This is a genomic window from Arthrobacter sp. D1-17 (assembly GCF_054130535.1).
The window spans coordinates 3,550,819-3,608,489 of sequence record NZ_CP096382.1 but is presented as its reverse complement, the minus strand read 5'-3'; the positions used below and the strand labels follow the sequence as shown (position 1 = coordinate 3,608,489).

The following is a 57,671-nucleotide window of genomic DNA, read 5'->3' as shown; positions in this document are numbered from 1 at the left end:
CCGAGGTGAACAGCTCAGCGGCTGCGGCGGCCTCGATGCCAAGCTGGGCGGCGAGAGCTGTGAGGTAATCTCGGCTGCCAATGTCCTTGCCGTGCTCGAAATGATCGCTGAGGAGCCGCTCTTTGGCGGCGTCCTGCTTTCCGTGGGTGGCAGCCAAGTGGATGAGACGGTGTGCTGTGAAGCTGTTGGCAACGACGACGGCGTCGAACCGATAGTCGAGCCCCTCGGCTTTGGCCTGCGCGGCCACATGCTCAAACATCTGTTCAACCTGCTCGGGGGCAAGGCCCTTGCGGCTGCTCAGGTAATCGAGCTCAGTGCCGTTGTAGTGTTCAGGCACGGAAGGGTCCAGCTGGTAGCTGCGCCACTGCACGTCCACGGCATCGCGGTGCGGGAACTCGGCCAGCGCGGCCTCAAACCGGCGCTTGCCGATGTAGCACCAGGGGCACGCGACGTCGGACCAAATCTCAATCTTCATACTTGCCACAACTGCCGCCCCAGCGGCTGCATTCCTTTGCCGGATGTTGCGTCGGCCACAGGCAGTCTCGTCGCGGACAGTTGCCCGCGGCCACCGCGGACCCTATCGTTTGACCTAGGTTATACAGTCAGCCTCGGATGCCGTTCGTCCGAACGTCTTCGTGGCGTCTGCCACGAATCGAATGGACCACAGCAGGGCTTCCGCCGCATGGCGGGAGTTTCCCTGCGTGGATCCCCGGAGGCCAGGGATGCGTATAGGGCTTATAGCAGGACCATGGATCACCGTTCCGCCGGCCGCTTACGGCGGCACTGAGAGGGTAGTGGACAGCCTCGCCCGGGGCTTTGCCGCCGCCGGGCACGACGTCGTCCTGGCCGCCCCCTCGGACAGTGAATGTCCAGTGCCTTTGGCTCCGGACATGAGGAACTCGGAGCCGGCCGAACTGGGATTCACGCTCTCGGAACTGAGCCACGTGATACGCGCGTACCGGGGGATGGGCGGAGTGGACATCATCCACGATCACACCTTGGCGGGTCCGCTCTACAGGAACCGCCCGCCCTCCGTGCCGGTGGTAACCACCATTCACTGCCAACTGACCCCCTCGGCAGCAGATATTTACCGCGCGGCCGGAGAAACTGCCAGCATCGTCGCCATCTCCCGGGACCAGGTCAGCCGCGTACCGGACGTGCCGGTCGCACGCGTCATCCACCACGGAATGGACCTTGCGGCCGTCCCTCGGGGCACGGGCCGAGGCGGCTACGCCTGTTTCGTTGGACGGATGTGCCCTGACAAGGGGCCTGCCGAGGCCATCGCGATTGCCCGGAAAGCAGGGATCCCGCTGAAAATCGCAGCGAAAATCCGTGAAGCGGAGGAGCTGCGCTATTTCAAGGACGTGGTACAGCCTCTGTTGGGAAGCAACGAGGAATTTATCGGAGAGATCGGAAATGATGACAAATACGCGCTGATGGGCGAGGCGAGCGTCTTTTTGAACCCGATACAGTGGGCCGAGCCTTTCGGGCTCGTGATGATCGAGGCGTTGGCCACAGGGACGCCTGTACTTGGCACGCCGGTTGGCGCGGCGCCGGAAATCGTGGCGGAAGGCGTTACGGGATATCTGGGCCCGCTGGATGAACTGCCGGCGCTGCTGCCCCGGGCCGCAGCGCTCAACCGGGACGCCTGCCGCGCCTCTGTGGAAGAGAAGTTTAGTTCAGAACGCATGGTTGCTGACCATTTGAGCCTGTACAGACAGATTGTGGAAAAGCGGGCGCCCGGCGGGGTTTCCGATTCGGGCGCCGTGCATAAGAATCGAATAACGGCGCCGGGTATCTGAGGCCGGCGCCTCGTCTGCCGAAGGGAAGACACCAAGCCCATGAATGCCTGGAATGCCGACACGGAAGCAGGCCCCGCAGACGCCGGTGCTGTCACCGTAGTTGAGGGGTCATCGTTCTGCATCTCGTCCCAGTGCGGCGACATCATCCCGGGAGGTTCGCAGGGAGTCTTCTACCAGGACACGCGCGTCGTGTCAGAGTGGGTCCTGAAGATCAACGGGGCCCAACGGGAACCGCTCGGAACCCGCACTCCCACTGCCTTCCAGGCTATGTTCGTTGGCCGGGCGCGGTGGGCGGACGGGAGGTTCGACAGCCCGCTGGTCGTCCGGCACCAGCGGCATGTGGGGCCAGGCCTCCGCGACGACGTCACTATCCGTAACTACTCTGCCGAGCCGGCAGTCTGTGACATCGAGCTGAAGGTGGACGCCGACCTGGCGGACCTCTTCGACGTCAAGGGTGGCAGGGTGGCGCCGGGAACTGTTGTCCGGCGGACTGTCCGCGGGACGGAACTGCTCATCGAAGCCGAACGCGGCGGCGAGACACGGGGGACGGTGATTCGGGCAGCGGGCGGGCAGGCCGGGGACGAGGGGCTGACCTTCAGGGTGGTGATTCCACCCAGGGAAGAGTGGTCCACCACCGTCATCGTGGTTCCGCTGATCAACGGGAAGGGGCCGGATGAGCCGTTCACCGAAGCCGCGGCTCCGCATCACCGCACCGGCGTCAAGCGCCACCTGGCGTGGGAGGAGCATGTACCCCGGGTGACCGTCACGGACCGGAATGTCCAGAACGTCCTGAACCGCAGCCAAAGCGATCTTGGGTCCCTGCGTATTTTCGACGACGAACACGCGAACCGGGTCGCCGTCGCCGCCGGAGCGCCCTGGTTCATGGCCCTCTTCGGCCGGGACTCGCTGTTGTCCTCCTACATGTCCCTGTTGGTCGATCCCAACCTGGCCGCCGGAACGCTGCAGACACTTGCCGGAATGCAGGGAACCAAGGTGGACCCGGACTCGGAGGAAGAACCCGGCCGGATCCCGCATGAAGTGAGGCTCGGCGTCACGGCCGGCATGGCTTTGGGCGGCAAGGCCTACTACGGCACCGCTGACGCGACCCCTCTGTTTGTCGCCACGCTGGGTGAACTCAGCCGCTGGGGACTCGGCGACGACATCATCGAGTCGCTGCTGCCCCACGCAGACCGTGCCTTGGAATGGATCGAGCACTTCGGGGACCGCGACGGCGACGGGTTTGTGGAGTACATGCGGCCGAACCCCCACGGCCTGCTGAACCAGGGGTGGAAGGACTCGTGGGACGGCATCAACTTTGCTGATGGCCGAATGGCTGAGCCGCCCATAGCCCTCTGCGAGGTACAGGGCTACGTGTACGCAGCCTACGTGGGGCGGTCGCTGCTGGCCCGATGGTCCGGTGACAGCACACTGGAACGCCACTGGGCCGAGCGGGCTGCTGTCTTAAAGAAGCTGTTCAACGAGCGGTTCTGGCTGCCGGACAAGGGGTACTTTGCGATCGCCTTGGACAAGGACAAGCAGCCCGTGGACTCCTGTGCATCAAATATGGGGCACTGTCTCTGGGTCGGAATCGTCGATGAAGACAAGGCGCCTATGGTCGCCAAGCACCTCATGTCCCCGGAAATGTTCACCGGCTGGGGCATCAGGACGCTGGCGTCGGACATGGGCGCCTACAACCCCGTCAGCTACCACAACGGCTCGGTCTGGCCACACGATACCGCACTGGTGGCCACGGGACTGATGCGGTATGGCTTTGTGGACGAGGCCAGCCAAGTCGCAAGCGGACTCTTCGACGCGGCGGCATACTTCGGCGGACAGCTGCCGGAGCTGTTTTGCGGGTTTGACCGGGCCGATTTCCCGGAGCCCGTGCCGTATCCTACCGCGTGCTCGCCGCAGGCGTGGGCCGCAGCCGCTCCGATCCAGCTGGCGCGGATTGTCCTGCGCTTTGACCCGGACTTCACGCGCGGCGTGCTTCATTTGGCCCCCATCCTGCCGGACGGTGTTGGCGACTTCCGGGCGGACAACGTCCTCCTGGGGCGTTCGCGGATCACCATCCGTGCCAGCGGCGGCGAGGGGACCGTCGAAGGCCTGCCTCCCGGGCTGCAGCTCAGGCACGAGCCCCGTCCGCCCCTGGACAGCGACCTTCCCGGCCACAATTCCCGGATAGGCCTGTCCGGCAGCTGACCGGCCGGTTCGGCTGGCCGGCCGGTTCAGCTGGCTAGCCCAGCCCGCGCTCCAGCACGAAATCATGTTCCACGGTGTTGCCGAGCTGGAAGGATTTCGTCCCCACCTTGTGGAATCCGGACTTTTCGTAGAACCGGATCGCCTTGGCATTCGCGCTGTTCACGCCGAGCCAGATCCCGCCCGCGCCGGCCGCCGCAGCTTCCCCGATGCTGGCGCGCATGAGTTCGACTGCGGCTCCCAGTCCGTGATGGTCGGGGTGCACATAGCACTTGCTGAGCTCTACCGACGGCAGGGCCGTGAGCACGGCGGCAACGTCCGGGTCCTGTGGGGGACGGTTCACCAGCAGGCTGTAGCCCCGCAGGCCGCCGTCGGCATCAATGACCAGAACTGTCACCTCCGGATCCGCCAGATACAACCGGAAGTGGCGCTCGCTGAGGGTATTGGCGAGATGGGCAGCGATATCGCCGGGAGATGATCCGGGCGGGCAGGCCAGCGGAAACGTAACCTCGGCCAGGGCGGCCAGGGGCCCGGCGTCGTCCGCTGTTGCCTTGCGGATGGCGTGCGTCATGGCTCCCTCCCCTTATGCGGCGTCCTGCACCAATCTACTGTTTGAAGGCTGCGTCGAAAGAGGTCTGCGACGCGGGGAAGTCGAACTTCTTCAGGGCGGCGAGGGCTTCGGGGGCGCCGTGGAGGCGGTCCATGCCTGCGTCCTCCCATTCAATGGAAATGGGGCCGGTGTAGCCGATGGCGGTGAGCGCGCGGAAGGAGGATTCCCAGGGTACGTCGCCGCGCCCGGCGGAAACAAAGTCCCAGCCGCGCCGCGGATCACCCCAAGGCAGGTGAGAGCCCATCACGGTGTTGCGGCCGGTGGGGCGCAGCTTGGTGTCCTTGCAGTCCACGTGGTAGATCCGGTCCTTAAAGTCCCAGATGAAGGAGACGGGGTCGATGCCCTGCCACATCATGTGGGAGGGGTCCCAGTTCAGGCCGAACGCCTCGCGGTGGCCGATCGCTTCGAGGGTGCGGACGGTGGTCCAGTAGTCGTAGGCGATCTCACTGGGGTGGACTTCGTGGGCGAACCGGACGCCGCATTCGTCGAAAACGTCGAGGATGGGGTTCCACCGGTCGGCGAAGTCCTGGTAGCCGGCGTCGATCACCTTCTCCGGGACGGGCGGGAACATCGCGACGTACTGCCAGATGGACGAGCCGGTGAAACCGACGACGGTGTCCACGCCGAGGGCTTTGGCGAGCCGTGCGGTGTGCTTCATTTCCTCGGCTGCGCGCTGCCGGACGCCTTCAGCGTCCCCGTCGCCCCAGACCCGGGGGCCGACGATGCCTTCGTGGCGAAAATCGATGGGGTCATCGCACACGGCCTGGCCCTTGAGGTGGTTGGAAATGGCCCAGACCTTCAGGTTGTACTTCTCGAGGACTGCGAGCTTGGAGTCGACGTAGCCGGGTTCATCCCAGCGCCAGGCGTCCAGGTGGTCTCCGGAGACGGCGATTTCCAGTCCGTCGTAGCCCCAGCCTGAGGCGAGCTTCGCTACTTCCTCGAAGGGCAGGTCGGCCCACTGGCCGGTGAACAGGGTGTAGGGGCGGGACATGTCAGGCTCCTTTGGTAGGGGCGGCAGCTGCGGCGCCGGCGGGCCCGGTGAGCTGGATGGTGGAGGATTTGGCGTTGGCGGACTCCTCGACGGCGTCCAGGATGCGCTGGACCGCCAGGCCCTCTTCGAAGGACGGCGACGGGGCTGACCCCTCGCTGAGCGCCAGGAGGAAGTCGCGTATCTGGTGGGTAAAGGTGTGTTCCCAGCCAATGATGTGTCCCTGCGGCCACCACGCGTCGAGGTAGGGATGTTCGGGTTCGTTCACCAGGATGCGCCGGAACCCCTGTTCGCGCACCGGAACGGTGGCGTCGAGGAAACTAAGCTCGTTCAGGTTTTCGAGATTGAAGAGGAGCGTGCCCTTGTCGCCGTAGATTTCCAGCGTCAGGGCGTTCTTGCGCCCTGTGGCGACCCGTGAAACCTCGACCGAGGCGATGGCCCCGGAGGCGAGGGACAGCGTGACCCAGGCCGCGTCGTCGACCGTGACATCCTCCTGGCCCTCCGGGCCCGGCCGGCGGCCGACAAAGGTGTGCAGCCGCCCGGACACCTCCGTCACAGCCTCGCCCAGGAGGAACAGGATCTGGTCGATGGCGTGGGAGGCAATGTCCCCGAGGGCGCCGGAACCGGCAGTCTCCTTGCGCAGCCGCCAGGTCATCGGGGTGGTTTCGTCTGCCAGCCAGTCCTGCAGGTAGGCGGCGCGGACGTGGCGGACGGCGCCGAGCCTGCCTTCGGCGATGAGTTCCCTGGCCAGTGCCAAAGCCGGGACACGGCGGTAGTTGAAGCCGATCATCGACGCCACACCCCTGGTCCGGGCGGCTTGGGCAGCCTGGACCATGGCTTCCGCCTCAGCCAGGGAGTTAGCCAGCGGCTTCTCGACCAACACATGCTTCCCCGCTTCCAGGGCGGCAATGGCTATCTCGGCATGCATCCATCCCGGGGTGCAGATATCCACGATGTCGATATCGTCTCTGGAAATCACGGAGCGCCAGTCTGTGGCGGACTCGGCCCATCCGTACCTGGCAGCGGCTGCGGCGACCTCGTCTGCGTTCCTGCCCACGAGAACTTTCTGCTCCAGTGCAGGGACGTCGAAGAAGGACGACACGTTCCGCCAGGCATTTGAATGCGCCTTGCCCATGAACGCATAGCCGATCATGGCCACACCCAATGGGGCGGGCTGCTGCTGGCCGGTTACGGGGTGCGGCTGCCCGGTTTCTTGGGAAGTCATTGGCTGTTCCTAGAGAGTGGCGGCTGTGGGGTTCCAGTCCTCGGGGAGGACCGGGGAGTCCGGTGCGGAGCTTTCCACGTCAACGAAGATGCCGGATTCCACGGACTCGGAGATGGAGACCATCGTGTCCAGGACGTGGTAGGCGAGGCTGCCGGTGGCACGGTGCGGTACGCCGGCGCGGATGGAGCGGGCCATGTCCAGCACGCCCATGCCGCGGCCATTCGCCGGGCCGCTGGCAGGGACGGTGGTCCAGTCCTCGTCGCCGGCGCGCCACAGCCGAATATCGCCGTCGAAGAAGTTGGGGTCCGGGAGGGAGAGGGTGGCCTCGGTACCCGTGATTTCAACGAAGCCCATCCGCTGGCGGGGGGACTCGAAGGAGAACACGCTGTGCGAGGACTGGCCGCCCTCGAACTGAGCCATCGCGGAGACGTGGGTGGGGACTTCGACGGCGAATTCCTCGCCAAGCCTGGGGCCGGAGCCGATCACGCGGACGTCCTTGGACTTGGAGCCCATCGCGGCCACTTTCCTGACGGAACCGAATGTCTGCACCAACGCGGTGAGATAGTAGGGGCCCATGTCGAACAGCGGGCCGGCGCCGTATTGGAACAGGAATGCCGGGTTGGGGTGCCAGGACTCGGGCCCTGGCGTCTGAAACGTGGTCATGGCCGTGAGCGGGGTGCCTATGTCGCCGCGTTCGATCAGCCGGCGTGCGGTCTGCAGCCCTGCACCGAGGAAGGTGTCAGGGGCGCAGCCGAGGCGGATCCCGGCGGTGTCGGCCGTCTTGAGCAGGCCGAGCCCGGATTCACGGTCCAGCGAGAAGGGCTTTTCTGTCCAGACATGCTTGCCCGCGGTGACGGCGGCCGTAGCCACCTCCACGTGCGCCGCCGGGATGGTCAGGTTGACGATGATTTCGACGTCGGGATGGTGCAGTGCCTTTTCCGCCCCGCCCCACTCGGGAACGCCGTACTCCTTCGCCCGCGCCTCCGCGGCGTCCTCGAAGAGGTCCGCAATGACGTGGACCTTCAGGTCGGGGAAGATCGTGAGGTTGTCCAGGTACTGCTTGCTGATGGTGCCGGCGCCGATGACGGCGACGCCGACCGGGCCGCGTCCGCTGGCAGGCGTCTGCACGGCGCTCACGAGCGGATCTGCCCGGTTGCTGCCTTCTGCAGGAAAGCCAGGCTCTGGGCGATGCCGTCGAAAATGTCCCCGGAGTAGTCATCGAACTCGACCACTCCTACTTCCAAGGACTTAGCAGCCACGATAACGTCCAGCACCGGCACCTGGCCCTTGCCGGCGGGCAGCTGGGCCTTGGTGTCCGTTGTCAGCGGACCGTCCTTGATGTGGATGAGCCGCACTCTGTCGCCCAGCCGGGTGAGGATGTCCACGGGATCCTGGCCGCCAACGGCAACCCAGTACGTGTCCACCTCCAGGACCACCTCAGGGTCCAGCAGTCCGGCGAAGTACTCCAGGGCAGTCTGGCCGTCGATGACGGACTCCAGCTCCCACGCGTGGTTGTGGTAGCCGACCCGGAGGCCGTAAACGGCCGCCTTCCGGGCGGCCTCGTTCAACTTCTCCGCCGTGGCCTGGATGTCCCCGGCGGACTGCCAGTGTTCCGCTGGAATGTAGGGTTCGATGACTGTTTCCATCCCCAGGTCCCGTGCTGCCGCAAAAATCCGGTCCTGATCCTGGCTGAGCAGGGGAGCGTGGCCGGAAGGGGCGGTGAGGCGGTTGGCCTGCAGCGCCTCTGCCAGTTCTTTGGCCGTTGCCACGAAGTTGTAGGGCTCCACCTGGGCGAAGCCGATCTCGGCCACTCTTTGGATGGTTCCGGCAAGGTCCTTCTCAAGGGCGTCGCGGAGAGTGTAGAGCTGAAGTGAGTAGGTCATGGTTCTCCAAACCTCGTTGCTGACCGTCCGGGCAACCACCATTGGCGCCTGTGCGGAGTAGGCCTCTATTGAAGCTACGGCGACTTTTGCCGCGAGTCAATCAAAAGTTTTGACAGTTCTGGACAAAAGCCGGTGGTTGTGTGCTATTCCTTTAAACATGCAGACATCCCCCGCACCCGAGCGGCCCTTCGGGGACACCGGACTATTTGCCCGTGCCGGGGATCTGTTTCAGCTGCTCCGCGATGGCAGAGCACGCACCCGCTCTGAACTGATTGCCGTCACCGGCCTCGCACGCACCACTCTGGGGGCACGGATTGATGCGCTCACGGCACTGGGCTACATCGGTCCTGCCGGTGAGGCAGCCTCCTCCGGGGGCCGGCCGCCGTCGAGGTTTGTCTTCAATGCCCGCAGGAAAGTTGTCCTGGCAGCAGATGTTGGTGCCTCGCATGCCTCGGTTGCCGTGACCGACCTCGACGGAGTCATTCTGGCCCGTCACTCGGGCGCGCTGGACATCTCCACGGGGCCGGATGATGTCCTGGCGTGGGTGGTGCGGCACTGCAGGTCGCTTCTGGAGGGCATCGGCCGGCCGGAAGGGGACATTGCGGGAGTGGGCCTGGGCCTGCCCGGCCCGGTAGAGCACCACAGCGGACGACCAGTGAAACCTCCCATCATGCCCGGGTGGGACGGATTCGACGTGGCAGGCTACATCCGCGCCGAGCTCGGAAGCGAGGTCCTCGTGGATAACGACGTCAATATCATGGCCGTCGGCGAGCGGCACGCCTTCTGGCAGGACCACCAGAATTTGCTCTTCATTAAGGCCGCCACGGGCATTGGAGCGGGCATCATCAGCAGCGGCCAGCTGCAGCGGGGAGCGGACGGCGCGTCGGGCGACCTGGGGCATATCCGCGTTCCTGGCGGCGAGGACGTCCTCTGCCGCTGCGGGAACCACGGCTGCCTTGAAGCGCTGGCCTCCGGCCCGGCGTTGGCAGCGAAACTCCGATCCCGTGGCATCGATGCCGAATCCGGTACCGCCGTCGTCGACCTGGCAGCAGCGGGAGATGTGCAGGCCGCTCTTGCGCTGCGGCAGTCCGGAAGGGACATGGGCGAGGTGCTGGCGATGTGCGTCAACCTCCTCAACCCGTCCGTCATTGTGGTGGGCGGCAGTCTCTCGCGGGCCGGGGACCAGCTCCTGGCAGGCATCCGGGAGACCGTCTACCGCCGGTCTCAGGCGCTTGCAACTTCCAAGCTGCGCATTGAACAGTCCAGGGCACCCATCGATGCTGCCATCTGGGGAGCGAGCCGGATGGTCATTGAGCACATCCTTTCGCCCGAGGCCGTCGAGTCGGCCGTCCGGGATGCCAGCCTTCAACATGCCTAGCGTTTCAAGCCAACAGAAACAGAGGAATCCCTTCGTGAGTGATTATCAGCCATTAACCCGCGCTGGTTCCCGGCCCCTCAAGGTCGGCGTCGTCGGCATCGGCTGGGCCGGCCAGCAGCACATCAAGGCGTACAAGAACATTGACGGTGTGGAGCTTGTGGCCGTGGCTGCCATGGAGGCGGATCTTCTGGCGGGCATCAAAGATGAGTACAGCGTCCCCCACACGTTTGCCCGGTGGGAGGACCTGATCGAACTTGAAGGGCTGGACGCCGTCAGCGTCGCGGTCCCGACGTTCCTGCACGCGCCGATTGCCGTGGCGGCACTCGAGCGCGGGCTCCACGTCCTGAGCGAAAAGCCACTCGCCCGCAACGGCGAGGAGGGCAGGCAGATGGTCGAGGCTGCCCGAAAGGCCGGCCGGGTCCTGGACGTGGCGTTCAATCACCGCCGCCGCGGCGACATCCAGAAGCTGAAGAGCATCATGGACGACGGCGAGCTGGGCCGCCCGTACTACGCCAAGGCCTCCTGGCTCCGCCGCCAAGGCATCCCCATGCTGGGCAGCTGGTTCACCAACCCTGCGCTGGCAGGCGGCGGCCCACTGGCTGACATCGGAGTCCACGTCCTGGACTACGCGCTGCACCTGCTGGGCGAGCCCAAGGTCCTCTCGGTCTCGGCATCAACTCATTCAGAGCTCGGCCCGCGCGGCCTCGGCGGCAACGCCAGGTATACGGCCATGAAGTCGGCTCACAAGTTCGAGGTGGAGGACTTCGCCACGGCCTTCATCCGCCTTGAAGGCGGGGGCACCCTGATCCTTGAGGCCGGCTGGGCGGCCTACCGGGAGGAAAAGGACCTGATGGACTTCACCGTTTACGGCACCGACGGCGGCGCGGACCTGCGCGCCGTCGGCGCTTCCGACGCTCCGGTCGCAGACCTCCGGATCTTCAAGGAGAAGGACGGTGAGAACGCCGACTACACCGTGGTGGCAGAGCCCGGCAGGGCACATCAGGCCGTTGTGGAGGACTTCATTGAAGCTGTCCGCGGCGGGGCGTCCGTGTGGGGCGCCCACGACGGTTCACTCGCGTTGACCCGTGCCCTGGTGCTCGACGCTTGCTACAAATCTGCCCTCGAACAGCGCGAAGTGAGGCTCTGACATGGCTGAAAAACTGAACATCCGGGTCTGGAATGAAGGCGTCCACGAGGCTCGGAACCAGCCTGAGACCATGGCTGAGATGTATCCGAAGGGCATGCATGGTGCCATTGCCGACGGGTTGAAGGGTTTCTACCCGGACTCCAGCATCACCACCGCCACCCTGGCCGATCCGGAGCACGGCCTCTCCGAGGAGGCCCTTGCCGCCACCGACGTGCTCCTCTGGTGGGGTCACTGGGCGCATGACGAGGTCAGCGATCAAGTGGTGGACCGTGTTCAGCGGCACGTTCTGGGCGGAATGGGGCTGATCGTCCTTCACTCCGGGCATTTCGCCAAGATCTTCACCCGGCTCCTTGGCACCACCTGCTCACTGAAGTGGCGCAACGAGGGTGAGCGCGAGCTGGTCTGGACCGTCAAGCCGTCACATCCGATCGCGGCGGGCGTGGAGAGCCCCATTGTGATCCCCCAGCAGGAGATGTACGGCGAACTCTTCGACATTCCTGAGCCCGATGACCTGATCTTTATCAGCTCCTTTGAAGGCGGCGAAGTCTTCCGCTCAGGCGTGACCTTCTCCCGCGGAAAGGGCCGGATTTTCTACTTCAGCCCGGGCGACCAGGAGTACCCCGTCTACCACCACCCCCAGATCCAGCAGGTCATTGCGAACGGCGTGGGATGGGTTGCCCAGCCCGCGCGGTTCCGTGAAGCGCCGGGCGTGGCCAACGCCCAGCGTGACTGGTTCCTGTAGGGCCTGGCACCTATGGCCAGCGCCGCAGGTAAACGGAAGCGCCTGTCAACGGAAGCGCGTGTAAAGGTAACCACTTGTAAACGGAAGCGCCTGTAAACGGAACAAGGCTGAACGGGACGCCGCGGGGCGCCCCCGTTCAGCCTTTTCCATTGAATCCCGCCCGGCATGATAGCAATGAACTGATGAAACCCCCTGCCGTGTTCCCGCCTGCCAACCCCGCCGTTCCATGAGGGACCGTGTCGGCTCCAGAATTCCCGGCAGCTGGATTCTCCTCGCCTGCATCGGGCTCATAGCCCTCAACATGCGCGGCCCTTTCGTGGCCGTGGCCCCCGTGGTGGGCCCGATGCAGCTGGACCTCGGTTTCACACCCGTGGAGCTCGGCTTGCTCACGGGCATTCCGGTGCTGTGCTTTTCCCTCGCGGCACCGCTTGCGTCGCTGGCGACGCGACGGCTGGGGGCCGAGGTGGCCATAACGCTGACACTCCTCGGGGTCCTGGCGGGCGTGGTGGTGCGTTCTGCCGGTGGCCCTGCCCTGGTCATGCTGGGCACAGCCATCCTGGGCGTGGCCATCACCATCGGCAACATCGCTGTGCCTTTGATCATCAGGCGGGACTTCTCCTTCCGCCGCCAAGGCGCCGCACTGGGAATTTACACCGCTGCCCTGAACATCGGTTCCACCATCACCTCCGTGGCTGTAGCGCCGTTGGCTGAACTCGCGGGCTGGCAGCCTGCGCTGGCGGCAACCGCACTGTTCGCTGTTGCCGCCATCGCGCTGTGGGTTCCGGCGGCCGGCCGCGGGGCGTTCGTCGCCGCCCCGGATGACGGTACCGGTGGGCGGCGTGCCGCGGGCGGCCCGGTGTCCCCGTGGATCACGGTGGGTCTTACGGCCGGGTTCACCGGGCAGGCCATCTCCTATTACGGCGTGACGGCATGGCTGCCCACCCTGCTGGCGGATGAGCTCGGTATGGCGCCGGCCGCCGCCGGCGCCGGATCCTCCCTCTTCCAGATCCTGGCGATCGCGGGCGCCCTCGGAGTTCCGCTGGCGGCTCGGTTCACGAGCACGACGGCGGTGGCCCTCACCTTGGGTGCGATGTGGCTGACGGTTCCGCTGGGCCTGCTGCTGGCCCCCGAGCTGTGGTGGCTCTGGTCCTCACTTGGCGGCGTGGCCCAGGGCGGCGGCATCACCCTGATCTTCACCGCCATCATCAGGATTGCCCGGGACCAGGCCTCGGCCGGGCGGATGTCGGCAGTGGTCCAGGGTGTGGGCTACTGCTTCGCTGCAGCCGCCCCGACATTTGTGGGCTATGTCAACAGCGTCACCGGCGGCTGGACCATGCCTCTGCTGGTGATCCTCGCCGCAGTCCTGGCCTTCATTCTGGGAACAGCCCTTTCCGTGCGGACGGTGCCTAAACAACGCTGATCCGCCACCCGCCGTCGTACGTTCCAACAAAGCGCGAACGAACACGCAAGCCCCAGCGCAAAAGCGCGAACGAGCACTTGGGGCCCCAAAAATGCAAAAAATGGGGCCACAAGTGCTCGTTCGCGCTGTGGGCGGAGGTTCCGCTGCCGGGCTGCCTCCCCGGATTTCGGGGGTGCTGTTGCGGAGGCGTGGCAGCCCGGCGGGCGGAAATTTGAGCCGGCTTCCTAGGCGGCGACGAGCTCGTCTTCGATGGCTTCGGCCGTGGCGCCGATACCCGCACGGGCCTCGTGCAGGTACCGGGCGTAGGCAGGAACCGTCAGGAAGCTCGGGAATTTGTCGCTGAGCGTAACTTCCTCGAAGATGTCACGGGCATCGGCGAAACGGTCACCGTCGAAGCGCTCCAGCCGGGCGAACTCCTCATCCAGCATGTCCTCCACCCATTCCCTGGTGATGATTTCGCCGTGGTCGGTGATGGCGCGGGAGTAGATCCACTGCCACAGCTGGGAGCGGGAAATTTCCGCGGTGGCGGCGTCCTCCATCAGGTTATGGATGGCAACCGCGCCGTTGCCCCGGAGCCAGGATTCGATGTACCGGATGCCGACCTCGATGTTGTTCCGGATCCCCTGATCGGTAATGGTGCCCACGGTCGCGGCGACGTTGATCAGGGCGCGGTCGTCCGGGGTGACGTCCTCGCGCAGGCGGTCCAGCTGGTTGGGCCGGTCGCCGAGGACGCCGTCGAACACCTCGCGGCACACCGGAACCAAGTCCGGGTGGGCCACCCAGGAGCCGTCGAAACCGTCGCCGGCTTCACGGGTCTTGTCCGCACGGACCTTTTCGAAGGCGTTGGCGTTGGCTTCGGGATCCTTGCGGTTGGGAACGGCGGCGGCCATGCCCCCAATAGCCATGGCGCCGCGCTTGTGGCAGGCGCGCACGAGCTGTTCGGTGTAGGCCCGCATGAAGGGCTGGGTCATGGTGACCTGGCCGCGGTCCGGCAGGACGAACCGGGGTCCGCGGGTGCGGAAGTTCTTGATCAGGGAGAAGATGTAATCCCAGCGGCCGGCGTTCAGTCCCGAGGCGTGGTCGCGCAGTTCGTACAGGATTTCTTCCATCTCGAAGGCGGCGGTGATGGTTTCGATCAGCACCGTGGCGCGGATGGTGCCCTGCGGGATGCCGAGCAGGTCCTGGGCCAGGATGAAGATGTCGTTCCACAGCCGGGCTTCGAGGTGGTTCTCGATCTTGGGCAGGTAGAAGTAGGGGCCCTTGCCCTGGGCCAGCAGCCGGCGGGCGTTATGGAAGAAGTACAGGCCGAAATCCACGATGCCGCCGGCGATGGGTTCGCCGTTGACGAGCATGTGCTTCTCGGGCAGGTGCCAGCCGCGGGGCCGGACCACGATGGTAGGCAGCTCCTCGGCGGGACGGAGCCTGTATTCCTTGCCCTCTGGCGAGGTGAAATCGATCCGGCGCTCCAAAGCATCGGTGAGGTTCAGCTGGCCCTGGATGACGTTGCGCCAATTGGGGGTGGAGGAGTCTTCCATGTCCGCGAGCCAGACCTTCGCCCCGGAGTTCAGGGCGTTGACGGTCATCTTCTTATCCACAGGGCCGGTGATTTCCACACGGCGGTCCTCCAGACCGGGGGCCGGGGGAGCGACGCGCCAGTTCGGGTCGTTGCGCACGGACTCTGTCTCGCGGAGGAACCGGGGATCCTGGCCGCCGGCGATCTGGTCCCGCCGGGCCCGGCGTGCCCGAAGCAGCTCCTCGCGCCGCCCGGCCGTTGCCTTGTGCAGCTTGGCCACAAACGCCAGAGCGTCCGGCGTCAGCACCTCGCCCTGCCGGCAAATCGGCTGCGCGGTCAAAGTGATCCCGTTGATCGTGAAGTTATCGGTGAAGCTGTTCATTTCGTTTGCTCCTCAAAGCAAGAAGGGAAGTTCGACGGCGGGTGGCAGCGCTTCGTCGGTGGGTACCGGTGCCGAAGGGTTAGGCGACGTGGAATCGAGGCCGAAGGTGTCGGTATTGCGGCAGCCTGCGTAAAAGGGGCCATGCGTCCGGGTCGGTCCTCGCTCAGCGAGGACGGACCCGGACATGGGGAATAGCAGGCAGAGCAATGCCGGACCGAAGGCCGGACGCAAGACCGGAGGCTTCGGCAAGCTCAACCAGCGTTCGCCGTCGGGGACTAGTGGAACTGGCCTTCTTCGGTGGATCCCACCAGCGCCAGGGTGGATGCGTTCGGGTTGAGCGCGGTTGCAATGTCGTCGAAGTAGCCGGTGCCGACTTCGCGCTGGTGCTTTGTGGCGGTGTAGCCGCGGGATTCGGAGGCGAATTCCTTTTCCTGGAGTTCGACGTAGGCGCTCATGCCTTCACGGGCGTAGCCGTGGGCGAGGTCGAACATCGAGTAGTTCAGGGCGTGGAAGCCGGCCAGGGTGATGAACTGGAAGGTGAAGCCCATGGCGCCGAGTTCGCGCTGGAACTTGGCGATGGTGGCGTCGTCGAGGTGCTTCTTCCAGTTGAACGACGGGGAGCAGTTGTAGGAGAGCATCTGGTCCGGGAACTCGGCCTTGACGGCTTCGGCGAACTTGCGGGCGAGTTCCAGGTCCGGGGTGCCGGTTTCCATCCAGATCAGGTCGGAGTACGGGGCGTAGGCCTTGGCGCGGGCGATGCAGGGTTCGATGCCGTTGCGGACCTTGTAGAAGCCCTCGGCCGTACGCTCGCCGGTGATGAATTCCTGGTCCCGCTCATCGACGTCGGAGGTGATCAGGGTGGCGGCCTCGGCGTCGGTGCGGGCGATGATGACGGAGGGGGTGCCGGCGACGTCGGCGGCCAGGCGGGCGGCGTTGAGGGTCCGGATGTGCTGCTGGGTGGGGATCAGGACCTTGCCGCCGAGGTGGCCGCACTTCTTCTCCGAGGCGAGCTGGTCCTCCCAGTGAACGCCGGAGGCGCCGGCGGCGATCATGCACTTCATCAGCTCGTAGGCGTTCAGCGGGCCGCCGAAGCCGGCTTCGGCGTCGGCGACGATCGGGACCAGCCAGTCCTCAACGCTCTGGACGCCCTCGGCGAACTCGATCTGGTCCGCCCGGAGCAGGGCGTTGTTGATCCGGCGCACCACGGTGGGGACGGAGTTGCCCGGGTAGAGGGACTGGTCCGGGTAGGTGTGGCCGGAGTTGTTGGCATCCGCTGCCACCTGCCAGCCGGAAAGGTAGATGGCGCGCAGCCCTGCCTTGACCTGCTGCACGGCCTGGTTGCCGGTCAGGGCACCGAGGGCGTTGGTGTACTGGCCGCTGGCGTGCTCCTCGGTGAGCTGCTTCCACAGCTTCTCCGAACCCCGGCGGGCCAGCGTGTGCTCTTCGGAAACGCGGCCGCGGAGGCGGACGACGTCGGCCGCTGAGTAGTCCCGGGTGACGCCTTCCCAACGCGGGTCGGCAGCCCACTCGAGCTCCAGGGCGGCAGCCTGCTGTTCGGGCGTCTGCTGGGTGGGCTCAAATGCTGCAGTCATCTTTGTCTCCTTGTTTGTGCGCCGTGTGTGCCCGTCCGTCCCTGCTTCCTTGCAGTTCAGGCCGGTGACCCGGTGCGGTTTCTTTCCGTGACAACTACTTTTCTTTACTTTCAAGACCCTTGCTAGAGAAAAATGCTGGAAAGAAATGCGTTTCTTCGCGTATTCTTCAGAAATGTCACCTACGAGCTGGAACCGCAAAGCCGTCGCCCCGCCGTCGTCCTCCTCCGCCCCCGAACTGGACGCAATCAGCCTGGGCCGCCGCATCCGCCACCTGCGTAAAGCGGCAGGGATGACGCTCGATACCTTGAGTGCCGCCGTCGGGACCGCTCCGAGCCAACTGAGCCTGATTGAGAACGGCAAGCGCGAACCCAAACTCGGGCTGCTGCAGCAGCTCGCAGCGGCACTGGATGTGACCATTGACCAGCTGCTGGGGGCCGAGCCGCCCAGCCGCCGGGCCGCGCTGGAAATCGAGCTGGAACGGTACCAGCGCAGCCCGCTGTACGAGTCGCTGAACCTGCCGAAAATCCGCATCAGCTCGCGGTTGCCGATGGATGTGCTGGAGTCCATGGTGGGGCTGCAGCATGAGCTGGAACGAAGGCTGAACGAGCAGACTGCCACACCGGAAGAGGCCCGCCGGGCCAACGCCGAACTGCGCGCGATGATGCGGGAACGGAACAACTACTTTCCCGAGTATGAGGCGGAGGCGCAGAAGGTCCTGGCCTCCGTGGGGCACACCAGCGGCCCGCTGTCCCACCACGTCATCGCAGACATCGCCGCGCACCTCGGATTCAGCCTGCACCACGTGGGCGACCTGCCCCATTCCACCCGTTCGGTGACCGATCTTAAGAACCGCCGAATTTATCTGACGCAGAACCAGCGCACCGACCATGACCCCCGCTCGGTGCTGCTGCAGGCGCTGGGACACTACGTCCTGGGCCACCAGACCCCCGGCAACTACGGGGACTTCCTGATGCAGCGCGTGGCGACGAACTATTTTGCTGCGGCCCTGATGCTGCCTGAGCAGGCGACGGTCGAATTTTTGCAAAAAGCCAAGCAGGCCAAGGAGATTGCCGTCGAGGACATCCGTGACGCCTTCGCCGTCTCCTACGAGACCGCGGCGCACCGCTTCACCAACCTTGCCACCCAGCATCTGGACATCCGCACACACTTCCAGAAGACGCACAAGAGCGGCATCATCTACAAGGCCTACGAGAACGACGGCGTGACGTTCCCGCAAGACCACACCGGCGCCATCGAGGGCCAGCCGTCGTGCAAGAGCTGGACGTCACGGGTCGTCTTCGACGTGCCGGACAAGTTCAGCGCCTACAACCAGTACACCGACACTCCGGCCGGAACCTACTGGTGCACCGCCCGGACGGAGCGTTCAGCCACCGGGGAGTTTTCGCTGTCCGTGGGCGTTCCTTATGCCCAGGTGAAGTGGTTCCGCGGCCGGGAAACCACCGAGCGCTCCAAGTCCACGTGCCCGGACGAGAACTGCTGCCGCCGCCCGCCGTCCGCCCTGACTGACGAGTGGGCCGGCAATGCCTGGCCATCCGCCCGGGCCCACTCGCACCTGCTCGCCGCCATGCCCCCCGGCGCATTCCCCGGCGTGGACGAGACTGAGGTGTACAGCTTCCTGCAGGCGCACTCGGGCAGCTGACGCCCTCTCACTTCTCGCCGGCTTGCCCGTGACGCTCACGCACTGTTGCGGGAGACCTGACGAATGCTTCCGGCTCGCGTGCGCGGCCACGGTGAGCAGGAATAGGGGACCAAAGCGTAAGGCGGCCCCTGCCGCCGTCGCAAGCGCCCGCCGGGGTGTGTGTTCGACGGCGCGACGTACCCTCGGCGGCCGTGAAGGGTGCGATCTCTGGGGAAGGCATCGTCGCCGGAAGACACCGTCGCCGGAAGACACCGGATAGACGGAAATATGGTGAGCCCAGTCTGCGGGATGAGACCAATCCGACGACAAACCGTGACTGGCCAGGCATCGATACTGTCGCACCCCGATGTTTGACTGTGGGCAGGCAGTATTCCGGTGACCGTCTGAGGACGTCGATGAAAAGGATACGAGTGGCAAAATTCGTGGCAGCAGCGGCCATGGCGGCCCTGGCCGCATGCTCCGCGTCGCAACCCGGGCTCCTGAAAGCCGACGGCGTGCAACGCGAGTCCGCGGACCGGGCTGCATATTCCCCCGGACTGATAGCCCTCCGGGACTCCGCGCTGAAGCTGGGGGAGGCGCTGCTGGCTGACGGCGGCGACAGCGCCAGCGGCAATGCGGTTTCCTCGCCGGGCAGTCTGCTGATTGCCCTGGCGATGCTCCGCGCCGGGGCCGCTGGCGGGACGGCGGCTGAGATGGATGCAGTGCTGAAGCTTCCCGGGCTCAAACGGGACGAGGCAATGAACGCGCTGCTTGCTTCGCTGGAGCAGTTCGACGGCGACCCTGGCTCCGTTGACGAAGGGAACCCGCCGCGGAAGCCGGTAATGCACCCGGCAAACGGCCTCTTTGTGGACCAGGGGGTGGAGACCGGCGCCTCCTACCTCAACACACTGGCCCGGCTTTACGGCACGGGCGTGTATCCCGTGGACTTCAGCGACGAGGCGGTCACGAAGCCTGCGATCGACGCCTGGGTGGGGAAGAACACCGGTGGCCGGATCACGAACGCGCCGGCTGAATACGACCGCCGGAACACCTTCAGTCTCCTGAACACCCTGTATTTCGCGGCCGCATGGGGCTCGCCGTTCGATCCTGGCAGTACGTTCGATGCGCCGTTCACCACGGCGGCCGGTGAAGAAATCAATTCCCCCGCCATGCACACTCTCCTGTACCTGGATTACGCCGAGGGGCCGGGCTGGCGGGGCGTTGACCTTCCCTATGCCGAGGGCTTCGTCATGAGACTGGTCCTGCCGGACGCAGGAGTCGGAAGGGACACGCTGACCGCCCAGGAGTTGGGGAGCATCGCCGGCATTGTGGATTCGGCGCAGCGGCAAACGGTGCAGATCCAGCTGCCAAAGTGGGACCACAGGTGCAGCTTCGACCTGCGGAAGGTTCTCCAAGCCATGGGACTGAACAACACCCTCAACACCACAGTTGATTTCAACTCCATCCAGCCGGACTTTGCCATCACGCAGGCTGCGCAGGCAGTCAACATCACCGTCGCCGAGAAAGGTACCGTCGCTGCCGCCGCAACTCAGTTCAACGGCATGGTCACCAGCGCCCCGCCGCAGCCGGACCGGACCATCGAATTCGACAGGCCGTTCCACTATCAGATCGTCCACGTTGAGACGGGTCTGCCGCTGTTCATGGGCACGGTGGCGGATCCTCGTTGAGGTTGAGGCCGCCGTCGAAACCATCGAAGGCAGGCCGGCGACTGCGGCTACCCGTGCAGGTCCTTGTAGGCAGCCGCGGCCGCGGGATGCAGCGGCAGCCCGGCGGTGTTGATGAGCGATTCCGGGCTCAGGAACTGGACGCCGAGACTGGATCGCGGAACGAGCTCCTGGGCATGGTTCACCAGCAGTTCGACCGTCCGCCTAACCGTGCGCTCATCCAGGTCGTTTCGGCACAGGAGCAGGTTGGCAACCCCCACGGTCCACACTGCCGGAGTGCCTTCATAGCCGTCCTCAGGGATCAGGACGCGGTCATAGAAGATGCCGTAACGCGTCCGCATCGCCGGGATCAGCGCAGAGAGGTCGAGGAACCCGAGCCCGGTTTCCTTGTTGGCGGCTGAGATGGCCGCAGTGGGCACTCCTCCGGACCAGAACAAGGCATCCACTGCTCCCTTCTGGAGTGCCTTGAGCCCATCATTCAGCCCAAGATTCCTGATGGTTACCGTGTTCGCACGGCTCGAGCCGCTGGTAGAGCCGCCCGCTGGCGAGGACTTTAGTCCGGCAGCCTGAATGAGGCGGGGAGTGATGAGCGATGTACCGGAGCCGGGCTGGCCCACAGCGACAATCCTGCCGGCAAGCTGGGTGAAGTGCCGGATGCCGCTGTTCCTGCGCACGACGCAGTGGACGTAGTTTTCATAGACCTTTCCGAGGGCGGCAATTTCGAGGCCTGACCTAGGTTGGGCTGCCAGCTGCGCCGCTGCGTCCGCGAGTGCGACGGCGAAGGTCGCTTCGCCGGTGAGAAGACTTTCCAGATTGTCCAGGCTGCCCCCGGTGGTCAGGGCCACAGCATGGTCCGCCACCCCGTGACGCTGGAGCGACTCTGCGAGCAGCGTCGAAAACTCCAGGTAGAAGCCTCCAGGTTCACCCCCCGCCACGGTGACGGTGGCGGGACGGTTCTCCGGAGTACACGCACTCAGAACCGGCAACAGCGCCCCTGCCAAGCCCGCCGCCAACCCGATCGTAAGAGCCGTCCTTCGCGGTGGAAGTCCTCCCTGCGGAATCACATCAACCATGCGGCTGCTCCTGGCCGACATGGGCTGCCGAGGAGGGAAATTCGAGGCGGGCAATCAGGCCGTGCGGTGGATTTTCTGCCAGCAGCAGACGGCCGCCATTGGCTCCCGCCAGTTTGTCGACGATGGTCATGCCCAGGCCGTTTCCGGGAACCTCCCGATTCCGTCGTGACCGCCAGAAGCGGGTGGTCGCAGCGGCCCTCTCGTCCTCCGTAAGTCCTGGACCGTCGTCGGAAACCTCGATTACCGCTGCCCCTGGGCGCTCGCGGAGGGCAACGGAAATGCGGGCGCCGGGGGCGTACTTGATCGCGTTGTTCAGGAGTTCCCCCACCATATGGGCGAGCTCGGCGGCGTTGCAGCGCAGTGACGCAGGGCGGTCCGGTGGCCCCTGGAGGAGGATTGAGGCTCCGGCGCGGCGGGCGGCAGGTTCTGCCCGTTCGGCTTCTTCCTGCAGTACAGGGTAGGGATCGATGGGGTCCTTCGTCCCGCCGGAAGCGCCGCCACGTGCGGAGTCCTCGAAGGCCCGATGCTCAGCCGCCGCCAGTTTCAGTACCCCGTCCAGGATCTCCTCCACCCGCTCGAGTTCCGCCAGTACCCCCGCCGCGGCGGTATGTTCGCGGGCTGTCTGCAATTCCAGCTGCAGCAGATCAATCCTCAACCGCAGGGCGCCCACGGGATTGCGCAGCTGATGGGACGTGTCGGCTATCAGTTGGCGTTGTGAATCGATGCTTTCACTAACGGTCTGCGCCATCGCGCTGAAGGAACGGCTCAACTGCCTCAGCTCTGGCGGGCCGTCCTCGGGAAGGTGGCTGGTCCGCCCCGTCGTTTCGAGTTCGGTCACGGCCGCGTTCAGGCGATGGACAGGACGCAGCACCCAGCGGGTCACGCGCGCCGCGCCCAGGATGAGCACTGCCACGAGGGCGGACGCCGCAAGCCCGACGGCGAGCCACCGGTCCCGCAGTTTCTGTCGGGCCGCGTCCAGGTTGACTTCCAGGACGGCTTCGCCAAGCACCTGGCTGGCACTGCCAAAGGACCGGGAGATCACCTCGGAGCTGTTTCCGAACGGCTGCAAAGGGGCCAGTACCGTGTCGCTAAGGTTCAGGTTCGCCCTCGCCACCGCGTTCCGGACATCTGTCCTCTCTTCGCTGAGGCCGCCGGAGCGCAGGGTCCGCTCCTGAAGGCGGATCAGAAGCCCCTCTTCGTAAAGCTCGGAATACCTGTCCATCTCCCGTTGCAGCTGAGTGGAATCGCCGTCCAGCGCGGCGTCATAGGCAACCTGTGCGAACCGGTTGAGCGCTGCCACCCGGTTGATTTGGAGCTCCTGCGTAAGCTCCCGGCTGGCGGATGTCAGGATGGTGCTGGAGACGAGGATGACCATGAGGACGGCCAGCAGGCTGAGGACGCCCAAGACACGCAGTTTCACGCTGGATCGGCCTCTATCCGGTAACCCACCCCGCGCACATTGATGATGAAGCCTGGAAGTTGCAGCTTCGCCCTTAGGCCGGTCAGGTGAACGTCCAGTGATCGTGAGGATGCGAGGAACGCATCACCCCACAAGGCGTCCAGGATCTGCTCCCGGGTGACCACTGAACCTGCATGGCGGGCCAGCAGCGCCAGCAGATCGAACTCGGTGGCAGTCAACGGCAGCACGCGCGAACCCAGCGCCGCCACACGACGGTCGACGTCGACCTCGAGGTCCCCGAGCACAATGCTTTGCTGTCTCTGACTGCCGCTGCGGCCCGTCCGCCGGGTGACGGCCTCGATGCGCGCAAGCAGTTCGACTAGCTTTACCGGTTTGACGAGATAGTCGTCTGCCCCGGACCGCAGTCCCAGCACCACACTCCTCTCGTCGTCGCGGGCCGTGAGGATCAGAATGGGGCACGGGGTGACTTGGCGAAGTTTCCGCAGCACTTCCAGGCCGTCCATGTCCGGAAGCCCCAGATCCAGCAGGATCACTTCGGATCTCCTATGGGCCAGGAGGGCATCAGCGCCTCGGGACACCCTCGTCGCCTTATGGCCTGCGGAGACCACGGCTGCATCAAGAGCACCCGCCATGGCGTCGTCGTCCTCGACGATGAGCACATCCATGGCCTGGTTCCTTTGTCGCTGATCGGGGGCGCACATCCGTCTGCCCGCTTTGGACACTACCCCTTCTTCCGCTTTTTTGCTTTGCGTCCTCGAGGGCTCAAGCGCTGGCGGACGGGACGATCCGGCACCGGTTGCGGGCTCCCCACCCTGGCCGGCACCAAGGACCCATTCACCGCGTTCCTGCTCATGATGGGCGGACTGCTGATCGTTGGCGGCTACACATCCATCAACGCACTCGTGAAGGCCGAGCTGTTCCCGGCGTCGATCCGCGCGCTGGGTCTCGGACTTGGCTATGCAATTGCCAACTCACTCTTTGGCGGCACGGTTCCGCTGATCGGTGCTGCCCTGCAGAAGGCCGGCCAGGTGGATCTCTTCTTCACCTACGTCACGGTGGCGATCAGCCTGTCCCTGCTGGTCTACATCTTCGCGCTGAAGAACAAGAAGGCCACGCACCTGGACCGCGAACAGGGCGACGCCTGGTCGCGCGCTGCCACGGCCACGGACGCAGGTGCCACCACGGAAGCAGGGGCCAGGGACGACGCAGGTGCCACCACGGAAGCAGGGGCCAGGGACGACGACAAGGACCTCATCGGCGTCTCGCGGCGCTAGGAACGTGCGCCGTTTCGACGGTTCCGTGCCCACTCGATGCCTGCAAGCGTCGAGCCGGCAGGGAACCATCGAAACGGACGCGTACGACGGCGGATGGCTGGCTGACGGAGTTCGGGTCCCGGAGCCAGCTGTCTGCCGTCGTCGTGTCGGCCCCTCACCCGCCGTTTCGACGGTTCCGTGCCCACTCGATGCCTGCAAGCGTCGAGCCGGCAGGGAACCATCGAAACGGCGGAAGGAGTGAGGTTGTCCGGCAGGGGACGAAGTTGAAGCTAGCCGCCCGGGCCGCGGCCAAGTGCCTGGAGCACCCGGTACTTGAAATGCGCCTCGTTGAAAAGGTCCTTCCATTCGATGCGGAGGAATGTCCAGCCTTGCTTCATCAGCGCCTTTTCGCGCCGGCGCTCCGCGAACAGGACTTCGCCGGTAGGCGCATAGTCGAAGTACTTGACCTTGCCGTCGAATTCGAGCGCCACTTTCTTCTTGCGCCAGGCGAAGTCGAGCCGATGCTCGCCCAGTGCCGTCTGCACAACATGCTGGAGTTCGGGCGGTTCGATTCCGAGCCTGCGGAGCAGCTCCCTGGTCAGTGTTTCGCCCGGCGACTCTGACCGCCCATCTGCCAGTTCGAGCGCCCCGCGCAGTGCAACGACTCCGTTGCGTCCAGTCAGTTCAGCACAGCGGGATCGCAGAAGCTCAAAGTCCGCGCCAAGCCGGCAGGCGTGGTCCATAAGGATGAGGGATTGCCGAAGGGTGAACATCAGGCAGCAATCTACAACAGTTCGTTCCAGCGACGTGCAGGGGAGTCCGTCCACGAAACTGATCTCGCCCGGGCGCAGGGCACTGGTGTGGGCAACAACGTCGCGCCCGTGCGATATTCGGGACGGGCACGTCGGCTGTGTCAGGTGGATCCTGTCGTCGACATTCCACAGGTGCAGCCGGTGCAGGCGGGCACTGGAGGTGTGGCTGTAAACGAAGCCGCCCGCCGACGTCGTAAGCGTTCCGTGGGCGTGCGCGTGAACCAGGTAGCGGCTGCGCGTGCCGGATTTCAGGCCGTTCCACCAGCTGCCGCGAACGTAGCAGCCCCTACGGGGACGCACTAGCTCCCCGCTGCGCAACAAGGCGGCGATGGCACGCGCATGAAGGCCGGCGCTGATCAGTTCCTGGGTGCGCCAGATTGAGCCACTGGGAAGCGAAGGCCGTGTCATGGTTCCAGCTTCGGCTTCGTGACCGCCTGCTCCCAGACCCCGAATCGGCTATGTGGAAAGCCGGATCGACGGTTCCCTGCAGGCTAGACGTGTTCGCACGTCGTGGGGGCAGGGAACGGTCGAAACGGCGCGCGCGGGGCGAAGCGGGCGCCGGGAACGACGGCGCCCGACTGCCTACGAGTAGTAGCGGCCGAGGGTCTCGGCCTTGAACTCGAAGAAAGAGCCGTCCTCGATGGCAAGCCGGGCGTCGTCCACCATCTTCACCACGAAGCGCTCGTTGTGGATGGAGATGAGCGTGGCCGAGAGCATCTCCTTGGCCTTAAACAGGTGGTGGATGTAGGCGCGGGAGTAGTTCCGGCAGGCGTAGCAGTCGCAGCCTTCCTGCAACGGACCGAAGTCGCGCTTGTACTTGGCCCCGGAAAGGTTGTACCGGCCGGTCGGTGTATAGAACGCCGAGTTACGGGCCACCCGGGTAGGGGAGACACAGTCGAAGGTGTCGGCCCCGTTTTCAATGGCGGTGAAGATATCGTCCGGCTCGGAGATCCCCAACAGGTGCCGCGGCTTGTTCTCCGGGAGTTCCTCGTTGCACCAGCGGACAATCGTGCCGAGGTTCTCCTTCTCCAGCGCCCCGCCGATCCCGTAACCGTCGAACGGCATGGCGCCGAGATCCCGGCAGGCTTTGCGGCGCAGGTCCTCGTACTGGGCCCCCTGGATCACGCCAAACAGTGCCTGGTACGGTTTCCCCGTCCGGGACGCGGTGAGCCGGAAATGCTCCTCAAGGCAGCGCAGCGCCCACCGCCGTGTCCGTTCCAGCGACTCCACCTGGTACCCGCGGGAGTTCTGGAGCGTGGTGAGCTCGTCGAAGGCAAACATGATGTCCGCGCCGATCTGGTGCTGCACCTGCATCGAGATCTCAGGCGAGAAGCGGTGGCGGTCCCCGTTGAGGTGGCTCTTGAACCACACGCCGTCATCATCCACGTGGGCAAGCCGCTCCTTGCCCGCTGCGACAGCATCATCCGGCCCTGATTGGTCAACGGATTTCATGTCAATGACCTTCTTGAACCCCGAGCCCAGGCTCATCACCTGGAAGCCGCCGGAATCGGTGAAGGTGGGCCCGGGCCAGTTCATGAAGGCGCCTAGCCCGCCCGCCTCGTCCAGGACGTCCGGTCCTGGCTGCAGGTACAAATGGTAGGCGTTGGCCAGGAGCGCCTGGGCCCCCAACTCAGCCATGGATTCCGGCAGCACGGACTTCACCGTTGCCTTGGTTCCGACGGCGATGAAGGCCGGTGTCTGGATCTCGCCGTGGGGCGTGGTGATGGTGCCGGTGCGGCCCAGGAACCCGCCGCCGTTGCCGGACACCTGCTCAGCGGTGGGTCGGCAGGTTTCAATAAGGCGTTTGCCCACGCGGAAGGAAAATTCAGACTGCCGGGCGGGCGGCACTGATACAGGATTGGCTGGCGGTCCGGGATTGGCTGACACGGTTCAAGTGTGCCAGCTATGGGGCCGTGCGCTCAGTGGATCGGCTCCGATGTGGGGTAGTTTTCAGCACGCCAGTCGTCCCAGAGGGTGCGGATGGTTTCCAGGGCGTGGGCCCCCAGCTCGTAGGTCGAAATGATCACCATGGATCCCCCGTCGGGCCGAACGTCCGGGATGACGGGCTGGTCCGCCACGATCAGCAGGCCGTCACCGTGCTCGGCATAACTGTGCACGGTGAGTCCCACCTGGTGGTTGGACTTGTACCAGACCCTGCCGGCGATCTCCTCGCCTGTTCCCAGGGTCAGCGAATACTCCTCGCCAGGCGCGGGGACATCCTTGAGTCCGAGTTTTTCAATGGCAGAACCGCCTGAGCCGGGTACCGAGAAGAAGATGGTGCGCCGCTTTGCGTGGGGGTGTCGCTCCAAGGCGAATCGCAGCTGCTGCAGGAAGGTGAGCCATCCCTGGGTGATGTCCTCGTCCCAGGCGGCCCACTCCGAGTTGTGGTCCAGGGCCGCGCGCGTCACGCTGACTTCAGTTCCTGTGGGCACCGGTTTGAGCGTGAACTCGTCGCCGCCGTCCACGGTCAGGGACGTGTGGTCAGGGCTTTCCACTACGGTGCTGTTGAAGTAGATCTCTTTGATTTCCGAGGCCAGGTCGTCGGCCTGCCAGCCATGCCATTCGGCAACTTTTGCGGGTTCACGAAGCATCGTCCAAACCTGCGGTGCATCAGAGTTGATCACAACGCTCAGATTGTTCGTCATGGCCCGAATGTACAACGTCGGCAAGGCCGGGGCTAGAGCTAAGCAGGATTAGACCAAGAGCAGGACCTAGGCCCGGACCGACTCCAGCTCGTTGGCGATGCGCCGCTCCAGCTCACTGGCGCTGATGGTCTGGGATCCGCCGTGGGCGCGCAGGAACAGCAGCGACTCCAGGCGCAGCAGCCGCCACTCCCGTTCAGCTTCGTGATTCGAGTTGTCGATGGAACGGAAGATCTCTTTGTCGTACAGGTTAGGTTCGTTCAGCGACCGCTGGCGCACCCGCGCCTGCATGCGGGCTTTGAACGGGTCGGTCTCCTGGTTGTCGGGGGCGCGGAGCAGCTTTTCGTAGACCGCCGCGCGTTCCTTCTGGCCGGTCTGGCGGCAGATGTACGTCGACAGTGCGAGCGCCGCCTCCACCGACGACCACCTGCCGGGATTGCCGTCAAACGGCAGCACATTCAGCAGGTCGGCCACGGCCAGCGCGCCGTCCGCATCCTTGAGCATGATGAACAGCTCGTGGGCAAGATCGCTGAGGTCCTTCAGGCAACTGCCGGACTTCGTGTTGATGCCCTTCACCAGCTTGTCCGCCAGCAGCTGCACGCCGACGGAATCCGGATGCGCCTCGGCCACCGCCTCCACCACGGATTCGGGAGTTCCGCTGGGCTGCGGGATGAGGGCTAGGTCTTCGGCGCTGGGGCCGATGACCGCCGGAGTGGTGGCCGGCAGGGGAGGTACGACGACGGCGGAAGGCGCCGGGGGCAGCGCCGCCCCCGCCTCCTGGTTCCCGGCCACCTGAAGCGGGGCAGCAGCCTTGGACGCTTCGGCGTCGGCAGCTTCCAGTTGCTCGTCGGCCAGAGCATCGGCGGTGTCCGCGGCAACTTCGGGTTCAGCTCCGGCCGCATCTGTAACCCGGACGGAGGAGCCGGCCGCGATACGCAGCATTCCGCCCCCGGTCAGCGTCGCCAGGACGAGGGCAGGCACGCCAAAGTCATCATTTTCAATGTGCACAGAGTGGATTTCGGCTGGCCGCAGGCCATCCGGCAGGAGAAGATGGTCGCCCGCCTGCAGAGACCCAGCCTGCTGTTCGCGGTAGGTCTGGGCAGCTGGAAGGTGGTTCATCGGGAGTCCTTAAGTTCTCTTGCGGTCCGCCCAACAGTCTACAAAGGAGCAGGTGCGAAGTCGGGGAGGCGCGGACTTCCGGGTGCTGTCAGACGCCGACGCCGGCGTAGGCCAGGGCCTGGCGCACGAGTGCTCCGCGGCCGCCGCTGAACTCCAGCTGCACGCCTTCGCTCAGGACTTCGTGCGGTGTCATCCAGGTCAGTTCCAAGGCATCCTGGCGGGGATCGCACTCGCCGGTCACGGGAATGACGTAGGCCAGTGACACGGCGTGCTGGCGGTCGTCCGTGAAGCCCGTGTGGGACGGGGCGGGGAAGTATTCGGCCACGGTGAACGGGACGGGGCTGATGGGCAGCTGCGGGAAGGCGAGCGGGCCGAGGTCCTTTTCCATGTGGCGCAGGAGCGCGGCGCGGATGGTTTCGCGGTAGAGCACGCGGCCGGAAACGAGCGAACGCACCATGGTGCCGTCTGCATCTGCCTGCAGGAGTGTGCCCACCTCGTTCACAAAACCCAGCGGATCGAGCCGGACCGGCACGGCCTCGACATAGACCATCGGGAGCCGTCCGCGGGCCTCGAAGAGGTCCTCGTCGGAGAGCCAGCCAGGATTGGGGTCGGGGGTGCGCACGTTCATGGTTAAGTTCTACCCCATCAGCACCTGCTGCGAGCTGAGAAGGCATGCCGCGACGTAGGTTCTTAGCTCTGAGCGGATCTGTCTGGACCGGGATTTCACATCCCGGTGGGGCATCGCGGTCGATCGGGGGAAGCTCACCGGCTGGTCACTGGCAGGTCACCCGGAAGGTCACTGTTCCAAGGGAGCTCGCTTTGAGATCCAGATCGTTGGCGGAACGTGAGGGCCGGGCCGACCATCGCCGGCAGCGTTCGGGTGGGCAGTGTGGTCTGGATTGGCAACGTGCAGGGAACGGGCGAACTCCTCCTCGGTCAGGGTGACCTTGTGCCCCGCCGAGGTGAGGCGGTTGCGCAAGGCGTCCAGGTCGCCGTCGTACTCGAAACCAAAGCCGGAGCGTGCAGGGCCGGAACCGGGGCGGACCACCAGCATCCCGCCATTCTTGGCCGTAAACTCTGCGGTCTCGAAGTCATCCGGCACGGGCCGGAACCTGGCCCCGATGCTGCTGAGTGTTGCAGCAGCTGCAGCAGTGTCTTCCGTGAACCAAACCCCGACGACGGACAACCCCGTATCTGCGTCGGCACACTGCGACCAGTGGGTCGCCTTGTCCGCCATGAAACTGAAACCGTCCTCGCCCGTGATCCTGCAGGAGTCACCGATATCCGCAGGGATGAGCTCTGCCGGGGTGGCTCCCGTCTCCGACGCCGCGAGGTTGGTGCGGCGGGCGAATTCCTCCACGTCACCCACCTCTACGGCGAGGGACGTGGTGCCGTCGTTCTCCGCCTCGGCGGGTGTGTGCTGCAGGGCGAGCCGGCCGGAAGCGGCGTCGAACTCACGCCAGGTGCCGTCTTCCAGCGTCTTAACCATGCCCAGGTCGGTGAGAAGCCGCTCCCACTCTTCGATCCGGGACGTGAAGTGGATGGGGCGGACACGCAACATGATTTCTCCTCGGGCTCGAACGGCATGCAGAATCGGCGCAGTCATGGCCATGATGCCACGACTTGTATCGTGCGGCACCGGGGGCAGAATAGGCGCATGGCCGTTGAACTCGAGGAGCTCTTAGTCAAGGACGCTGCGGAGTGGCGCGCGTGGCTGGAACAGAACCATGCCAGCAGCCCGGGGGTGTGGCTGGTGCTCCACAAAAAGGGCGGCGGCGTCACCGAACTGGACTATGAGGCCGCGCTCAATGAGGCGTTGTGCTTTGGCTGGATTGACGGCCAGGGCAGACGGCGGAACGATGAAAGCTCCTTCCAGAGAATGACCCGGCGCGGTCCGAAGAGCGTGTGGTCGGCACGGAACGTGGACCGGGTCGGCCGCCTTGAAGCTGCCGGCCGCATGACAGAAGCAGGGCAGGCCGCCGTCGCAGCGGCGAAAGCTGACGGCCGATGGGAAGCCGCCTATGCAGGCCAGGCAGTTGCCGAAGTGCCCGAAGATCTCGCTGCTGCCATTGCCGCGAATCCCGCCGCCCAGGCGATGTTTGACGTGCTGAGCTCGGTTAATCGGTACGCCCTGATCTACCGCACCAACTCGGTGAAGCAGGCCTCCACCCGTGCCCGCAAAATAGCCGGCTTCGTGGAGATGCTGGCCCGGGGTGATACGCCCTATCCCCAGAAGAGGCGTCCCGGCGGGCAAGCCAGCAAATCCTGACGTTTCCGGGCGGGGGCAGGTCCGAAAATGCGGCCGCGGTGCAATTGAACCTGTTCAGGTACGTCGGCATGTCTAGGCTCCTTGAATGCGGGTTTTCCTAGCGGACTGGCATCCCCGGCTGCCGCGCCGCCGTCACCGCCGCTGCGGCCTCCAGGACCATCCAGGCCTGGAGTTGCGTGGAAAGCTCGACGGCGGCCCCCGGCGGATACGTGTCCGTCGCCGGCCGCCACGGATCGTGGGAGAAAACCAGGCGTCCCGGTCCGCCGTGCCGGGCGAGGGCTTCGCCGGTTGCCACGGACCTCCGGCCGGACCACAGCGCCTCCGCCGTGCCCGTGACCAGCCGAGTGGCTGTGGCGCGCGTCGCCCCGGGCAGGCGCGCGTCACGGGCGGCGAGCGCAAGGTACCGGCCGAGGATTCCGGTGAACAGCCCGCCGTCGCCGGTTCCGTCGCACCGAAGGACCATGCCTTTCGCCGGGCCCGTCCCCCCGCCCGTGCCCGCTGCGCTGCCCGTTCCGGTGCCCGTGCCCGCCAGCGTGAGGTGCCGTGCGACGGCATCGACCAGCACGGCCGCGCGCTCCACATTCCTCCCGCCGCCAAGTTCCAGCAGGGCACCGAGCACCGGGCCCTGGTTATAGGTGTAGACCGCATTCTCCAGCGTGGTTTCGCCGCCCGGGCCGATCCGAAGCCCGTCCAGGTACAGTCCCCGGCCGGCATCGAAGAGCCTGGCATCGAGCCAGTCCAGCAGCGCCTGCGCCTTGCCGGGGTTGCCCGTGCGGGCGTAGTACAGCGCCACCGGGGCTGTCGCCGGGGTGTTCTTGAAGTCCCGCTTCGTGCTCCAGAAGGTGCCGCCGCCAAGGTGGTCCGTGGAGGCGGAATCAAACTGGAGCGTCAGGCTCTTGCGGATGCGGGCGTATCGGCGGGAGACCGGGCGCCGGCTTTCCTCCTCCGCCAGCTTCTCGAGCCGGAGGGTGGAGAGGGCCAGCCAGGCCATATCGTCGTAGTAGTTGTTGACGAAGGTGAAGAAATTGCGCAGCCGGATGCCGGTGACCAGGCGGGAGGCGAGCGTGCCGGCGCTCAGGCGCGCGTCGCCGTCGAACGCTGCGGGCTGCTGGCCTGGCTGCCCGAGCTCGCGGCGGACCGCATCCACGAGGCAATCCAGGTAGTGCGCCTGCCACCAGTAGTGCCAGGGGCGGGTGAGGTTCCCGAAGCAACCGGTTGGCCGGACGGTGGCGGCAAGGTGCGTTCCCGGGAGGAAGAACAGGCGCTGGCCGAACATGCGGGTGACCGAGCGGGCGGCTTCATTGGCACGGTCGGCCCAGTCGTGGGGGGTGGTTGCCTCGCCGGGGAGCGGCCGGGCCGCAGGGGTGGGTGACGCGCCAGGCTGGTCCATGATGCCAGCCTAGCGAATCGCTGAGCCTTAGCGGGAAGGTGCGCTCCCGCGTGCTTTCAGTTAACATTCACTAACTAAGGCCGGTCGGGCTGCCGCATCAAGGAGGATGTATGGACATCAAAGGTTGTGTCGCGCTGATCACCGGTGGGGCGTCCGGACTGGGCGCGGCCACTGCCCGGCGGCTGTTCGGAGCCGGCGCGTCAGTGGTGCTCGTGGACCTCGATTCTTCCGCAGGCGCCGGGTTGGCCGACGAGCTGAACTCCCAGGCGTCCGCCGGAAACAAGGCCATCTTCGTTCCCGCCGACGTCACCGTCGAGGACCAGGTGCAGGCCGCCGTCGACGCCGCATCCGCGCTCGGTGCGCTGCGGATTGTGGTGAACTGCGCCGGGATCGCCACCCCCGGGAAGGTGCTGGGCCGGGACGGTGTGCTGCCGCTGGATACCTTCAACCGCGTCATCCAGATCAACCTTGTGGGCACCTTTAATGTGGTCCGCCTGGCCGCTGCCGCTATGAGCACCACTAAAACGGCGTTCACCGAACTGGGCGGGGAGGAGCGCGGCGTCATTGTCAACACAGCCTCTGTTGCCGCATTCGACGGCCAGATCGGCCAGCCCGCCTATGCCGCGTCGAAGGGGGCCGTGGCGGCCATGACCCTGCCGCTGGCCCGCGAGCTCGCCCGGTCGTTGATCCGGGTGGTGACCATCGCCCCCGGCATCTTCGAAACACCCATGATGGCCGGCCTTCCGCCGGAGGCCCAGGACTCACTGGGCAAGCAGGTGCCGCATCCGTCCCGCCTCGGAAGGCCTGCCGAGTACGCCAACCTCGTAGCGCACATTGTGGACAACGCCATGCTCAACGGGGAAACGATCCGCCTCGATGGCGCCATCCGAATGGGTCCAAAATGATGCCCTCTGCCATCGAAGCTCTGCCCGCGGCAGACTTCTACGAGTACGAAACGCTGCTCAGCGAGACGGAACGGCACAAGCTCAAAGAGCTGCGTGGGTTCCTTGCGGCAGAGGTCGCGCCGTACGCGGAAGACTGGTGGAACAAGGCCGAATTCCCGGCGCATCTCCTGCCGAAGCTTGCCGCGCTGGAGCTCAGTACCCCCACCCGGCGCGGCTACAGCAACCTCTTCGCCGGGCTGGTGATCGCCGAAATGACCAGGGTGGACACCTCGATCGCCACGTTCTTTTTGGTACATCACGATCTCTTCGTGGAGGCACTGCACGGGTTCGGTTCCGAAGACCAGCGGAGCCGGCTGCTCGCCGACGCCTCGAACCTGCGCACCACCGGTGCATTCGCGCTTACCGAACCGGGGCACGGTTCGGACGTTGCCGGGGGAATGGAAACCCGGGTGCGCCGAGTTGCGGGAGGTGACGCCGGCGGTGCCGACTGCTGGGTGCTGAACGGCGCCAAGCGCTGGATCGGCAACGGGACGTTCTGCGACTACATGCTTGTCTGGGCGCGTGACGAGGCGGACGGTGCGGTGCGCGGATTCATCGTCGACGCCGCTCTGCCCGGCGTGAGCCGCCGGCGGATCGACAACAAGATCGCCCTGAGGACCGTGCAGAACGCCGACATCCTGTTCGAGGACGTCCGCATCCCCGAGGCCGACCGGTTTGCCGGCATCAGCAGTTTCGAGGACACGAATGAACTGCTGCGGGGGTCGCGGATCATGGTGGCGTGGCAGGCAGTGGGGCAGCAGCTGGCCGCGTTCGACGTCGCCAGGCAGTACGCGGTTGAACGCGAGCAGTTTGGGCAGCCGCTGGCGAAGTTCCAGCTCGTCCAGCAGCAGCTCGTGGCGATGCTGGGCAATGCGGTGGCGAGCATGGGCATGATGGTGCGGATCGGGCAGCTGCAGGACAGCGGCGGCGCGGATATGGCACAGGTGGCGCTGGCGAAGTCTTACACCTCGGCGCGGATGCGCGAAACAGTGGCAGCCGGCCGGTCCCTGCTGGGCGGCAACGGCATCGTCACGGACTACCGGATGGCCAAGATCTTCGCCGACGCCGAGGCCATCTACACTTACGAGGGCTCCTACGAGATCAACACGCTCATCGTGGGCCGCGCCGTCACCGGGGTTTCTGCGTTCACGTGACACTCGTCCCGCCAGCACCCACGCGCGAACGGACAGTTGTGGCCCCGTCCCCACGCCGTCCACGCGCGAACGGACAGTTGTGGCCCCTTTCCTGCCGGCGTTCGCTGAGGGGCCGGGGCTTAAGTGTCCGTTCGCGCTCAGGCGGTGGAGCGCTTTTCGCCTGCTTCGATCCTGGCGTCCAGGCTGTTGTTCGGTACGGGCATCGGGCAGGTGCCGTAGGGCGTGAAGGCGCTGGGGTAGTTGATGGCGCGGTTGAAGTCCAGGACCACGGTTGCCTGGCCTGACGCGTCGACGCGGGGGCGGGCCGTGGAGACTTTCCGCCACTCGTCAGTGCTGTCTCCATTCGTCTCGTCGTGGAATGTGACGGTCAGGGCCCCGAGCTTCTCCTCCTCGGCATGGAGCCGGTACTCATGGTCCTTCCCGGGCAGCCGGAAGACCAGCTCGCCGACGCTGCGGTGCACGCCGTCCACCAGGGGATTGGCGGTGGCGATCGGGATGTCCACCGGCTCCGGATAGGGCTCGAACCTGGCCTCCACCACAAAGTCGGGCCGGTACTCGAAGGTGGGCACGCCGTCGAACTCTGTGAGTACCGGCGACTGGGAATCCCTGGTGCGGATGGCATACCTGTCGGCGCGCATGGCCAGTTCCATCACAACCTGCCGGCCGTCCGGGCCGCCGAACTGCACCCACATGAGCGACTCCTCATTGGCGAGCCGCGCCGAGATGGTCCCGTCCACCGGTTCCCCGGTGGATACGAGTGTGAGCCCGTCAGCCGCGGACGCGGTGAGGACCGCCGACGTGCTGTCCGCCGACCACAGGCCCGGGACGAGGTCGACGGCGGACGGCTGGCCGTCGAGCCACTGGAACGAGGTGAGTGTAAGCCAGCCGTGCTCGGCTGCGAGCGCGGCGTTGCGGTTGGCGCGGAAACGCTGCCAGCGCTGCAGTTGGGCGTCGGGTGCGGTGCTCATAAGTCCTCCAATGCGCGTAGCTGCCTGTACAACCGCCAGCTACAACCTTCGGCCGCGGGACTTCATTCCGGCCGGCTCCCTGCAGCCAAGGAGGGTCTCCAACCCGGCATCACATTCAGGCGCCCCCATACCCCGGTGAAGCGGCCATGCCCACGGCCGGGACAGCATCAGGACGTAATCCCGGCCCCGCGGGCTGCGGGTAAGGCGGGCTGCGGGTAGTATGCCATAGGAACAAGTAACCCGGCTCACAGTATCCAGCGCAGTGTACGAGCCAAGTCGAACCCTCGAAAGATAGTTTCCATGGCTGACACTGCAACCAATCCTGAAACAGATCTCGCCGCCGAACTCCGCGCCGACGTGCGCCGCATCTCCACCCTGCTGGGCGAATCGCTGGTCCGCCAGCATGGCCCCGAACTCCTGGATCTCGTGGAGCAGGTGCGTCTGCTCACCAAGGAGTCCAAGGAAGCCGCCCGCGGCGGGGCGGACGCCACGGGTCCGTGGAGCGCCCACGACGTCGTTGCCCAGGTCCGGGAGCTCCTCGCCTCCCTGCCGCTTGAGCAGGCGACCGACCTGGTCCGCGCCTTCGCCTTTTACTTTCACCTCGCCAACGCCGCCGAGCAGGTCCACCGCGTGCGCGGCCTGCGCACGCGGCAGGAGAAGGACGGCTGGCTTGCCAAGGCCGTGGAGGACATCGCCGGGCAGGCCGGCTCCGCGGTGCTCCAGGACGTGGTCAACGAACTGGACGTGCGTCCGGTCTTCACCGCCCACCCCACCGAGGCCTCGCGGCGTTCCGTACTGGACAAGATCCGCAAGCTGTCCGATGTGCTGGCCCAGCCCACCGCTGAAGGCACCACCGCCCGCCGCCGCCAGGACCGCCAGCTGTCCGAAATGATCGATCAGATGTGGCAGACGGATGAGCTGCGCCAGGTACGCCCCACCCCCGTGGATGAGGCGCGGAACGCTATCTACTACCTCAACAGCATCCTCACCGACGCCCTGCCGGAGATGCTCACGGACCTGTCCGCGCTTCTGGAAGAGCACGGTGTCACGCTTCCCGCACAGAGCGCGCCCATCAAGTTCGGGTCGTGGATCGGCGGTGACAGGGACGGCAACCCGAACGTCACCGCGGCCGTGACGCACGAAATCCTGCAGCTGCAGAACCAAAACGCCGTGCGGATCAGCATCGGGATGATCGACGAGCTCATCTCGGTCCTGTCTAACTCCACCGCGCTCGCCGGCGCGGACCAGGCTTTGCTTGATTCGATCGACGCCGACCTTGCCAAACTCCCTGGACTGGACAAGCGCATCCTCGAGCTCAACGCGCAGGAGCCCTACCGGCTCAAACTTACGTGCATCAAGGCCAAGCTCATGAACACCGCCAAGCGGGTTACTGCGAACTCAGCCCACCAGCCGGGCCGTGACTACACCTCCACAGAGGAGCTCATTTCCGAGCTCGAGCTGCTGGAGCTCTCGCTGCGCAACCATTCGGCATCCCTCGTCGCCGACGGTGCCCTGGCGCGCGTCCGGCGCGCCATCGCCTCGTTCGGCCTGCACCTGGCCACCCTGGACATCCGCGAACACGCCGACCACCACCATGACGCCGTCGGTCAGCTCATGGACCGCCTCGGCGGACCCGGCATCCGGTACGCCGAGCTGACGCGTGAGCAGCGGCTTGAGGTGCTGAGTGCGGAACTGGGCTCCCGCCGGCCGCTGTCCGGCCACCCCATCAGGCTCGACGGCGTCGCTGACGGCACGTACGACGTCTTCCGCGAGATCCGGCGCGCCCTGCGCACCTATGGCCCGAAGGTCATCGAGACCTACATCATCTCCATGACCCGCGGCGCCGACGACGTCCTTGCCGCTGCCGTCCTGGCCCGCGAGGCCGGCCTGGTCAGCCTCTTCGGGGACGCCCCGTACGCCAAGATCGGTTTCGCCCCGCTGCTGGAAACCGTGGAGGAGCTGCGCGCCTCCGCCGAGATCGTGGACCAGCTGCTGTCCGATTCCTCCTACCGTGAGCTGGTCCGGCTGCGCGGCGACATCCAGGAAGTCATGCTCGGCTACTCGGACTCCAACAAGGAATCCGGCGTCATGACCAGCCAGTGGGAGATCCACAAGACCCAGCGGAAGCTGCGCGACGTCGCCGCAAAGCATGGCGTACGCGTCCGCCTCTTCCATGGCCGCGGCGGTTCCGTGGGCCGCGGCGGCGGGCCGACGTATGACGCCATCATGGCCCAGCCCAACGGCGTCCTGGAAGGCGAAATCAAGTTCACCGAACAGGGCGAGGTCATCTCCGACAAGTATTCCCTCCCGGAGCTGGCCCGGGAGAACCTGGAGCTTTCGCTCGCGGCCGTTATGCAGGGTTCCGCGCTGCACCGAACCCCCCGTACATCCGATGACCAGCGCGAGCGCTTCGGCCACGTCATGGAGATCATCTCCGACGCTGCCTTCGCCCGTTACCGCAGCCTGATAGACCACCCGGACCTGCCCGCCTACTTCATGGCGTCCACCCCGGTGGAGCAGCTGGGCTCGCTGAACATCGGCTCCCGGCCCTCCAAGCGCCCGGACTCCGGCGCCGGACTGGGAGGCCTGCGGGCCATCCCGTGGGTGTTCGGCTGGACGCAGTCCCGGCAGATCGTGCCCGGCTGGTTCGGTGTGGGTTCTGGTCTGAGGGCTGCCCGAGAGGCAGGAAACTCGGCCCAACTGGTGGAGATGATGGACGGCTGGCACTTCTTCCGCTCTGTCCTCTCCAATGTGGAGATGACCCTGGCAAAGACGGACCTGGACATTGCGGGCTATTACGTGGACACCCTGGTTCCCAAGGAACTGCACCACCTTTTCCGCGCCATCCGCGAGGAGTATGAGCTGACCGTCGCCGAGGTCCAGAACCTCACCGGCGAAAACGTGCTCCTGGATGCCCAGCCTACGCTGAAGCGCTCACTGGAAATCCGGGATCAGTACCTCGACCCCATCAGCTACCTCCAAGTGGAGCTGCTGCGCCGTGTTCGCACTGAAGCCGCGAAGGGCAAGACTGTGTCAGGAGCAGAGATTGACGAGCGCCTTCAACGCGCCATGCTGATCACGGTCAACGGAGTCGCAGCGGGCCTGCGGAACACGGGATAAGCCGGACGCTCTCTCACTTTCCGTGGAAAATTTCCGGACGCTCTCTTACTTTTTGTGGCTCGTTTTGGGACGCTCTCTCCCCCTGTGAGTAGAGGGTGCGCCGATGGGATGCGCCTCACCAGCTCACCAGCTCACCTTGCCGGTCGATAGGTCACCTGTCTTGCGCTGCAGCTGCCGGCAAGTCCGCCGCCGTCACAGGAAGTTCCGGCGGGGCCACAGCCGGTGCAGCAACAGCCGGTGACGCGGGCCCGGGTGCCAGTACGGGGGCGGTGTTGAATCCTGCGGGTGCGACCAGCGGAATGGCCTGTACGGGCGTGGCCTCTGTCGGACCTGGAGCAGGCGGGACGGCTGGCAGGGGTCCGGCATGCTCCGGACCCCCCGGAATAGCTACACACAGCACTCCACCCTGGGCCAGCAGCGGAAGCGGATCCAAGTGGAGGTCCCTGTCCTCGAGGCAGGCGCCACCACGCCGCACATCAAAGTGGCCCCGGCAGGTGGGGCAGCCGAGGAGGCTGCCGCCGGCCTCTGTGCCGGCAGACCTGTGCAGGGATGCGCCTGCCAGGGAGCCGGTGCAGCGCGGGCAATAGTCGCGATACGCGTACAGGTCCTGGCCAGTGCGGCAGGCCAGTACCGGGTAGCCGCCAACCAGGAACGCCGCGACCTCGCCGGATTCAAGACCCGCGATTTCCGGTATCGGTTCCCATGTGCCGCCGGACATGTCTTGCCAAGGCCCTGCGGGTGTTGCGACCGCAGGATTGTTCGCCCGGACAGGGAACGAGTCCACGGGGATGAGTTCGGGCGCTCCGGCCTGTTTTGCCACTTCCGCGACGTCTATGGCGGTCACTTCCGGTGCCGCAGCCTTGATCGCCGCTTCTACCTCGGACTTGAGCGAAGCGGACGACGGCGGGCCCCCGGGATGCGTGCGGAAAAGTTTGAGCCGCACCACACCGTCCTGGCTGGTGCCTTCCAGCTCCACGTCACGGCCCTGCGAGCCAAGGTAGGGCCGGAGCCGGTCCACTGCCACGGCGACCCTCGCCTCCAGCGGGCGGGGATCCAGCCCGTGAAGCACCAGGAGGCCCGACACCAGGCGGTCACCCGTCAGTGCTACTACCGTGGCGTCGTCAAGCTTTCCCTGATCGCGCAGGATCTCCATGATCCGGCGCAGCCCGGATCCGTAGAGGTCCGCCACTTGCCGCACCAGATCCCCTGCACTGCCTGGGGCCGCCGCGCGCTCAATGCCGCCGGTCTGGAGGAGAAGGTCTATCTTGTCGTCATGCTGGAGCGGCCTGTCTTCACCAGGCATGCCCTATGCGCCTGTCGAAGAATGGGAGGGAACGGGCTTTGTCTGTCGTGCGGGCAGCATCAGTAGGCATCATTGCCTCTTTCGGTAGCCCCTGCGGGCGGTGGTGTACTTTAGTCAGCGTTCCGGTCAAGATGCCGGATCGGTCGTGCCGGGGATGCGGTGCGGATGCCGGCCCCGTCGCCGCATCCGCAGGGGTGGACGGTGTTCTATGGCACCTCCGCGGAGACCGGCCAAGGCTTGCAACGGAACACGAAGGTGTCCGGAAACCCGACGGACAAATGCGCGATATCGACGTCTGGTGCAGTGGCCGGCCGTTCGCCTGCGGGCTCAAGAACGGCGGGATGAAGGCTCTGTGTGCCTAAGAGTTCATGCATGATCGCGCCCCTTTCCTGCCAAGATAGGCTCGCCCACGACAAAACGCAACCGCCAGATACTCCGCCACAATCCCAGGGCGCGAACGGGCAGCCGATGCCCTTCAGAAGCGGATTGAGGGCCTTTACTGCCCGTTCGCGCTCTGCCGTTAGGGTGGGAGCATGCCGTCATTTCAGACCAGACTCAAGATCACCGGGCTGAAGCCCGGCCATCCTCCCGAGGCGGTGATGGCAGCAGCCGTCGAAGCGCTGGGCACGCGGCATCACGTGGAATCGAACCAGCTGGACATCGCCGGGGGCGTGCCCCAGCTGAACCTCCGCTTCCTGGTGGAGCCCACCGAATACAGCGGCGAGAACAACCAGGCGCTGGAGTCGGCCGCTTTGATGCGTGACGCCGTCGAACGCGTTGCCGTGACAGGCGCGCTGTCGGTGCTCCGCCGCAGCCGCGGCAGGTGGGCCCCCGTCTGACCGTCGCCCGGGCTGTTCAGGAAGCGGAGCCGGCAGTTCCGTCGGGTTCATCAACAGGAGACCGGCTGCCGCGGCGCCGCGTAGCAATCACTCCGACGACGGCCCCGATCACCAGGCCTGCGGCCACCCCGATGAGTGAGCTCGCCCAGAACGGCAGCCCTGTGGCTGAACCGGTGAAGTAGCCGAGCCCGACGAGCCACGTCGCCCAGAGGACAGCCCCCAGCCCGGCGCAGAGGTTGAAGCCGCCGGTTGAGACCTCGGCGATACCGGCCGCAGCGGAGGTTGCGAGCCGGCCGCCGGGGATGAAGCGGGCACCAATGATGGTGCCATAGGTGGAGGAGCGGCCCGCTTTCGCGATGGCGTCATGGATCCCGTGGTGCAGTTTCCGCCCCCACCGCCAGCGGTCAAGGACATGGCTGAGCCGGCGCTTGAACAGCTGGAAGACCACCATGTCCCCGGCCCAGGAAGCCGATGCTGCCAGCAGGCCAACCAGGGCCAGGTTCGCGCGGCCCTCGGCGGAAAGCGCCCCTCCCGTGATGAGAACCATCTCGGACGGGACGGGCGGGAAGATGGCGTCACCAAGCACAGCCGGAATGATCCAGAAATAGATCGCGGCCCCCCAGCTGTCCGCGTTGCCGAAGTCCATTTGCACAAACTACCGCACTTGACGCCGGCTGGGGACTCCCGGATCTTCGTCGGATCTGTTGAGCGAAGGCGTCGCGCAGATATTCCAGGACATCCTGGTATTCCTGCACGCCCCAACATCTAACGGGCTTCGCTCAGCTCCAGCCTGCTGCGGTATTCCACCGGATTTCCCGTGATGGGATCAACGAAGCGGATACCCCGAGCCAGGAGCTGCAGCGGCTTGGTGTAGTCGTCCGGCGCTTTGTCCAGCAGCTCCGGGTAGAAGGCATCGTGCAGGATGCCCAGCCCCAGCGACGCCATGTGAACCCTCAGCTGGTGGGTCTTGCCGGAGTGCGGCTCAAGCCGGTACAGGCCGCGGCGCTGCCTTGGAGCGGAACCGGCAGCGGAACCTGCGGCGGGACGGCCACCGTCGGAAGTCCCGGCGTCGAACGTTTTCAGCAGGTCAATCCTGGTCTCCGCATTCGGCTCACCTTCGACGACCTCCGCGAGGAGGTAGCTGCGCGATTTGGTCATCCGGTTCCGCACCACCACGGGGAAGTCGAAGGTGGGGTATCCGGCAGCAGGTTCCGCTGCGGCCACGCACTCGTATTCCTTCTGCACCTGCCGCTTCTCAAACAGGACCTGGTACTTGCCGCGGGTTTCGGGGTTTGTGGACAGGAGCAGGATGCCCGCGGTCATGCGGTCGAGCCGGTGCATGGGAATCAGGTCGGGCAGATTCAGCTGGTTCCGCAGCCGCACCAGCGCGGATTCCTGGATGTAGGTGCCGCCTGGCGTGGTGGGCAGGAAGTGCGGCTTGTCCACGACGAGGATGTGGTCGTCCTGGTGCAGGATGTTCAGCTCCACCGGCAGGCGCTTCTCCGGGGGCAGGGTGCGGTAGTACCAGATGAAGGTGTGGTCCTCGAGCCTGGTGCGCCGGTCCAGTGGAACGCCGCCTTCGCCGACGATTTCCCCGGCGTCGAACCGGTCCTCGATGCCCTGCGGATCAATATGTCCCCAACGGTGCATCATATAGTCCATCGCAGTGTCCCACGGCCCCTCATCCGGCAGGCGAAGACGGGTCGCGTTCACGCCGTCGCGCACGGGGAGGGGGGATTGCATCACCGCTCCATTCTACTTTGCCGTTTCGACGCCCGCCGTTTCGACGGTTCCTGTCTGGCTAGACGTCGCCGGACGTCGACTGCGCGGGGAACCGTCGAAACGGCGGACCCTGTGGAGCCGGACCCTGCGGAGGCGGGCCCTGCGGAGCCGGAGCCGGAGTCGGCGCGGAGTCACCGCGATGGCGACGGCGGGGGTGTCCTTGGACCTCCCGGCAGCTGCGGGGAGGAGCCCAGCCTGTCCTGGGCCGAGCGCAAGGCAAGGACAGCCGTTTCCAACTTGTTCGGCGGCACAGTGAACGGCGCGCGCAGGAGTTCTCGGAGAAACCGCCCACGCCGAATCGCGGGCCGCGGCGAGCCGGATGCCGAAGTCGGGCGGACGTCGGCAAACAGGCCCACCAGCACGGCATCTGGACGGCCCGGCCGTGGAGCAGCTGGCGGCCGCCCATCTGGTGCGGTCCCTCGAAGAGCCCCTGCCCGCACGTCTTGCAGTTTGGCCCTGATCCCCTCATTCTCATACCTGGGCGGGCAGGCTGTGCTGCTCACCGGCGCGGTAGTGCTCAACGGGATCGAGCCTTCGCCTGCGACGTCGGTGCGCCCTTTCGCCCTGGGGCGCGTGACGGCCTCATGACCGGGCTCGCCCGCCGCACCGGCTGTCGGTCCGCACGTCCAGAACCCTCATCGAAGTGGTAGTGCTTGGGGCCCGCTGCTTGGCGGCCCTGTCGGGGTGGGCACCGTGGTCTACGCACTGGCCATCGGACTCCTGGTCCAGCTCCTGTTGCCCTCCTTCATGGCCCCGGACGCAAGCCAGGCTCCCGCCCGGGTGCCCGTCCCGGGACCCTCAGAGCGCAGACCCCAAGTGGTTTGCAGCCGCCGGGGCTACTCCCTGGCGCCCAAAAGCGGCTGACAAGTGGGGCAGAAGTAGATGTCCCTCTCCTCAATGACGAGTTCGGGATTGCCCCTGCCCGCTTTGCCCAAGATTGCGTGCCGGATGGGCGTGCGGCAGCGGAGGCAGGGCTGATGTTCGCGGCGGTAAACCCAGTATCCAGGCCGGCCGGCTGCCCTGCCCACAGGCATTCCCCGCGCATTGAGCAGGGTGGTGCGGCGTCCGGGGCCGAGGTTGGCCTCCAAGAGCTGTTTGGCGTCAGCAAACATTGCGGGCAGATCCGTGGCTGCCGCTACCGGCGAGGCCGGGTGCAGTCCCGCAAGGAAGCACACCTCGCAGCGGTAGATGTTGCCGATGCCGGCAAGGTTTCGCTGATCCAGCAACGCCACGCCGATGGGCACGTTCGGCGCGGACGCCATCCGCCGTTCGGCTTCAACAGGATCCCAATCAGGCCCGAGCAAGTCGGGGCCGAGGTGGCCTACGACTTTGTCCTCGTCGGAGGTCTTGATGACCTCGAGCTGTCCCAGGGAAAAGCCGACGACGTCCGCCACCGGTGTGCGGAGCACGCACCGCGCGGTGAAACCTGGTTTCCGCCAACGTCCACCTGGCGCATAGACCTGCCAGCTGCCCTCCATTTTAAGATGGGAATGAATGGTCACCCTTTCATCGGCCTGGCTTACCAGCCGCATCAGGAGGTGCTTGCCGCGCGGGACCACCCCCTCAACAGTCCAGCCGCGAAGGTCCAGGGTGGCGAAACGGGGCACCCGGAAGTCTGAAGCGGTGAGTGTCTGGCCGGCCAGGGCGCCGTGCAGCTGATGGGCGGCGCGCCAGATGGAATCACCCTCAGGCACGGATCCTCAGTCCCTTCGGGGTGGAGTAGGCTCCTGCTGCCGTCAAAGCCGCTGCAGCCGGGGTGTCCAGGATGGCGTGGCCGTTGACCTTTTCCATGACGAGCTTGTCCACCGCGCCGCGTTTCACGACATCGACCAGTGCCGAGGCCGCAGCGGCCAGGACCGGCTCATCGTCCGAGAAGACGAGGAGCGTCTTGCCGCCGCGCTCCACGTACAGTGTCAATGCGCCGTCCACCAGTACCACCAGCGCCCCAGCTTTCCTGCCCGGACGGTGTCCGCTGCCGGCATCTTCGCCCAGCGCGGGCCAGGACAGAGCAGCCCCATACGGGTTGGCGGGGTCCGTCGCGGCAAGGGCCAGCGCTACGGGTTCCGGCTTGGCAATCTGAGTGTCCTCGGAATAGGAACGCAGCCGGTCCACCGTCGCAGGGACGGCGAACTGGGCTGCACCAAGATGCTCGATGAAGTAGCCGCGCCGGCAACGCCCGGCTTCCTCCAGCCGGGCGAGCACCTTGTACATGAGTCCGAAGCCGCCCAGGATGTTCTCTGCCATGACCGAGCCGCGGGTGACGATCCCGTACCTGTCCAGGAGCAGTTCGGCCATTGCCCGGGCATGGATCGTGGGGTCGAGCTCCGGTGCGGGGAGGGCGGACCACCGCCCGGCGGCCAGCGGCGGCGTCGGGGCGGACCCACTGGCGGATCCGTAGCGCGCGCCAGCTAGGCCGGGTGACCCTAGCAAGCCGGTTCCGTGTGAACGGCCCAGCCTGCTCATCCGGGGAGCGCGGGCGCGCGGTGCCCGGGCAACCTGGCGATGCGCCGTGTGTCCGCCGGCGATGAGGGAACGCACCGGGGCGAATGTGTCCCCGGTAATCCGGCCGGCCCACACCAGGTCCCACAGCGCGGACACTACATCCTGGTCGCCGAGTACCGCATCCATGCCGCCGGCAATGTCGGTGAGCTGCCGGAAAAAGTAGCCCCCGCCGTCGGACTGCAGGTGCTCCAGCAGCCGCCGCTGCGCATCCCCGGGCTCAAAGTCGATGGAGGGGTTCAGCGTCAGTTCCGCGGATTCGGCAAGATGGAGGCTGATCCAGCCATCGTTGCCGGGGAGGGCGCCGGCTCCGGACCAGAGGACTTCGCCTGCTGCCATCAGCTCGTCGAGCATGGCTGGCTGGTAGTTGGACACGCGGCTGGCCAGGACAAGGGGCTCCCAGGCCGACGCCGGAACGGGGACGCCGGACAGCTGGTCGACAGCCGTAAGGATGCCGTCCAGACCCCGCAGCGCGGGCTGGCCGCGCCGGTTGCCCTGGGTGCGGACGTTCTGCCAGGCCGGCAGGAACCGCCCATAGGTGGACGTATCCACGGGTTCCACTTCGGCGCGCAGCGCGGCAAGGGAACGACGGCGCAGCTTCCGGAGCACCTCCGCGTCGCACCACTCGCTGCCGGTAACGATGGTGGTGGTTGCGGCGCCACGCCCCTCCGCTTCGCGTGCGTGCCCTTCCGTTACGGGCTGCCCTTCCTGTGCCGCAGCCTCGCCGGCTTCCGCGGCCGGTTCCACATGGGGGCGGAACTCGCCTTCGACCACCCGCCCGTCGGCGGCGAGGCGTTTCAGCGCAGCGCTGACCACCGCAACGCCGAGTCCCAGCCTGGCCGCGGTCTCCGCAGCCGTGAATGGACCGTGGGTGCGCGCGTAGCGTGAGACAAGGTCGCCCAACGGGTCCGCCACGGGTTCGATGAACGCCAGGGGGACGCCCATGGGAAGGGGAACCCCGATGGCGTCCCGCAGGCGGGCGGCATCTTCCACAGCCGCATACCTTTCGACGCCGCCGATGCTCACCCTGATGGCGCGGTTCGCCCGTTGGAGGGCTGCAAGATGGGCTGCGGCGTCGGCCATTGTGACTTCGGAGGGCGGGGTGGTAGTGGGCGGATCGGTTCCGACGGGCTCAGCCAGTTGGACAGGCTCAGCAAGCGGCTCGGTTTCAGCAGGCTCAACCAGGGGAGCAGGCTCAACCAGGGGAGCAGGCTCAACCAGCGGGGCAGGCTCAAGCCTGGCCGCGACCTCGTCCGGCGCGAGCGGACCCAGGAGGCGCAGCAGGTCGGCCACGCCTTCGACCCCGCGGACCCTGCGGTCGGGAGCAAGGCGCTGCAGCTCGCGCTCCGTTGACTCGATCACTCTGACATCCAGCAGTTCCCGCAGCTCCACCCGGCCGAGCAGTTCGTTGAGCAGCGTGGAATCAAGGGCGAGAGCGGCGGCTCGGCGTTCGGCAAGCGGCGAATCGCCCTCGTACAGGAACTGGGCCACGTACCCGAAGAGGAGCGACTTGGCGAACGGAGAGGGCTGCTGCGTGGTGGTCTCCACGATCCGCAGCTCTCGGCGTTCCACGGAGGAAGCGATGTCCTTTAGCGCTGGCAGGTCATAGACGTCCTGCAGGCATTCACGCACCGTCTCGAGCACGATGGGGAACGTGGGGTACTTTCGGGCGACGTCGAGCAACTGGGCGGAGCGCTGGCGCTGCTGCCATAGCGGCTGCCGCTTGCCAGGAGTCTGCCGCGGGAGCAGCAGCGCACGGGCCGCGCATTCGCGGAAACGGGAGGCGAACAGTGCACTGCCGCCGACCTCGGCAGTGACAATCTGTTCCAGCTCCTCTGGGTCGAACAGGAACAGCTCAGCGCCGGGCGGATCGTCCTCCATCATGGGAACGCGGAGCACGATGCCGTCGTCGGCAGCCATGGCGGAGCCGTCCAAGCCGTAGCGCTGGTGCAGCCGCTGGCCCACGGCCAGCGCCCAGGGGGCATGGACGGGCATCCCGAACGGGCTGTGCAGGATCACCCGCCAGTCCCCGAGCTCGTCATGGAAGCGCTCCACGACAAGCGTTGTATCGCTGGGAACGACTTCTGTGGCCTGCTTCTGCTCGTCCAGGTACTGGAGCAGGTTGTTGGCGGCAAAGCCGTCCAGTCCGCTGGCCTTGCAGCGTTCGGCGGCAGGGCCGACGCCGGACGCTGACAGTTCCCGGATGAAGGCGCCGAGGGCGCGGCCGAGATCCACCGGCCGGCCAAGCGAGTCCCCCTTCCAGAACGGCAGTTTCCCGGGCTGGCCAAAAGCGGGTGAAACAAGGACACGATCATGGGTGATGTCCTCAATTTTCCAGCTGGTGGCACCGAGGGCGAAGATGTCGCCAACCCGGGATTCATAGACCATCTCCTCGTCCAGTTCACCCACGCGGCGGCCGCCCTTCGCGGGGGCGGCGCCGCCGGAGCCCTTGCCATCGGCACTTCCCCCGGCCCGAGACGCTGATCCTTCCGTTTCGGTCCCGATGATATAGACGCCAAAGAGCCCCCTGTCCGGGATGGTTCCTCCGGAGGTGACGGCGAGACGCTGCGCTCCGGGCCGTCCCTCGATGGTTCCTGCATTCCGGTCCCAGATGATGCGCGGGCGGAGTTCAGCGAATTCATCGGACGGGTAGCGGCCGGCCAGGAGGTCCAGCGTGGCCTCGAACGCGGAGCGTGGGAGCGAGGCGAAGGGCGCCGAGCGCCGTACCGTTGCGAACCACTCCTCCACATCGATGCTGCCCAGGGCGGTGGCCGCGACAGTCTGTTGTGCCAGGATGTCCAGCGGGTTGGCCGGAATGCTCAACCTCTCGATTTTGCCGGCCAGCATCCGCTCCACCGTGATGGCGGTGTGGACGAGATCAGCCCGGTGCTTGGGAAACAGGTAGCCCTGGGAAATCTCGCCCACCTGGTGTCCGGCCCGTCCCACGCGCTGCAGTCCGCTCGCCACGGACGGTGGAGATTCGACCTGCACCACAAGGTCCACAGCGCCCATGTCGATGCCAAGCTCCAGGGATGAGGTGGCCACCACGCAGCGGAGCCGTCCCGATTTCAAGTCATCTTCGATGAGGGCCCTTTGGTCCTTGGAGACGGAGCCGTGGTGTGCCCTGGCAAGCAGCGGCTCGGCCCCGGACGTGCTCCCAGCCTGGGCCATCATGTGCGCGGGAGTGGCGGTGGACGCCGGGGGGGAACCGGGAGGAACCGGAGCCGGTTCGTCCCAGCCGCCTCCGACCGCGAGCAGCTGCCGGTCTGCGTGGATCTCGTTCAGCCTTGCGGTGAGCCGTTCAGCCAGCCGGCGGGAGTTGGCGAATACGATGGTGGACTGGTTGGCCAGCACCAGGTCAACAATCTTTTCCTCCACATGCGGCCAGATGGAGGCCTGCGGCTGCAGCCCGGACGCCGGGCCGGAATCGAAGGCTCCTGCCGCCCCCTGCAGATCCGACATGTCCTCCACAGGAACCGACACAGTGAGGTCCCAGTTCTTCCGCGAGGGCGGCGCCACGATCTCCACGGGCGCGGACCCGGCCAGGAACTGGGCCACCAGTTCCTTCGGCTCCACGGTGGCAGACAGCCCGATCCGCTGCGCGGGCTTGGGCAGCAGCGCGTCAAGCCGTTCGAGGGAGACGGCCAGATGGGCGCCGCGCTTAGTGCCGGCCACGGCGTGCACCTCATCCACGATGACGGTACCCACTTCGCTGAGCGTTTCCCGTGCCCGCGACGTCAGCATAAGGAACAGCGACTCCGGAGTGGTGATGAGAATGTCCGGCGGATTGCTGAGCAGGGTGCGGCGGTCGGAGGCAGGGGTATCTCCGGACCTGACGCCTACAGTGATCAACGGGGCAGGCATGTCCAGGCGCTTGGCTGTTTGGGTGATGCCGATGAGCGGCGAGCGGAGGTTGCGTTCGACGTCGACGCCAAGCGCCTTTAGCGGGGAAATGTACAGTACACGGGTTTTCCGCTTCGGCGTTTTCGCTCTGCGGCTGTTGGCCGCCGCCCGTTTCCCGCTGCCCTTTGCCGTTCCGTCTGCTTCCTCCCCGTCTGCTGCTGCCAATCCCGGAAGCGCTGCCGGCCCGGTCGCCTCGGAGACCAGCAGCCGGTCCAGGGCCCACAGGAAGGCGGCGAGGGTTTTTCCGGAACCGGTCGGCGCGACAACAAGGGCATGGGATCCGGAGGAAATAGCGTTCCAGGCGCCTTGCTGCGCAGGGGTCGGTTCGGAGAAGGCGCCGAGGAACCACTCCCGGGTAGGCCGGCTGAACTGGCCCATGGAGTCCACCGAAGATGTGCCGCCGGTCGTGCCGGCGGGCCCCTGCGACTGCATGCCTCCATCATGCCCTAAGGCACCTACAGTATCTCCGCACCCCCGTGCCCGCGCCCCGTCAGGCCTACCGCTCAACCAGCCCCGGCCCGCTGGGCCCGCCCCTTCTGCCCCGTACTTCTGCCCCGGGTACTTCTGCCCCGGTTACTTCTGTCCCCGTTCCCCGGCCGCCGGAAGGTTGCGCGTGGCCGGTCCCTCGAGCAGGGTCCCGTCGCTGTTGAACCGGGAACCGTGCAGGGGGCAGTCCCAGGATTTTTCGTGGTCGTTCCAGTGGACGATCCCGCCGAGGTGGGTGCAGACAGCAGACAGGGAGCAGGTTTTCCCGTTCACCGTGGACGTCGCCACGGGCTTGCGCCCCCGAACTGCCACAACGCCCGTTCCTTCAGCGGGCACAGTGCCCTTGTCCTGGGGAAGCTTCCTCAGCGCGGCCTGCGACCAGTCCTTGGCGAGGGTGGCGGCCACGCCGGCGTTGAGCGAAACGGCGGAGGCAGCACCTGGAGGGGATGTCACCCTGCGGTGGATCGTGTTGGCCCATTCCAGGTGGCCGCCAAGGATGTCCGCGGCGATGCCGAGGGCGGCGGCAACCGCGTTCGTCATTCCCCATTTGTTGTAGCCGGTACCCAGGAAGATCCGGCCGCGGCCGCGGGGAAGCTTCCCGAAGAAGGGCATGAGGTTGATCGACTGGTAGTCCTGCGCAGACCACATGTGTGTCACGGCGGCGCCGGGGAAGTGGGATTCTGCCCAGGCCAGCATCTCATCCAAGTGGGCCTGTTCCGATTCAGCCCTTCCCACAGGATGCCCGTTGCCGCCCACCAGCAGCAGACGGCGCCCGTCGAGCGGGTAGTCACGCAGCGACCGGGTGGGGTGCTCCACGGACAGGTACATGCCGTCCGGCGGCGTCAGGGAGCCGGCGAGCTCCAAGGCCGCGGCGTAGGAGCGGTTGGGCTTGAGCTTCGCAAAATACATGCCCCGGTTCAGGATGGGCGTCCCGGTGGCGAGCACCACCGTGTTGGCGCGCACCGACCCCTGGTCGGTTTCAACCACGGCCGGACCGGTTCCGCTCACATCCCGTACACGGACGCCGGTAACGACGGTCCCGCCATGTGAACGCACATCCTTGGCCAGGGCCAGCACGGCATCCATGGGATTGATCTGTGCCTGGCCGCGGAGACGTACTGCCCCGTGGATGGGGAACGGAAGGCCTGCGTCCCGGACATAATCCACCTCGACGCCGGCGGCGAGCGCCGCGGCCAGCTCCTTACGGAGCGTCTCGGCACCCTTCGGCGTGGTTGCGTAGGTGTAGGCGTCGCGTTCCTGGTGGGGGAGACTGGCGGAATCCAAGTAGCGCAGCAACCAGGCCTGCCCCTCACGGTTGGCTGTGACATACGCTTCGACAACCTTCGCCGAGTATTGGCTCCTGAGCGCCGACAGGGCTGTTCCCTGCAGCAAGGTGACTTTGGCAGTGGTGTGCCCCGTGGTGACGGCGCCAAGGTACCGGGCCTCAAGAACCAGGACATTCTGGCCGGAGCGAGCGAGGAGCAACGCCGTCACCAAGCCGGTGAGGCCGGCGCCAACCACCACCGTGTCATACGCCTCATCCGGGCGGAACTCATCTCCGCTGAAGGTATCAGTGCGGTCCAACCAGAGCGACGTCATGCCAATCAACCTGCCTTCAACCGTAGCCACATTGCGGAGCAATCACGCGCCAGACCTTCCTGTTATGGAGGGCCCGACGTAGTCGTCAGTGTACTTATGGAACTGGGGCCGAGGAACAGGTCACTGCGCCTGGAACGGCCCGATGGCCAGGAGTTCTATGGAGGCGTTGCTGCACGCATCCGAAGGCTGGGCCACGAAGAGGGACGCTGTTTCCTCGGGCGGGTAAATCCTGAACCCGGCCGCCGGAACCAAGACGCAGTCACTGTGGTTGCGGGCCTGGGTGTAGCGCAGCACGGCGGACCCGGCCCGCCCGGGAGCCAGCAGCACGTTGACGGCCGGCGTCGATGTGTCGCGCCGCGCCGGCGCGCCGATCGGCTCGCCGGCGCGGCCGTTGGTCAGGGAGACGCCGGCGAAGCCATTGAGATGACAGGGGACGGAGCCGCTGTTGGTCAGGATCAGCTGCATATAAACACTGCCGGCCGCGCCGCCGCCCGAGGCGTTGGTACTGGCCTCCAGCGCCGAGGCCCTGCAACGAGCGACGGCGGTGCCCGTTGCCTCATGAGGTGGTGGCCCAGTGCTTGCCGGCGCTTGGGACGGCGTTTCAGCCGGCGCCGGGTCAGCCGAAGCGGATGCCGAGGACCAGGCCGACGGCGGGACGGGAGTTGCCGGGTCCGCCGGGCTTGCGCTCGGGCTGGTTTCCGACGCTGTGCTCGTAGTCGGTTGCGGGCCGGCTTGCCCGCCTGCCCCGCACGCCGTCAGCAGCAGCACGAGCGCGCCGGTTGCTGAAGCGGACGTCAGTCCGGTGGGGATGCGCTGAAGCCTCATGGTCCTAACCTTGCGGGCAGCGCCGCCATAGTCAACGAAGGCGCAGCCGGCATGAGGAATTGGTGGCCGGATTGTGATGCCGGCAAACAATCTGCCCGGTCTGTTTCTTACCGCGATGATTTCCTTGCCATGCGGCTTGCGGCTGACGGCTAACGGGCGGACCTCCGCGTCCAAGCGCCAGCTCCTCAGCGGGGTCCGGAAACGCTGCATCGTTCATACCGTCTGGCCGTTCCGCTGACGTTCAGAGGAAGTATTTAAATGATGCAACGATAAACCATGCGCAACCCCGGAATGCCTCTCCAAATGGGGCCTTATTCCGTTGATAAGGGCATTTCCCTATGTCAGAATGAACCGTGGTCTCGCTTGTCCCGGAATTCACTAACTAAAAGATTCGGATAAGGAATAGCTCTCCGTCTGGCCGCCGCCGATCCATCACCGGCGCAGCCAGCACCGCCCCCGAGTACTGGGGGCGCGCAGGGCTGAGGGAGGCAGCTCGGCACTCACCGGCAGCAACGCCGCTGCTGGTGAACCTTGAATAGGCGCATCAGTAATCGGTACAGGCAATACCAGCCCCTACCGATAACGATGGGGGCTGAGGTTATGACCGGTTGGCTTGTCCGCTGGAGTCTTAAGTTTCGTTTGATCGTTTTGGCCGTTGCGGCCGGCATTCTAGGGTTCGGACTAACGAGCCTGCCGTCCATGCCAATGGATAATCTTCCTGAATTTTCTCCACCGCATGTGGAAATTCAGACCGAGGCGTTGGGTCTGTCGGCCGTCGAGGTCGAGCAGCTCATCACCTCTCCCATGGAGGCGGATCTGCTGAACGGGGTCGCTTGGCTCGATGAAATCCGTTCAGTGTCGGTTCCTGGCCTGTCGTCCATTGAGATGGTCTTTGAGCCGGGAACGGATGTTTTGCGTGCACGGCAACTGGTGGCCGAACGCCTGACGCAGGCCCACGCTCTGCCCAACGTCTCGTCTCCGCCAGTGCTGATGCAGCCGCTGTCTTCGACGAGCCGGGTGATGATGGTCGAAATGACGTCAGAGGACGTCTCGCCAATCGACATGTCAGTGCTGGCCCGCTGGGACATCAAGCCCGCACTCATGGGCGTTCCCGGGGTAGCCAACGTTTCTATCTTCGGCCAGCGTGAGCAGCAGTTGCAGGTCCAGGTGGACCCCGCAAAGCTGCGGGCCCAGGATGTAACCCTGAACCAGGTGGTGGAGACTGCAGGCAACGCCGTCTGGGTTTCGCCGCTGAGCTTCCTCGAGGCGTCAACCCCGGGAACCGGCGGCTTCCTGGAATCCGCCAACCAGCGGATCGGTATCCAGCACGTTCTTCCCATCCGCACACCGGAGGATTTGGGCAAGATCAGCGTCGAGGGCAACAACAAGTCCCTGAAGCTGTCCGATGTAACCACCCTGGTCGAGGACCACCAGCCGCTGATCGGGGACGCAGTGACCGGAAAGTCTCCGGGCCTGCTGCTGGTCATCGAGAAATTCCCAGACACCAGCGTCGCCGAGGTCACCGCGGGGGTTGAGGCGATTCTGGACGGCCTGCGACCTGGCCTGTCAGGGATCACGGTGGATTCGACCGTCTTCCGTCCGGCGTCCTTCCTCGAGTCCGCCGCGAGCGGGCTTGGTGTGGCGTTGCTGGTGAGCCTATTGGTCGTGACGGCCGCCATTGGTCTGGCCTTCCGGTCCTGGCGGTACGCGCTGCTGGCACTTGTGGCCATTTCCGTGGCCGCAATGGGCGCAGCCTTGGTGCTGCAGTTCCAGGGAGCCGTGCTGAACACCATGGCGTTCGCTGGCCTCACGTTGGCGCTCATCGTGGTGGTGGGCGACATCATCCTGGACCTGCACAGCTTCCGAAAGGATGCCGCGAATGAAGGGCTGTCCCGGGAGGCTCTGCTGGCCCACGGGCTGCAGCGATCGCGGGTGCCCGTCCTGTTCGCAGGCCTGATAGCGCTGCTGGCGCTCGCTCCTGCACTGTTTGTCCCGGGCGTGGACGGAGCATTCCTGAAGCCGCTGGTGCTGTCGTACCTGCTAGCAACGGCGGTGGCAATGCTGGTCGCCCTTACGGTCACTCCGGCGCTAGGGAGTCTGCTGTTGCGCGGCCGCCAGCGGCCGCAGACGAAGCCGTCCTTTTTCCACAAGCTCGGAGAGCGCTACCGCAGGTCAACAGGGTCCTTCACCAAGGGCGTGGCCGTTCTGGTCGCATCGGTCGCAGCCGTGCTGGCCATAGTCGCCGTGGCACTGGTGCCGGGGCTGACCAGGCAATCGCCGATCGTAAGCGCCGTTCCGGACCGCACGCTCCTCGTTGAATTGGACGCCTCCAGCGGTACAGGACCGGACGTGATGAACCGGCTAATGACCAAAGCCGGCGAGGAGCTGACACAAATCGAAGGAGTAGCACGGGTCGGCGGCCACGTAGGACGCGCCATCACCTCGGACCTGTCATCCGATGTGAACTCCGGAGAGCTCTGGATCACCATGCAAGACGGCGCGAACATCGCGAACGTCCGGGCCGATGCCCAGTCCATCGTGCAGGGCTACCCGGGAGTGACGGCCAAGGTCACCACCTACCCGGAGCAGCAAGTGGCCGCAGCCAGCGCTCGTGACGACCAGCAGTTCAGGGTCCGCGTCTATGGCATCGAACTGCCCATCCTGCAGGAGAAAGCCAACGAAATCCGCGACATCCTGTCACGTACCGCGGGGGTCGTTAACCCCACCGTGGAGGCCACCCCGTCCCAACCTGTAGCCGAGATTGAAGTGGACCTCGCCAAGGCGCAACAGCAAGGCGTCAAGCCCGGTGACGTGCGGCGCGCCGCTGCCACTGTCCTCCAAGGTATTGAGGTGGGCTACCTCTTCGAGCAGCAAAAGGTGTTCCAGGTCGTCGTCAAAGGCGTCCCAGAGACGCGTCACAGCATGAGCAATGTCCGGAACCTGCTGATTGACAAGCCGGAAGGCGGGCAGATCCGGCTCGGCGACGTCGCCGACGTCAGGCTCAGCCCCAACCAGACAGTGATCAACCACGATGACACCTCCAGGAGGATCGACGTGGTGGCTGACATCGAAGGCAGGAGCCTCAGTGACGTGACCGCAGACATACAAAGCGCAATCAAGGGCATGCAGTTCCCCGTTGAATACCACGCCGAGATCCCCAAGAAGTTCGGCGAGCAGCAGGCAGCCGGTGACATGATGGTGTGGCTGGCGGCGGCCGCGGCGGCGGGTATTCTGGTGCTGCTGCTGACCGTCCTGGGCAGTTGGCGGCTCGCAGCGCTCGTGTTCGTGCTGCTGCCTGTCGCATTACTGGGCGGTGTCATTGCTGCCTGGTTGAGCGGGGGCTTCGGTTCCCTGTACGTGCTGGTAGCCCTGGCGGCTGTGCTTGCCGTCGCAGTCCGTGACGCAGTCATGCTCATGGGCACCTATCAATCCATCCAGGCCCAGGATCCGACGGCGTCCCCGGCCGAGCAGATGAAGCGTGCGGTATCCGAGCGGCTGCAGCCAACAGTGCTGACGGCCATCATCACCGCCCTGGCGCTGGTGCCACTGGTGCTGCTGGGCGGGCCCGTCGCCATGGCCATGCTGCTTCCGATGGCGCTCATCCTGTGGGGCGGCCTGATCACGTCCGCCCTGCTGACCCTGTATATCCTGCCGATCCTCTTCCTGCGTTTTGGTCCGGCCGCCAACACGGACTGGGGGAGCTCATTGGTGATTAACAACGGACCGGTTCTGTCAGAGAGGTCGGAATTGTCATGAAAAGCAACAGTGGTTTTGGGGGCTGGCGTTCTGTTCTCGTGCTGGCCTGCGCGGCGTCAATGAGCCTTGCCGGCTGCGCGGCAGTGAAATCCGAGTCTGCGCCTGCCGGGGAGGCTCCGGCCAGCCTGGAGAAGGTGGGCTCGGATCTGAACCGGCTGACGCTGACAGAGAAGGCGGTGGAACGGCTGGGACTGACCACGGAGAAGGTCACGAAGGGCAAAGCCGGCCTGGAGGTCCCGTACGCCGCACTGATGTACGACGGCGCCGGCAAGACCTGGGTCTACACCAGCCCGGAGCCGCGGACGTACATTCGGGCCGCGGTGGCGGTGGAGCGAATCAGCGGCGACAGGGTCGAGCTCCGGTCCGGTCCGCCGGCCGGAACAGAGGTAGTCACCTTCGGTGCTGCGGAGCTGTTCGGGGCCGAATTCGGCACGAAGGGGCATTGACATGCGCGGGATTGTCGGGTTCAGCCTGAAGTTCCGCGCCTTGGTGGTGGCCATCGCGGTGGCAATGATGGCGTTCGGCGGCGTTCAGCTCAGCACGGCCTCTGTGGATGTCTTTCCAGAGTTTGCGCCGCCGAAGGTGGAGATCCAGACCATTGCCATTGGTCTGACCGCTGCCGAGGTGGAGCAGTTGGTAAGCGTTCCGCTCGAAGACGCCCTCACCGGTGTCGAGGGGCTGGACGAGATCCGCTCCAAGTCCGTGGAGCAGTTGTCCTCGATTGTGCTGATTTTCGCCCCGGGGGCGGACCTGCTCAAGGCCCGCCAGCTGGTCTCGGAGCGCATCGCCACCATCACGCCGTCGTTGCCCACCTGGGCGTCGCCGCCGATGATGCTGCAGCCGCTGTCATCCACAAGCCGGGTCATGAAGATCGGCCTGACGTCGGATGAACGTTCGCTGATTGAAATGTCCATGATCTCCTACTGGAAGATCCGGCAGCACCTGTTGCGTGTTCCGGGCGTGGCTAACGTCGCCATCTGGGGCGAGCGTCTGCAAATGCTGCAGGTGCAGGCGGTTCCGGAGAAGATGAAGGCCCACGATGTCAGTATCAACCAGGTCATGGATGTCACCGCTAATGCCCTGGACGCCGGCCTGCTGCAATACACGCCTGGGGCCGTCATCGGCACCGGTGGCCACATTGAGACGCCGAACCAGCGGCTGAGCATCCAGCACGTGCTGCCCATCGCCACCCCCGAGGATCTCGCGGAGGTCGTCATCGAGGAACGGAACGGCAAGCCGCTTCGCCTAGGTGACGTGGCCAATGTGGTCGAAGACCACCAGCCGCTCATTGGCGACGCCGTGATCAATCAGGGCCCAGGGCTGATGCTCATTGTTGAGAAACTTCCGTGGGGCAACACCCTGGAGGTCACCAAGGGCGTGGAGGCAGCGCTTGAACAGATGAAGCCCGGACTCAGCGGCATCACCATCGACACGGAGATTTTCCGTCCGGCGACCTTCATCGAGGAGTCCATTGACAACCTCAGCCGGGCGCTGCTGTTGGGCTGTCTCTTCGTGGTGCTGGTGCTGGGAGCGTTTCTCTTCCAGTGGCGGACCGCGCTGATCAGCCTGATCGCCATCCCGCTGTCGCTGGTGACGGCGGCGTCCATTCTCTATATGACCGGCACGGCGGTGAACACCATGGTCCTGGCCGGGTTGGTGATTGCCGTCGGGGTGGTGGTCGATGATGCCATCATCGACATTGAAAACATCATCCGAAGACTCCGGCAGAACCGGGCGGAGGGCGGAACACGTTCCACCACCTCGGTGGTGCTGGAGGCCTCCCTGGAGGTCCGCGGACCGATCGTCTATGCCACGCTGATCATTATCGCCGCGGCTGTGCCGATCTTCTTCCTTCAAGGGTTGACCGGCGCGTTCTTCAGGCCGCTGGCCATTTCCTACACCGTTGCGGTGCTGGCATCGATGGTTGTGGCCTTGACAGTGACCCCTGCCCTGGCGCTGATCTTTATGCGCAAGGTCCCGCTCAAGGAGCAGGAGCCGCCCCTGGTCCGGGTGCTCAAGGGTGGCTATCAGCGGATCCTGCGCAAGATCGTCCGGCGCCCGGCGGCAGGTTACGCGACCTTCGGCGCGATGGCGGCCGTCGGGGCCATCACCGCACCGCTGTTGGGGCAGTCGCTGCTGCCCGACTTCAAGGAGCGCGACTTCCTGATGCACTGGCTGACCCAGCCGGGCACATCGGTCCAGGAAGAATATCGGATTAGTCAAAAGGCGTGCACTGAGCTCATGACCATCCCGGGAGTGCGGAACTGCGGCGCCCACATCGGGCAGGCTTTCAACGCCGACGAAGTGGTG

The 57,671-nt window shown here is 65.8% G+C and carries 42 protein-coding genes and 2 pseudogenes (2 of these 44 only partly in view); 18 read left to right on the top strand and 26 right to left on the bottom strand.

The window, feature by feature from the left end; genetic code table 11:
• Nucleotides 1-475, bottom strand: partial view of a DsbA family oxidoreductase gene (locus M1E01_RS16595; protein ID WP_457972626.1) — the 5' portion only. Its footprint begins 245 nt before the window's first position; 475 of the gene's 720 nt are visible here — the first part of the coding sequence; its start codon is at nucleotides 473-475; the stop codon falls past the left edge of the window.
• A gap of 181 nt (nucleotides 476-656) precedes the next feature.
• On the opposite strand from M1E01_RS16595, the gene M1E01_RS16590 reads away from it, so the two are divergent.
• Both M1E01_RS16590 and M1E01_RS16585 read left to right on the top strand, forming a co-directional pair.
• Nucleotides 657-1,802: a glycosyltransferase family 4 protein gene (locus tag M1E01_RS16590; protein ID WP_457972625.1), complete on the top strand. Its 1,146-nt coding sequence runs from the start codon at nucleotides 657-659 to the stop codon at nucleotides 1,800-1,802.
• Between the two features lie 39 nt (nucleotides 1,803-1,841).
• Nucleotides 1,842-4,004, top strand: a complete 2,163-nt coding sequence (locus tag M1E01_RS16585) for an amylo-alpha-1,6-glucosidase (protein ID WP_457972624.1) — start codon at nucleotides 1,842-1,844, stop codon at nucleotides 4,002-4,004.
• Nucleotides 4,005-4,038: 34 nt separating this feature from the next.
• On the opposite strand, the gene M1E01_RS16580 is transcribed toward M1E01_RS16585, so the two are convergent.
• The 5 genes from M1E01_RS16580 to M1E01_RS16560 are packed head-to-tail and all read right to left on the bottom strand — an operon-like array spanning nucleotide 4,039 to nucleotide 8,707.
• The gene (locus M1E01_RS16580; protein ID WP_457972623.1) at nucleotides 4,039-4,572 is read right to left on the bottom strand and encodes an N-acetyltransferase family protein; all 534 of its coding nucleotides are present in this window, start codon (nucleotides 4,570-4,572) and stop codon (nucleotides 4,039-4,041) included.
• 34 nt (nucleotides 4,573-4,606) lie between these two features.
• Nucleotides 4,607-5,602, bottom strand: coding sequence for a sugar phosphate isomerase/epimerase family protein (locus M1E01_RS16575; RefSeq protein ID WP_457972622.1), 996 nt, complete (start codon nucleotides 5,600-5,602; stop codon nucleotides 4,607-4,609).
• Between the two features lies 1 nt (nucleotide 5,603).
• Entirely contained in the window at nucleotides 5,604-6,824 is a 1,221-nt protein-coding gene (locus M1E01_RS16570; protein ID WP_457972621.1) for a Gfo/Idh/MocA family protein, read from the bottom strand.
• 9 nt (nucleotides 6,825-6,833) lie between these two features.
• Nucleotides 6,834-7,952: a Gfo/Idh/MocA family protein gene (locus tag M1E01_RS16565; protein ID WP_457975006.1), complete on the bottom strand. Its 1,119-nt coding sequence runs from the start codon at nucleotides 7,950-7,952 to the stop codon at nucleotides 6,834-6,836.
• Between the two features lie 5 nt (nucleotides 7,953-7,957).
• Entirely contained in the window at nucleotides 7,958-8,707 is a 750-nt protein-coding gene (locus tag M1E01_RS16560; protein WP_457972620.1) for a sugar phosphate isomerase/epimerase family protein, read from the bottom strand.
• 157 nt (nucleotides 8,708-8,864) lie between these two features.
• On the opposite strand from M1E01_RS16560, the gene M1E01_RS16555 reads away from it, so the two are divergent.
• The 4 genes from M1E01_RS16555 (at nucleotide 8,865) to M1E01_RS16540 (ending at nucleotide 13,394) form a co-directional block, all read left to right on the top strand.
• Entirely contained in the window at nucleotides 8,865-10,085 is a 1,221-nt protein-coding gene (locus tag M1E01_RS16555) for an ROK family protein (RefSeq protein ID WP_457972619.1), read from the top strand.
• A 34-nt stretch (nucleotides 10,086-10,119) separates the two neighbouring features.
• Nucleotides 10,120-11,232: a Gfo/Idh/MocA family protein gene (locus tag M1E01_RS16550; RefSeq protein WP_457972618.1), complete on the top strand. Its 1,113-nt coding sequence runs from the start codon at nucleotides 10,120-10,122 to the stop codon at nucleotides 11,230-11,232.
• Nucleotide 11,233: 1 nt separating this feature from the next.
• Nucleotides 11,234-11,974: a ThuA domain-containing protein gene (locus M1E01_RS16545; RefSeq protein WP_457972617.1), complete on the top strand. Its 741-nt coding sequence runs from the start codon at nucleotides 11,234-11,236 to the stop codon at nucleotides 11,972-11,974.
• A gap of 226 nt (nucleotides 11,975-12,200) precedes the next feature.
• Nucleotides 12,201-13,394 carry an MFS transporter gene (locus M1E01_RS16540; RefSeq protein WP_457972616.1) on the top strand — a complete coding sequence of 398 codons (1,194 nt, stop codon included), beginning with the start codon at nucleotides 12,201-12,203 and terminating at the stop codon, nucleotides 13,392-13,394.
• A 224-nt stretch (nucleotides 13,395-13,618) separates the two neighbouring features.
• On the opposite strand, the gene aceB is transcribed toward M1E01_RS16540, so the two are convergent.
• Both aceB and aceA read right to left on the bottom strand, forming a co-directional pair.
• Nucleotides 13,619-15,289 carry a malate synthase A gene (gene aceB / locus M1E01_RS16535; RefSeq protein ID WP_457972615.1) on the bottom strand — a complete coding sequence of 557 codons (1,671 nt, stop codon included), beginning with the start codon at nucleotides 15,287-15,289 and terminating at the stop codon, nucleotides 13,619-13,621.
• A 275-nt stretch (nucleotides 15,290-15,564) separates the two neighbouring features.
• The gene (aceA, locus tag M1E01_RS16530; protein WP_457972614.1) at nucleotides 15,565-16,881 is read right to left on the bottom strand and encodes an isocitrate lyase; all 1,317 of its coding nucleotides are present in this window, start codon (nucleotides 16,879-16,881) and stop codon (nucleotides 15,565-15,567) included.
• A gap of 145 nt (nucleotides 16,882-17,026) precedes the next feature.
• Between aceA and M1E01_RS16525 the strand changes: the two genes are divergently transcribed.
• Both M1E01_RS16525 and M1E01_RS16520 read left to right on the top strand, forming a co-directional pair.
• On the top strand, nucleotides 17,027-18,541 hold the full coding sequence (locus M1E01_RS16525) for a helix-turn-helix domain-containing protein (protein ID WP_457972613.1): 1,515 nt from the start codon (nucleotides 17,027-17,029) through the stop codon (nucleotides 18,539-18,541).
• Nucleotides 18,542-18,936: 395 nt separating this feature from the next.
• A complete protein-coding gene (locus M1E01_RS16520; protein WP_457972612.1) occupies nucleotides 18,937-20,208 on the top strand; it encodes a serpin family protein in 1,272 nt (423 codons plus the stop codon).
• Between the two features lie 47 nt (nucleotides 20,209-20,255).
• Here M1E01_RS16520 and M1E01_RS16515 read toward each other — a convergent pair whose 3' ends face one another.
• From M1E01_RS16515 to M1E01_RS16505, 3 genes are read right to left on the bottom strand one after another with little or no spacing between them, the layout of a single operon-like run.
• Nucleotides 20,256-21,278: a TAXI family TRAP transporter solute-binding subunit gene (locus M1E01_RS16515; RefSeq protein WP_457972611.1), complete on the bottom strand. Its 1,023-nt coding sequence runs from the start codon at nucleotides 21,276-21,278 to the stop codon at nucleotides 20,256-20,258.
• Nucleotides 21,271-22,698 (bottom strand): ATP-binding protein, encoded by a 1,428-nt coding sequence (locus M1E01_RS16510; protein ID WP_457972610.1) that lies wholly within the window; start codon nucleotides 22,696-22,698, stop codon nucleotides 21,271-21,273. The genes M1E01_RS16515 and M1E01_RS16510 overlap by 8 nt, the downstream gene beginning before the upstream one ends.
• Nucleotides 22,695-23,363 carry a response regulator transcription factor gene (locus M1E01_RS16505; RefSeq protein WP_457972609.1) on the bottom strand — a complete coding sequence of 223 codons (669 nt, stop codon included), beginning with the start codon at nucleotides 23,361-23,363 and terminating at the stop codon, nucleotides 22,695-22,697. The genes M1E01_RS16510 and M1E01_RS16505 overlap by 4 nt, the downstream gene beginning before the upstream one ends.
• 138 nt (nucleotides 23,364-23,501) lie before the next feature.
• On the opposite strand from M1E01_RS16505, the pseudogene M1E01_RS16500 reads away from it, so the two are divergent.
• Nucleotides 23,502-23,972: pseudogene (locus M1E01_RS16500) on the top strand (MFS transporter); the annotation flags it as partial.
• 269 nt (nucleotides 23,973-24,241) lie between these two features.
• Here M1E01_RS16500 and M1E01_RS16495 read toward each other — a convergent pair.
• The 6 genes from M1E01_RS16495 to M1E01_RS16470 form a co-directional block, all read right to left on the bottom strand.
• The gene (locus M1E01_RS16495) at nucleotides 24,242-25,171 is read right to left on the bottom strand and encodes a type IV toxin-antitoxin system AbiEi family antitoxin domain-containing protein (protein WP_457972608.1); all 930 of its coding nucleotides are present in this window, start codon (nucleotides 25,169-25,171) and stop codon (nucleotides 24,242-24,244) included.
• A gap of 174 nt (nucleotides 25,172-25,345) precedes the next feature.
• Nucleotides 25,346-26,650 carry a tRNA guanosine(34) transglycosylase Tgt gene (tgt, locus tag M1E01_RS16490; protein WP_457972607.1) on the bottom strand — a complete coding sequence of 435 codons (1,305 nt, stop codon included), beginning with the start codon at nucleotides 26,648-26,650 and terminating at the stop codon, nucleotides 25,346-25,348.
• Between the two features lie 32 nt (nucleotides 26,651-26,682).
• On the bottom strand, nucleotides 26,683-27,408 hold the full coding sequence (locus M1E01_RS16485; RefSeq protein WP_457972606.1) for an SRPBCC domain-containing protein: 726 nt from the start codon (nucleotides 27,406-27,408) through the stop codon (nucleotides 26,683-26,685).
• A 66-nt stretch (nucleotides 27,409-27,474) separates the two neighbouring features.
• Entirely contained in the window at nucleotides 27,475-28,524 is a 1,050-nt protein-coding gene (locus M1E01_RS16480) for a DUF6707 family protein (protein ID WP_457972605.1), read from the bottom strand.
• Nucleotides 28,525-28,612: 88 nt separating this feature from the next.
• Nucleotides 28,613-29,152, bottom strand: a complete 540-nt coding sequence (locus M1E01_RS16475; RefSeq protein ID WP_457972604.1) for an NUDIX hydrolase family protein — start codon at nucleotides 29,150-29,152, stop codon at nucleotides 28,613-28,615.
• Nucleotides 29,153-29,320: 168 nt separating this feature from the next.
• Nucleotides 29,321-30,085 carry a VOC family protein gene (locus M1E01_RS16470; RefSeq protein WP_457972603.1) on the bottom strand — a complete coding sequence of 255 codons (765 nt, stop codon included), beginning with the start codon at nucleotides 30,083-30,085 and terminating at the stop codon, nucleotides 29,321-29,323.
• A gap of 96 nt (nucleotides 30,086-30,181) precedes the next feature.
• On the opposite strand from M1E01_RS16470, the gene M1E01_RS16465 reads away from it, so the two are divergent.
• Nucleotides 30,182-30,793, top strand: coding sequence for a YdeI/OmpD-associated family protein (locus M1E01_RS16465; protein WP_457972602.1), 612 nt, complete (start codon nucleotides 30,182-30,184; stop codon nucleotides 30,791-30,793).
• Between the two features lie 97 nt (nucleotides 30,794-30,890).
• Here M1E01_RS16465 and M1E01_RS16460 read toward each other — a convergent pair whose 3' ends face one another.
• Entirely contained in the window at nucleotides 30,891-32,183 is a 1,293-nt protein-coding gene (locus tag M1E01_RS16460) for a glycoside hydrolase family 76 protein (protein WP_457972601.1), read from the bottom strand.
• A 110-nt stretch (nucleotides 32,184-32,293) separates the two neighbouring features.
• Between M1E01_RS16460 and M1E01_RS16455 the strand changes: the two genes are divergently transcribed.
• The gene (locus tag M1E01_RS16455; RefSeq protein WP_457972600.1) at nucleotides 32,294-33,088 is read left to right on the top strand and encodes an SDR family NAD(P)-dependent oxidoreductase; all 795 of its coding nucleotides are present in this window, start codon (nucleotides 32,294-32,296) and stop codon (nucleotides 33,086-33,088) included.
• Nucleotides 33,085-34,281 carry an acyl-CoA dehydrogenase family protein gene (locus tag M1E01_RS16450; protein WP_457972599.1) on the top strand — a complete coding sequence of 399 codons (1,197 nt, stop codon included), beginning with the start codon at nucleotides 33,085-33,087 and terminating at the stop codon, nucleotides 34,279-34,281. The genes M1E01_RS16455 and M1E01_RS16450 overlap by 4 nt, the downstream gene beginning before the upstream one ends.
• Before the next feature lie 137 nt (nucleotides 34,282-34,418).
• On the opposite strand, the gene M1E01_RS16445 is transcribed toward M1E01_RS16450, so the two are convergent.
• Nucleotides 34,419-35,249, bottom strand: a complete 831-nt coding sequence (locus tag M1E01_RS16445) for a DUF1684 domain-containing protein (protein WP_457972598.1) — start codon at nucleotides 35,247-35,249, stop codon at nucleotides 34,419-34,421.
• A 300-nt stretch (nucleotides 35,250-35,549) separates the two neighbouring features.
• Here M1E01_RS16445 and ppc point away from each other — a divergent pair, with 300 nt between their 5' ends.
• Complete coding sequence (ppc, locus tag M1E01_RS16440) at nucleotides 35,550-38,369, top strand: phosphoenolpyruvate carboxylase (protein WP_457972597.1); 2,820 nt, start codon at nucleotides 35,550-35,552, stop codon at nucleotides 38,367-38,369.
• Between the two features lie 151 nt (nucleotides 38,370-38,520).
• Here the strand turns inward: ppc and M1E01_RS16435 are convergent, their stop codons facing one another.
• Nucleotides 38,521-39,672: a NifU family protein gene (locus tag M1E01_RS16435; RefSeq protein WP_457972596.1), complete on the bottom strand. Its 1,152-nt coding sequence runs from the start codon at nucleotides 39,670-39,672 to the stop codon at nucleotides 38,521-38,523.
• A gap of 533 nt (nucleotides 39,673-40,205) precedes the next feature.
• On the opposite strand from M1E01_RS16435, the gene M1E01_RS16430 reads away from it, so the two are divergent.
• Nucleotides 40,206-40,511 (top strand): hypothetical protein, encoded by a 306-nt coding sequence (locus tag M1E01_RS16430; protein ID WP_457972595.1) that lies wholly within the window; start codon nucleotides 40,206-40,208, stop codon nucleotides 40,509-40,511.
• A 16-nt stretch (nucleotides 40,512-40,527) separates the two neighbouring features.
• Here M1E01_RS16430 and M1E01_RS16425 read toward each other — a convergent pair whose 3' ends face one another.
• Together M1E01_RS16425 and M1E01_RS16420 are read right to left on the bottom strand one after the other, a co-directional pair.
• Nucleotides 40,528-41,157, bottom strand: a complete 630-nt coding sequence (locus M1E01_RS16425; RefSeq protein ID WP_457972594.1) for a DedA family protein — start codon at nucleotides 41,155-41,157, stop codon at nucleotides 40,528-40,530.
• Nucleotides 41,158-41,276: 119 nt separating this feature from the next.
• Nucleotides 41,277-42,254: an RluA family pseudouridine synthase gene (locus M1E01_RS16420; RefSeq protein WP_457975005.1), complete on the bottom strand. Its 978-nt coding sequence runs from the start codon at nucleotides 42,252-42,254 to the stop codon at nucleotides 41,277-41,279.
• Between the two features lie 489 nt (nucleotides 42,255-42,743).
• Between M1E01_RS16420 and M1E01_RS16415 the strand changes: the two are divergent.
• Nucleotides 42,744-43,157 (top strand): annotated as a pseudogene (locus tag M1E01_RS16415) (hypothetical protein); the annotation flags it as partial.
• Here the strand turns inward: M1E01_RS16415 and M1E01_RS16410 are convergent.
• The 4 genes from M1E01_RS16410 to M1E01_RS16395 form a co-directional block, all read right to left on the bottom strand.
• The gene (locus M1E01_RS16410; protein ID WP_457972593.1) at nucleotides 43,130-43,987 is read right to left on the bottom strand and encodes an Fpg/Nei family DNA glycosylase; all 858 of its coding nucleotides are present in this window, start codon (nucleotides 43,985-43,987) and stop codon (nucleotides 43,130-43,132) included. The pseudogene M1E01_RS16415 and the gene M1E01_RS16410 sit on opposite strands and share 28 nt — an antisense overlap.
• A complete protein-coding gene (locus M1E01_RS16405; protein WP_457975004.1) occupies nucleotides 43,980-49,073 on the bottom strand; it encodes a DNA glycosylase AlkZ-like family protein in 5,094 nt (1,697 codons plus the stop codon). Before M1E01_RS16405 ends, M1E01_RS16410 begins: the two co-directional genes overlap by 8 nt.
• Before the next feature lie 195 nt (nucleotides 49,074-49,268).
• Entirely contained in the window at nucleotides 49,269-50,780 is a 1,512-nt protein-coding gene (locus M1E01_RS16400) for an FAD-dependent oxidoreductase (RefSeq protein ID WP_457972592.1), read from the bottom strand.
• Nucleotides 50,781-50,900: 120 nt separating this feature from the next.
• A complete protein-coding gene (locus M1E01_RS16395; RefSeq protein ID WP_457972591.1) occupies nucleotides 50,901-51,605 on the bottom strand; it encodes a DUF4232 domain-containing protein in 705 nt (234 codons plus the stop codon).
• 585 nt (nucleotides 51,606-52,190) lie between these two features.
• On the opposite strand from M1E01_RS16395, the gene M1E01_RS16390 reads away from it, so the two are divergent.
• The 3 genes in view from M1E01_RS16390 to M1E01_RS16380 are tightly spaced (at most 1 nt apart) and all read left to right on the top strand, a layout consistent with a single transcriptional unit that may run on beyond the window.
• The gene (locus tag M1E01_RS16390) at nucleotides 52,191-55,361 is read left to right on the top strand and encodes an efflux RND transporter permease subunit (protein ID WP_457972590.1); all 3,171 of its coding nucleotides are present in this window, start codon (nucleotides 52,191-52,193) and stop codon (nucleotides 55,359-55,361) included.
• Complete coding sequence (locus tag M1E01_RS16385) at nucleotides 55,358-55,807, top strand: hypothetical protein (protein ID WP_457972589.1); 450 nt, start codon at nucleotides 55,358-55,360, stop codon at nucleotides 55,805-55,807. The genes M1E01_RS16390 and M1E01_RS16385 overlap by 4 nt, the downstream gene beginning before the upstream one ends.
• A gap of 1 nt (nucleotide 55,808) precedes the next feature.
• Nucleotides 55,809-57,671: the 5' portion of an efflux RND transporter permease subunit gene (locus tag M1E01_RS16380; protein ID WP_457972588.1), read on the top strand. The gene runs 1,278 nt beyond the window's last position; 1,863 of the gene's 3,141 nt are visible here — the first part of the coding sequence; it begins with the start codon at nucleotides 55,809-55,811; its stop codon lies off the right edge, out of view.

Excerpts from the sequence above, each read along its gene's own strand:
- M1E01_RS16590 (WP_457972625.1), top strand. The coding sequence starts at position 657 with ATGGACCACAGCAGGGCTTCCGCCGCATGGCGGGAGTTTCCCTGCGTG.
- M1E01_RS16585 (WP_457972624.1), top strand. The coding sequence starts at position 1,842 with ATGAATGCCTGGAATGCCGACACGGAAGCAGGCCCCGCAGACGCCGGT.
- M1E01_RS16580 (WP_457972623.1), bottom strand. The coding sequence starts at position 4,572 with ATGACGCACGCCATCCGCAAGGCAACAGCGGACGACGCCGGGCCCCTG.
- M1E01_RS16575 (WP_457972622.1), bottom strand. The coding sequence starts at position 5,602 with ATGTCCCGCCCCTACACCCTGTTCACCGGCCAGTGGGCCGACCTGCCC.
- M1E01_RS16570 (WP_457972621.1), bottom strand. The coding sequence starts at position 6,824 with ATGACTTCCCAAGAAACCGGGCAGCCGCACCCCGTAACCGGCCAGCAG.
- M1E01_RS16560 (WP_457972620.1), bottom strand. The coding sequence starts at position 8,707 with ATGACCTACTCACTTCAGCTCTACACTCTCCGCGACGCCCTTGAGAAG.
- M1E01_RS16555 (WP_457972619.1), top strand. The coding sequence starts at position 8,865 with ATGCAGACATCCCCCGCACCCGAGCGGCCCTTCGGGGACACCGGACTA.
- M1E01_RS16545 (WP_457972617.1), top strand. The coding sequence starts at position 11,234 with ATGGCTGAAAAACTGAACATCCGGGTCTGGAATGAAGGCGTCCACGAG.
- M1E01_RS16540 (WP_457972616.1), top strand. The coding sequence starts at position 12,201 with ATGAGGGACCGTGTCGGCTCCAGAATTCCCGGCAGCTGGATTCTCCTC.
- aceB (WP_457972615.1), bottom strand. The coding sequence starts at position 15,289 with ATGAACAGCTTCACCGATAACTTCACGATCAACGGGATCACTTTGACC.
- aceA (WP_457972614.1), bottom strand. The coding sequence starts at position 16,881 with ATGACTGCAGCATTTGAGCCCACCCAGCAGACGCCCGAACAGCAGGCT.
- M1E01_RS16525 (WP_457972613.1), top strand. The coding sequence starts at position 17,027 with ATGCGTTTCTTCGCGTATTCTTCAGAAATGTCACCTACGAGCTGGAAC.
- M1E01_RS16520 (WP_457972612.1), top strand. The coding sequence starts at position 18,937 with ATGAAAAGGATACGAGTGGCAAAATTCGTGGCAGCAGCGGCCATGGCG.
- M1E01_RS16515 (WP_457972611.1), bottom strand. The coding sequence starts at position 21,278 with ATGGTTGATGTGATTCCGCAGGGAGGACTTCCACCGCGAAGGACGGCT.
- M1E01_RS16505 (WP_457972609.1), bottom strand. The coding sequence starts at position 23,363 with ATGGATGTGCTCATCGTCGAGGACGACGACGCCATGGCGGGTGCTCTT.
- M1E01_RS16495 (WP_457972608.1), bottom strand. The coding sequence starts at position 25,171 with ATGACACGGCCTTCGCTTCCCAGTGGCTCAATCTGGCGCACCCAGGAA.
- M1E01_RS16485 (WP_457972606.1), bottom strand. The coding sequence starts at position 27,408 with ATGACGAACAATCTGAGCGTTGTGATCAACTCTGATGCACCGCAGGTT.
- M1E01_RS16480 (WP_457972605.1), bottom strand. The coding sequence starts at position 28,524 with ATGAACCACCTTCCAGCTGCCCAGACCTACCGCGAACAGCAGGCTGGG.
- M1E01_RS16475 (WP_457972604.1), bottom strand. The coding sequence starts at position 29,152 with ATGAACGTGCGCACCCCCGACCCCAATCCTGGCTGGCTCTCCGACGAG.
- M1E01_RS16470 (WP_457972603.1), bottom strand. The coding sequence starts at position 30,085 with ATGTTGCGTGTCCGCCCCATCCACTTCACGTCCCGGATCGAAGAGTGG.
- M1E01_RS16465 (WP_457972602.1), top strand. The coding sequence starts at position 30,182 with ATGGCCGTTGAACTCGAGGAGCTCTTAGTCAAGGACGCTGCGGAGTGG.
- M1E01_RS16460 (WP_457972601.1), bottom strand. The coding sequence starts at position 32,183 with ATGGACCAGCCTGGCGCGTCACCCACCCCTGCGGCCCGGCCGCTCCCC.
- M1E01_RS16455 (WP_457972600.1), top strand. The coding sequence starts at position 32,294 with ATGGACATCAAAGGTTGTGTCGCGCTGATCACCGGTGGGGCGTCCGGA.
- M1E01_RS16450 (WP_457972599.1), top strand. The coding sequence starts at position 33,085 with ATGATGCCCTCTGCCATCGAAGCTCTGCCCGCGGCAGACTTCTACGAG.
- M1E01_RS16445 (WP_457972598.1), bottom strand. The coding sequence starts at position 35,249 with ATGAGCACCGCACCCGACGCCCAACTGCAGCGCTGGCAGCGTTTCCGC.
- ppc (WP_457972597.1), top strand. The coding sequence starts at position 35,550 with ATGGCTGACACTGCAACCAATCCTGAAACAGATCTCGCCGCCGAACTC.
- M1E01_RS16435 (WP_457972596.1), bottom strand. The coding sequence starts at position 39,672 with ATGCCTGGTGAAGACAGGCCGCTCCAGCATGACGACAAGATAGACCTT.
- M1E01_RS16430 (WP_457972595.1), top strand. The coding sequence starts at position 40,206 with ATGCCGTCATTTCAGACCAGACTCAAGATCACCGGGCTGAAGCCCGGC.
- M1E01_RS16425 (WP_457972594.1), bottom strand. The coding sequence starts at position 41,157 with ATGGACTTCGGCAACGCGGACAGCTGGGGGGCCGCGATCTATTTCTGG.
- M1E01_RS16420 (WP_457975005.1), bottom strand. The coding sequence starts at position 42,254 with ATGCAATCCCCCCTCCCCGTGCGCGACGGCGTGAACGCGACCCGTCTT.
- M1E01_RS16405 (WP_457975004.1), bottom strand. The coding sequence starts at position 49,073 with ATGGGCCAGTTCAGCCGGCCTACCCGGGAGTGGTTCCTCGGCGCCTTC.
- M1E01_RS16400 (WP_457972592.1), bottom strand. The coding sequence starts at position 50,780 with ATGACGTCGCTCTGGTTGGACCGCACTGATACCTTCAGCGGAGATGAG.
- M1E01_RS16395 (WP_457972591.1), bottom strand. The coding sequence starts at position 51,605 with ATGAGGCTTCAGCGCATCCCCACCGGACTGACGTCCGCTTCAGCAACC.
- M1E01_RS16390 (WP_457972590.1), top strand. The coding sequence starts at position 52,191 with ATGGGGGCTGAGGTTATGACCGGTTGGCTTGTCCGCTGGAGTCTTAAG.
- M1E01_RS16385 (WP_457972589.1), top strand. The coding sequence starts at position 55,358 with ATGAAAAGCAACAGTGGTTTTGGGGGCTGGCGTTCTGTTCTCGTGCTG.